The sequence below is a fragment of the Acidimicrobiia bacterium genome (genome assembly GCA_036271555.1).
GTDB lineage: Bacteria > Actinomycetota > Acidimicrobiia > IMCC26256 > PALSA-610 > DATBAK01.
The window spans coordinates 1-49972 of sequence record DATBAK010000076.1 but is presented as its reverse complement, the minus strand read 5'-3'; the positions used below and the strand labels follow the sequence as shown (position 1 = coordinate 49972).

The window sequence follows — 49972 nt, the reverse complement described above, 5'->3', positions numbered from 1 at the left end:
AAGACCGCGTTCGAAGATCAGCTCGCGCACGTCGAGGACGTTTCGCGCCGCCGCGGCGACGAGCGCACGAACCTCGCACTGCTCACCGATGGCCTGCGCGCCGAGCGCGAGCAAGGCATCACGATCGATGTCGCGTATCGCTACTTCGCGACGAAGAAGCGCAAGTTCATCATCGCGGACACGCCGGGCCACGTGCAGTACACGCGCAACATGGTCACCGGCGCGTCGACGGCGTCGCTGTCGATCATCCTCGTCGACGCGCGGCACGGGCTCGTCGAGCAGAGCCGCCGGCACTCGTTCATCGCGTCGCTGCTGCGCATCCCGCACCTCGTGTTCGCGGTCAACAAGATGGACCTCGTCGGCTGGGACGAGGCCACGTTCCGGCGCATCGAGACCGAGTTCCGCAACTTCGCGGCGCGCCTCGACGTGCAGGACATCGCGTTCATCCCGATCAGCGCGCTCACCGGCGCGAACGTCGTCGAGCGCAGCGCCGACATGTCTTGGTACCGCGGCCCGACGCTGCTCTATCACCTCGAGACCGTGCACATCGCGAGCGACCGCAACCTGATCGACGTGCGGTTCCCCGTGCAGTGGGTGATCCGCCCGCAGACGCAGGCCGCGGAGCACCACGACTACCGCGGCTACGCCGGCCAGGTCGCGGGCGGCGTGATGCGCGTCGGCGACGACATCGTCGCGCTGCCGAGCGGCCTCGAGACCAAGATCGCGCGCATCGAGAGCGGAGGCGTCGACGTCGAGGCCGCGTTCGCGCCGATGAGCGTGGTCGTGCACCTCGCGGATGACGTCGACGTGTCGCGCGGCGACATGCTGTGCCGGCCGAACAACCAGCCGACCGTCGGCCAGGACCTCGACGCGATGGTGTGCTGGATGACCGACAAGCCGCTGCAGCCGAAGGGCCGCTACGCGCTCAAGCACACGACGCGATGGACGCGCGCGGTCGTCGGGGACGTGTTGTACCGGCTCGACGTCAACACCGGGCACCGCGACGAGACCACCGGCAAGCTCGGCTTGAACGACATCGGACGGATCCGGCTCCGCACGACGACGCCGGTGATCTACGACGCCTACAAGCGCAACCGCGCGACGGGCTCGTTCATCCTCGTCGACGAGGGGACGAACAACACGGTCGCGGCCGGGATGCTGCTGGCGGAATAGCGATGGCGGGCGCGGGTGGAGTGGTCTGGCTGACCGGGCTGTCGGGCGCCGGCAAGTCGACGCTCGCGACCGCGGTGGCGGCGCGGATCGGCGCGGCGCGGCCGGTCGAGATGCTCGACGGCGACGAGGTGCGCTTGTACATCTCCGCCGGCCTGGGCTTCACGCGCGCCGACCGCGACACGAACGTGCATCGCATCGCGTACGTGGCGCGGCTGCTCGCGAAGCACGGCGTCGTGGTGTTCGTGTCGGCGATCTCGCCGTACGCGGCGACGCGCAGCGACATCCGCGCGCTCAGCGCGGCGGCCGGGCACGCGTTCGTCGAGGTGCACGTCGACGCGCCACTCGACGTCGTGACCGCGCGCGACGTCAAGGGCTTGTACAAGCGCGCGCTCGCCGGCGAGATCCCACACTTCACCGGTGTGTCGGATCCCTACGAGCCGCCGCCGGATCCCGACGTGATGGTGCGCACCGACCGGATGTCACGCGAGGCCTGCGAGGCCGCGATCGTGGCCGCGCTGCAGGCTCGCGGGCTCGTCGGCTGATGCCCGAGCCGGGCGACCTCGTCGGGCCGTACCGGTTCGTGTCCCAGCTCGGCCGCGGCGCCATGGGCGAGGTGTGGCGCGCGCGCGATGAACGCCTGGACCGCTACGTGGCACTCAAGGTCGTGCCGGCGGACCTCGATGCCGATCTCGAGCGACGCGTGCGCATGCTGCGCGAGGCGCGCGCGGCGGCAGCGATCCGGCACGCGAACGTGGTCACGCTGTTCGACGTCGTGCAGCATCACGGCGACGACATCCTCGTGATGGAGCTCGTCGAGGGGCGGACGCTGTCCGAGCTGCTGAAGAAGGACGGCCCGCCGCCGCTCGCGCAGGCGCTGGCGTGGATCGAGGGCGTCGCGGACGCGCTGGCGGCAGCGCACGCGCGCGGGATCCTGCACCGCGACATCAAGGCCGCGAACGTGATGATCACGAGCGAGGGCGGGGTGAAGGTGCTCGATTTCGGGCTCGCGAAGCTGCGCGACGGTGACGCGGCGCCTGCGAGCGGGACGCCACCGCCGGCGCGCGCGAGCATGCCGAGCACGTCCGAGACGCGGATCGCGCTCGACGAGACGATGCCAAGCCAGAGCCGGCCGATGGCGGCCGTGGCCGCGCGTGCGCACGGCTCGCCATCGGCAGAGGACGTCGCGAGCTATCGCACGCACGCCGGCCAGCTGCTCGGCACGCCGCTGTACATGGCGCCCGAGCAGATCGGTGGCGATCTCCCCGACGAGCGAAGCGAGGTGTTCTCGCTCGGCGTACTCGCGTTCGAGGTGCTCGCCGGCAAGCCACCGTACAACGCGACGACGCTCGACGAGCTGTTCGCGCAGATCGCGAGCGCACCGACGCCGGCGCTCGACCGCACGCGCGTGCCGGCGAGCGTCGTGGCGATCGTCGACCGCGCGCTCGCGAAGGAGCGCGACGACCGGTGGCCGGCGATGGCGGCCCTGCGCGACGCGGTCGCGGCGGAGCGCGCACGGCTGTTCGCGCCGCGCGGCCGGCGGTGGCCCCTCGTGGCGGCTGGCGCGGCGGCGATCGCGGCAGCGGTGATCGCGGGCGTCTCGATGTGGGGAACCCACGGCGGCCCGGCGCCCGACAAGCCCGGCGACAGCTACGTGTCCCGCGCGCTCGAAGAGTACGATGTCTTCTACAACGACAAGGCGCTGTCGTCGTTGCGCGCGGCGCTCGCCGTCGCGCCGGACCACGCGCGCGCGAACGCGTACATCATCCTGTTCAACGGCTCGGAGGTCGACCGCGCGGCGGCGGTCGCGGGCGCGCAGCGCGCGAGACCAGCGACCGAGGCCGGCAGCAAGGACCGCGCGCTGATCGACGCCGCACTGGCGCTCGCGAGCGGCGGACCGGCGGCCGCGCGCGCGGCGATCGCGGCGAGCGGCGCGACGGTCGATCGCGAGCTCGCGTTCTGGACCGCGGAGCTCGACTATCGAGCCGGCGCCTACGCCGCCGCGGACGACGAGTACCGCGCGCTGCTCGCGGACCCGGCGCTGCAGTTCCGCGGGCGGATCTACGACCACGAATCGAGCGTGTTGCTGTATCTCGATCGGCCCGACGAGGCGCTCGCGATCGGGAGGCTGTATCGCGACGCGTTCCCCGGCGAGGCCGACGCGGTTGGCGTGTACGCGACCACGCTTGCCGCTGCCGGGCGTTACGGCGAGGCGGTGGCGGCGGCCGAGGACGCGCTGCGGCTCAACGAGGGCGAGGACACGCTCGCGGGGCTCGCGAAGGTGCTGGCTCTCAAGGCGCTCGGGGACGGCGAGAGCAGCGGCAGCGGTGTCAGCGGCGGCAGCGACGACTTCGCGCGCGCCGAGGGGCTGTACCAGCGGTCGATCGATCGTGCGGGTCCGAACCGGCGGCCTTTGCGGCGGGCGGCGCTGGCGCTGCTGCAGTGGATCGCCGGCGATGCAGCCACCGCACAGGCGACCGTCGCGCCGTGCTTGCCCGGCGGCGCCGACGCGGCAGCGCGCGAGCGCGGCGCGTGCCTGTTCGTCGCCGGTGTCGTCGACACGACCGCGGCCGAGACTGCAGCGCGCGAGCTCGACCACCTCGCGGCTGACTCGACGCCGTTGCACCCGGCCTACGGTGCGCCGGCGTCGCTCGCGATGCTCGTACGCGCGCGTGCGAGCTTCTTCGCCGGCGCGTGCGTCGGCCACGGCGATCGCGACACTGCGACGGCCGCGGCGGCCGTCGACGGCCGCGCCTTCGACGCGCCGGTCGACTTCTATGCCTCCTACCACCTGCCGTTCTTCGTCACCTACGCCGCCTGCGAGCGGGCGGCCTGGCTCGCCGCGCGTGGCGATCGCGCCGGCGCCGTTGCCGTGCTCGCGCCGATCGTCGCGCGCGCCCAGCACCGCGCGTGGATCGAGCACGCGCTCGCGGAGGATCGGTGATCGGCCTGCCGCTGCTGCTCGGGCTGGTGAGCCTCGCGGCGGCGCTGATCACCGGCGCGCTCGGCTACGGCTACTCGTCGATCACCGTCCCGATCGCGCTGCTGGCGATCAGCAGCAAGCGGCTCAACCCCGCGCTGGTCATCGTCGAGACGATGGTGAACGGCTACGCGGCGATCATGTATCGGAGGTCGATCCGCGCGATCTGGCCGCACGTCGCGCCAGTCGTCATCGGGGTCATCCCGGGGGTGGTCGCGGGCGCGCTACTGCTCGCGTCTCTGCCGGTCGGGACCATCAAGCTCGTCTGCTACTCGGCCCTGCTCCCGCTGATCCTGATCCAGGCGGCGGGCCTGCGCATCGCGATCCGCCACACGCGCGCGGTCGGCGTGCCGTTCGGCGTCGCGGTCGGCGTGCTGTACTCGATGACGACCATCTCCGGTCCGCCGCTCGCGCTGTTCTTCAATAACCAGGGCCTCGCGAAGGAGGACTTCAAGGTTGCGCTCGCGCTGACGCGCACGATCGAGTCCGTGCTGACGCTCGCTGCCTATGCATGGCTTGGCCTGTTGACCTGGGACGCCGCCGAGCTCACCGGCTACCTCGTCCCGGGTGTGCTGATCGGCATGCCGCTCGGCCACGCGTTGATCCGCCGGTTTGCTCCCGAGATCTTTCGCCGCGTCTGCATGAGCTTCGACGCCTGGCTGGTCGGCTTCGGCCTGTCGCGCCTGGTCGACGACGCGATCGCGTTGCCGCCGGGAGTCAGCTACGTCGTTCTTGCGGTGACGATCGTCGTCGACGCAATGTTGCTTCGCAGTTTCTTCCGCCAGCGCGCGGCCGCATCGAGCAACCCCAGTCGTACCCGACCCGCAGTTTCAACTTCGATCCAACGCCGATAGATTGGCGCCTCACTCTTGAGGGGGGACCAGCATGACGGGACTGAAGTGGATGGCGTTCGCAGGTTGTGTGGTGGGTGCGAGCGCAGGCGCGTGCGGCACCGAAGATAACATCACCGGCATCGACGACTCGCCGAGTGCGGACACCGCGGATGTCGCGGTCACGCCGGATGTCGCGGTCACGCCGGATGTTGCGCCGGGCTCGGGCTCGGCATATTCGGCGCTGAGCGATCAGACGACCGGTGGAACGCAGGGCTTCTTCATCTTCTCTCCTCTCGGCACGACGACGGACACGACGACGTTCACGGGCACGTTCTTCAACTTCGCCACGAGCCGTCTCAAGGGGCACGTCGTGCACCTCGCGTCGTGCACCACGTCGGGACCGGCCGAGGACCCAGCGACGTTCAGCCAGTTCCTGCCGGTGTCGGTCGCGATCGCTGGCGCCAAGTTCGAGGTCACGAAGAACATCAAGCAAATCGGAACCGGCCTCGTGACCGGCGAGTGCTACCGCGTCAAGTTCGAGCTCGACGGGTTCTCGATGGGCTTCACGGACATGCAGATCACGGCCGGTGCGGTGACCCTGCCGTTCCACCGGATGACACCGGGTAGCAACCTCCAGATCAAGTTCCGCACAGAGACCTCTCTCAACGCCGACACCGATGGTGATGGCGTCCCGGACTGGCGAGACAACTGCCCGACGGTGGCGAATCCCGATCAGGCGGATTCGAACCACGACGGAGTGGGCGACGCCTGCACCGCTCCTGACAGCGACGGCGACGGCGTGCCGGACAACGTCGACAACTGTCCGACCGTCGCGAACGCGAACCAGGCCGATGGCGACGGCGACGGTGTGGGCGACGCATGCGACAACTGCCCGACGGTCGCGAACGCGAACCAAGCCGACGGGGATGGGGATGGCGTGGGCGACGCTTGCGATGCCTGCCCGACGGACCCGTTCAAGCAAGGCAGCGGTGGGTGTGGGTGCAACGCGATCGACATCGACTCCAACGGCGATGGCATCGTCGACGGCTGTACGACAGCAGCTCAGCGCTGCGGCCCCTGATCGGGATTAGACGAGTATCTGCAGCCGGTTACGGTCTCGATCGCATCGCGACGAACCGTGATAGCGTGACCAGCGCCGGGATGAACAGATCCCGCGCCGCGGCGCACTAAACCCGAGCTGTACATGCCTCGCTATCTGACCAGAAGCCTGCAGGTTGCACTGGATCTGGTCGCGTTGTCGGCGGCGTTGTGGTGTGGGTTTCTGTTCCGGTTCGAAACCCAGATCCCTGCCTTCTGGGCACGGGTCGGGCTGGTGAACTGGCCCTACGTTCTTGCCGTCGAGTACACGGTGTTATGGGCGTTTGGTGTGCCGCGGTTCTCGTGGCGATACGTCAGTCTGCGAGAGAGCTGGCGCATCGCGTTTGCGGTGCTCGTGGCTACCGGAGTCCTCGTCGCCCTGCGGTTCGTCGTCCAGGGACACGAGGGGCCATGGCAGATCACCGGCTTGCCACTCGGCGTGCTCGGATCGAACCTGTTCCTCGCGTTCGTTGGACTCGTCGGTGTGCGCGCCTCGCGCCGGGTCTATGGCGAGGTCTCGGAGCGTCGGCTTCGCGACGGTGGACGCGCGAAGAAGCGCGTGCTCCTCATCGGGGCCGGGCAGGCCGGTGTGCTCGTCGCGCGCGAGCTCGTCGCCCGGCCGGATCTCGAGCTGACGCCGGTCGGATTCCTCGACGACAATCCGCTCAAGGCCAACACCCAGATCAACGGTTTGCCGGTGCTCGGGACGACGGACCGGGTGGCCGAGATCGCCGCGCGCAAGCGCGTCGACCGGGTCCTGATCACCATCGCGAATGCATCGGGGCCGGACATCCGGCGCATCACGCTCGCGTGCCACGCCGCCGGACTCGGCACCAAGATCATCCCGGGCATCCACGAAATCGTCGGGGATCGCGTGAACTTGTCGCGGATCCGCGAGGTCGCTATCGAAGATCTACTGGGTCGAGAGCCGGTGGAGCTCGACGCCGCGATCGTGTCGTCCGCGATCGGCGAGCAGGTCGTGATGGTGACTGGAGCCGGCGGCAGCATCGGCTCCGAGCTGTGCCGGCAGGTGTGTCACTACGCTCCGCGCCGGCTCGTGCTCGTCGAGCGGTTCGAGAACGCCCTGTTCGAGATCCATCGCGAGCTTGCCGCCGCGTTTCCTGGAGTCCTTATTGAGCCGAAGATCGCCGATGTCACTGACGTTGCCCGCATGGATCAATTGTTCATCGAGCAGCGACCGTCGTTCGTGTTCCACGCCGCGGCTCACAAGCACGTACCGATGATGGAGGCCAATCCGGGCGAGGCGGTGAAGAACAACGTCGGTGGCACGCGTGTCGTCGCAGATCTGTCCGACAAGTACGGCGTGTCGCGGTTCGTGCTCGTGTCGACGGACAAGGCCGTGAACCCGAGCTCTGTCATGGGAGCGACGAAGCGCGTCGCCGAGATCTACACCCAGGCGCTCGGTCAGCGGAGCAAGACGCGGTTCGTGACGGTCCGATTCGGCAACGTGCTGGGCTCGAACGGCAGCGTGATCCCGATCTTCAAGGAGCAGATCGCGAAGGGTGGCCCTGTCACGGTCACGCACCCCGAGATGCAGCGTTACTTCATGACGATCCCCGAGGCCAGTCAGCTCGTGTTGCAGGCTGGGGCGATGGGGCAGGGTGGAGAGATCTTCATCCTGGATATGGGCGAGCCGGTGCGGATCGTCGATCTGGCACGCGACCTCATCACGCTGTCTGGTCTCCGGCCCGATGACGACATCGCCATCGAGTTCGCTGGCGTTCGCCCCGGTGAGAAGCTGTTCGAGGAGCTGTCGACGGACGTCGAGCACGCCGACAAGACCAAACATCCCAAGATCTTCATCGGGCGCATCCCCGCGGACCCGCTGCCCTCGGCGGTGCGCAGCATCGACGACCTGCTCGCGACCGAGGCCACGCCGGACGGCGTGCGCCGGGCGCTGCTGGCGATCGTGCCGGAGTACACGGGAGCTCCGGGAATGGCGAAGCCCGCTCCTGCCGCGCGGCGGACCTCGACCGACGTCGGCGATGGGACGGGACCTCGCCCCGTCGTGGCCGCGAACTGATGGCGCGAATCTACCTGTCTGCACCTGATCTGGCCGGCACCGAGCTCGGCCTGGTGTCGGAGGCCATCGCATCGAACTGGATCGCGCCGCTCGGGCCGCATGTCGACGCATTCGAGGCTGAGATGTCCGCGCGACTCGACGTGCCCCATGCCGTCGCGTTGTCGAGTGGAACGGCCGCCCTGCACCTCGCGCTGCTCGCGCTTCGCATCGGCGCAGGTGACGAGGTATGGGCCTCCACCCTGACGTTCGCTGCGACCGCCAACGCCATCCACTACGTTGGCGCGACACCGGTATTTCTCGATAGCGAGCAGGCGACCTGGAACCTCGATCCGGTCTTACTCGCCGAAGAGCTTCGCGCGGCCGCGCGTCGAGACGCGTTGCCGAAGGCGTTGATCGTCGTGGATCTCTATGGCCAGTGCGCCAACTACGAGCCGATCGTCTCGGCGTGCCGAGAGCATGGCGTGTGGCTGATCGAGGATGCCGCCGAGGCGCTCGGCGCGACCTATCGCGGACGTCCCGCGGGATCGTTTGGAGATCTATCGATCCTGTCCTTCAACGGCAACAAGATCATCACGACGTCCGGCGGCGGCATGTTGTTGGGCGCGCGCGCCGAATGGATCGAACGCGCGCGCTACCTCGCGACGCAGGCTCGCGAGCGAGCCGCTCACTACGAGCACGTCGAGGTCGGCTACAACTACCGCCTCAGCAACCTGCTCGCCGCCGTCGGGCGCGCGCAGCTCGCCGATCTCGATCGCCGGGTCGCCGCGCGCCGCGCGATCAACGCACGCTACCGCGCCGCCCTCGCCGACCTTCCCGGCTGGACGTTCACGCCGGAGCCTGCCTTCGGGAGGTCGACGTTCTGGCTGACGTGCGCACTGATGTCGTCGAGCGCAGCTCGCGACCACGTCATCGCTGCGCTCGCGCGCGAGGACATCGAGGCGCGTCCGCTGTGGAAGCCGATGCACCGCCAGCCAGCGTTCGCGCGGGCGCGGGCGATCGGCGGGACGGTGGCCGAACGGCTATTCGAGACCGGACTGTGCCTGCCGAGCGGCTCGGGGATGACGGCCAGCCAGCTCGAGCACGTGATTCACACGATTCGCGCGACGGCGTGATGGCCCGGCTCGTCGTCATCGGCGCAGGCGGTCACGGCAAGGTCGTCGTAGCGACCGCGCAGGCGCTCGGGTGGACGGTGACGGTCGCCGATGACGATCGTGCGAATTGGGGAGGTCAGCTACTCGGGGTACCGGTCGATGGACCGGTGGCGCCGGTGCTCGCCGATACGACAGCGACGTGCGTGCTCGCGATCGGCTCGAATGCCGTGCGCGCCAGGCTCGCTCGCGGCGCGCGCTGCGCGTTCGCGACGCTCGTCCACCCCGCCGCCGTCGTCCACGCCTCGGTGGTACTCGGCGCAGGTACGGTCGTGTTCGCGGGCGCGATCATCCAGCCCGACACCCGGCTCGGTGCGCACGGCATCGTCAACACCGGTGCGTCGATCGACCACGACTGCGCGCTCGGCAGCGCGGTCCATATCGCTCCAGGGGCCCGGCTCGCTGGTGGTGTCACGGTCGGCGACGAGGCCTTCGTCGGGATCGGCGCGGTCGCCATCCCCGGTGTGCACATCGGCGCGCGCGCGACGATCGGCGCCGGCGCGGCCGTCGTGCGCGACGTCCCGGCCGACGCGGTCGCGGTCGGTGTGCCGGCGCGACCGCGGACGATCGGCTGATGCGCGTCGTCGTGATCGGCGGCTGGGCGCCGTCGCTGGTGCGGTTTCGTGGGCCGCTGTTGGCCGCGATGGTCGCGCGCGGCCACGACGTGATCGCGATGGCCGCCGACGGCAGCGACGTTGTGACGCGCCAGCTCGCCGAGCTCGGAGTGCGGTTCGAGCCGATCGCGCTCGCTCGCACCGGGATCGACCCGATCGAGGATACCCGCGCATTCGCGGCACTCGTCCGCACGCTCCGCGCGCACCGGCCGGACCTCGTCTTCGGCTACACGATCAAGCCGATCGTGTACGGCAGCCTCGCGGCCTCCGTCGCTGGCGTGCCGTGGCGGGCCGCGATGATCACCGGCTTGGGCTACGCACTCGCGACGCCGCGGACGGCGAAGCAGCGCGCGGTTGCGGTCGTCGCGCGCTCGCTCTATCGCGCCGCGCTGGCGCGCTGCCAGGCCGTGTTCGTCCAGAACGCCGACGATCTGGCCGAGCTCCGCGCTCGCCACGTGCTTGCCTCGACCGCGCCGGTGACGATGGTGCGCGGCAGTGGTGTCGATCTCGAGCACTACGCGAAGGCACCGCTACCCGACGGCGATCCGACCTTCCTGTTCCTCGGCCGCTTGCTGCACGACAAGGGAATCGGCGAATACGTCGCCGCGGCGGCGCGCGTGCGCGAGCGTCACCCGCAGGCGCGGTTTCGCGTCGTTGGCTGGCTCGACTCGAATCCCGAGTGCGTACGCCGCGACGAGCTCGATCGCTGGTGTGCCGCGGGCTTGATCGACTACCGCGGTCCCACGGAGGACGTTCGACCGCACTTGCGCGACGCGCATGTCGTCGTGTTGCCGTCGTATCGCGAGGGCACGCCTCGCTCGGTGCTCGAGGCGATGAGCACGGGCCGCGCCGTGATCACGACGGACGCACCCGGCTGTCGCGACACGATCGTCGATGGCGTCAGCGGGCTGCTGGTGCCGGTCCGCGATCCGGGGGCGCTGGCACGTGCCGCGCTACGCCTGGTGGAGTCGCGCGCGCTCGTCGAGCGCCTCGCCGCCGGGGCACGAGCTCGCGTCGAGAGCCTCTACGACGCTCGGCAGGTCGCAAGCCAGATGCTTGAAACCATGGGACTTTAGCCGCGAACGCGGATGGCCCGACCGGACACTAACTACGCTATAACCGCCCGCGTTCAGTCATGAATGTAGCGATCGTCACCGCCCGCGCAGGTTCGAAGTCCATCATCGACAAGAACGTGCTGCCCCTATGCGGGCAGCCGATGGTGCAGTACCCCATCAAAGCCGCCCAGGCGGCGAAGCGCATCGCCGAGGTCTGGGTGTCGACCGACGGCGACGCGATCGCGTCGGCCTCGCGCGATGCCGGCGCGAAGATCATCCCGCGCCCGGACGAGCTCGGCGGAGACAGCGTCAATCACGGCATCGTGATCAAGCACGCCGTCGAGTACGTCGACGCGCGCGTCGACAACCTCGAGAACATCGTCTTGCTGCTCGGCAATACCGTGTACATCGATGGCGAGATCATCGATCGAGCTCTCGGGTTGCTCGACGAGCGCCGCGAGCTCGACTCGGTAATGACGGTCTGGGAGGCTGCAGATGATCATCCGTACCGCGCCCTCCAGATCAACAACGACGGCCTGATCGAGACGTTCGGTGGTCCGCGCAAGGTATCCACAGAGCGTCAGAGCTACCCGAAAGCCTACTACTACGATCAGGGTGTGTGGGCCTTCCGCAAGCGCACCGTTCAGACCCAGGACGGTCCAAACCCGTGGTGGTGGATGGGCAAGAGCGTCCTTCCAATCGTTCGGCCGTGGGTGACTGGCCGCGACATCCACGGCCTGATCGATGTTTTCTACTCCGAGCAGTGGGTTGGCCACCCGGACATCGTCGCGAAGATCAACGAAGAGAATCACTGACGCGCGAGATGCGGGCCGCATGAAGATCCTCGTCACCGGCGGCGCCGGCTTCCTCGGTAGTCACCTCGTCGACACGCTCGTCGAGCGCGGTCACGTCGTGACGGTGCTCGATCGCGAGGTGCCTCACCAGCTGCCGCGTGGTGCTGTAGCCATCGCCGGCGATCTACGTGACTCCGCCGCGGTCGCGTCCGCCGTCGCGGGTCACGACGCCGTGTACCACCTCGGTGGGTTCGCAGATCTCAACGCCGCACGCACGCGTCCGCTGGACACCGTGCAGACCAACATCGTCGGCACGATCCACGTGCTCGAAGCGATGCGGCAGCACGGAATCCAGCGATTCCTGTTCGCATCGACCGCTTACGTGTACAGCCGCGAGGGTGGCTTCTATCGCTGTTCCAAACAGGCCTGCGAGTCGTACATCGAGGAGTACGGTCGCGCCTTCGACATCCGCTACACCGTGATCCGCTACGGCTCGCTGTACGGACCACGCGCCGACGCGACCAACGGCGTGTACCGGCTGCTGCGCACCGCGATCACGGAGGGCAGGATCTCGTATGCCGGTGCGCCCGACGACGTTCGCGAGTACATCCATGTCGAGGACGCGGCGCGGATGTCCGCCGACGTGCTCGACGATGCATTCGTCGGTCAACACGTCATGCTCAGCGGCTCGAGCCCGACGCGCGCGGCCGACCTGTTCATGATGTTCCAAGAGCTCTTGGGGCGGAAGCTCGAGGTTCAGTACCGGCGTGTCGAAGGGCCGGGCAGCGGTCACTACGCAGTGACCCCCTATGCGTACACGCCACGCGCCGGGCGCAAGCTCGTGACCACACACTACGTCGATATGGGCCAAGGACTTCTCACGCTCGTGGAGCAGATCCACGCGGAGCTCGACCGTGCTTGAAGCAATCGTATTCGATTTCGATGGGGTCATCCTCGAGTCGGCGGACGTCAAGACCGACGCGTTCATCGACCTCTATGCGCATCACGGTCCCGCGGTGACTGCGAAGGTTCGCGAGCATCACCTCGCGAACCTCGGCATCTCCCGGTTCAAGAAGTTCGCGTGGATCTCGGAGAACGTGCTTGGCGAGCGCTTGGGCGATGACGCCAGCGCCGCGCTCGGACGTCGCTTCTCCGAGCTCGCTCTGGCCAAGGTCCTGGCCGCGCCGTTCGTGACCGGCGCCGAGGGTGCGCTCACGGCGCTGCGCGTGCCGCTGTTCGTCGCATCGGGGACGCCGCAGGACGAGCTGACGATGATCGTCGAGCGGCGAGGATTGACGCCGCGGTTCCGCGAGGTCCACGGCTCACCGTCCGAGAAGCCGGCCGTGCTGCGTGGCCTGATGCAGCGCCATAGTTGGTCGCGCGATCAAGTGCTGTTCATCGGCGACGGCTATACCGACTACGAAGCCGCGGTCGATGCGGGCGTGGAGTTCCTCGCACGCGACACGCCGGCGTTGCACGACCGCTGGATGCAGCTCGGGGTGCGCCGAGCACCCGACCTATCGGATCTCGCAGCGCGAGTCGCTGCGTGGTGATCACGTCGTGACCGGCCGCGTGGCCGCGAAGCGTGTCTTGCTGTTTCGCCCCGAGATGGGCGACGGCGGCGCCGATCGCATCACGCTGACGGTCCTCGAGCTACTCGATCGCAACAAGTTCATGCCGATGCTCGCGCTGGTCCGCGCTCGCGGCGTGTTGCTGTCCAAGGTGCCCAGCGACGTACCGATCATCGACCTCGGGGCGTCGCGGCTCGTGTTCGCAGTACCCGCGCTTGCACGCGCGATCCGGCGTGCCGACCCGGACATCATCTTCTCGACGTCGGGCGGCGGGAACGCGGTCGCGGTCGCCGCGCGCATGCTAGCCCGCAGCCGCGCGAGGCTCGTGCTGTCGGAGCGGAGCGCGGTGTTCCGCGACACCGTGAGCCGTCGGCGCCGCGCTCTCGAGTTGCCGCTGAAGCGGTTCGCGTACCGGCACGCCGATCTCGTGACCGCAGTCTCCGACGGCGTTGCGCGCGAGCTCGTCGAGCGACTCGCGCTACCGCCGGCGCTCGTTCGCACGGTCTTCAACCCGGTCCTCACGCCGGGTGCGGACGCCGCCGCGCGTGAGCCGGTTGTCGATCCTTGGTTCGCACCAGACGCAATCACTCCGGTGTTCGTCGCATGCGGTCGGCTCGTCGCCCAGAAAGACTACCCGACGATGCTCGCGGCATTCACCCGGCTGCGTTGTACGCACGACGCGAGGCTCGCGATCCTGGGCGAAGGTCCGCTCCGCGCGAGCCTCGAGGACCGCGTGCGCGCTCTAGGGCTCACCGCGCACGTTCGCTTCCTCGGGTTCGACCCCAACCCGCTCAAGTACATGGCGCGTGCTCGCGCGCTGCTCCAGTCGTCGGTCGTCGAGGGTCTGCCCGGTGTATTGATCCAGGCCATGGGGGTCGGCACGCCGGTGATCGCCACCGACTGCAACCACGGCCCGCGTGAGGTCGTTCGAGACGGCGTCGATGGCTGGCTCGTTCCGGTCGGCGACTCCGATGGGATCGCCCGGCGCGCGGCGCAGATACTCGACGAGCCCGGTTTGCGCGAGCGCTTCGCCGAAGCCGCGCGCATTGCGGCAAAACGCTTCGCGTTCGACGTCGCGATGCCAGTTTACGAGCGCGCGCTGACCGGCGAGCCGGAGCTCGCCGCGTGACCGCAGCCCCCGCCACACGGCGCGCGAAGCCACCGCGCCCGGCCGTCGTGCATTCGACGCCGACGCGTACATTGCTCCGCGATCCGCTGCTGCGCGCCTGGGGAGCATTCATCGTCCTGTTCCCGATGTACATCTTGCCCAGCGGCCTGCCCCAGCCGGCCGACGCGGTGCTCCTCGTCTTGATGCCGTTCGTGCTGCAGCGCTGGAGCGGCAGGCTCGGCAAGCCGCAGCGGCGCGCGGTGTTCGCGCTTCTCGCGTTCGCTGCCTACACGACGATCTCGGCCGTCGTGTGGTCGCTCTGGCTGGGCACGATCTCCATCAACCTTCGCATCGGCTTCCTGCTCAGCCCAGTGTTCTACATCTACAACGCCCTCGTGTTCGTGATGGGGCTGGCGCTCTACCAGCTCCGCGGCCCGCGATTCATCGAGATCACGGTCCGAGCTGCGGTCGTGTCCGTGTTGATCCAGGTGCCGCTGTCGTTCGTGTTCGGCCACCACAGCCTGCTGCGCAGCACCGGCATGTTCAACAACCCGAACCAGTTCGGCTACTACGCCGTGCTGTCGGCCTCGATCATCGTGCTCGGCCAACGGCGCGCCGGCCTGACCGCGCTCCACTCGGCGGTCGGCGTCGTCGCGTGCTCGTACCTGGCGCTGATCTCTGCGTCGAAGGCCGGCCTCGCAGCGACCGCGCTGATCCTGATCGTCTCGCTGATCACCCGGATACGCACGGTCATCTTCGCGTCGGTGATCGCTGCGGTCGCGCTCCTCGCGATCGACCCGCAAGGCGACACCGTGAACCGTACGCTCGAGCGGATCAACACCGACAAGTCCTACGACTTTGCCGAGGAGCGTGGCTACGATCGCATCGCACAACACCCCGAGCACTGGGTGCTCGGGGCGGGGGAGGGCGCGTACTACCGGTACGCGGACACCGGCAAGATCGGAGAGCACGAGCTCCACTCGTCAGCAGGAACGATCTTCTTCTGTTACGGAATCGTCGGCTCCGCGGTGTTCCTGTGGTTCTTCTTCCAGCTGGTACGGATCGCGAAGCTCAGACAGATGATCATGCTCGGGCCCGTCGTCGCGTACGGGCTCAGTCACCAGGGCATGCGCGTCACGCTGCTGTGGATCTTCCTGGCGCTGTTCGTGAGCCTGGCCGATTCGACCCTGTTGGCGCGAGGCCCGCCAAGATCCGTGAAACGCGCGCCTCGGGCGTGAACTCGGCCAGGTCCGCGAACGCGGTCTCGGCGAGCGCGACGCGGAGCGCGCGGTCGTGGAGGAGGCGATCGATCGCGCGAGCCCAGGCGACATCGTCATTGGCCGCGGCGATCAAGGCATTTCGCCCGTCGACGAGGACCTCCTGCAGCACGGGCAGATCCGACGCCACGATCGGGACGCCAGCCGCCATGTACTCGAACATCTTCATCGGCGAGCAGTACTTCGCCGTGTCGAGACGACGCGTGGCGCCGTGGATCCCAGCATGTGGGTACGGCATCAGCAGCACGTCCATGTCGCGATACAGCGCGGGCAGAGTCGCCGGTGCACAGAACCCACGAAACGTCACGTTGGTGGGGACCTCGCCGGTGCGCCACCGCTCGACCTCGCTGTCCGAGCCGCCGATGATGTGGAACGTGCAACCGGGCATCCGTTTCGCGACACGAAGCACGAGCTCGATCCCGCGGCCCGGATAGATGCTCCCGACATACGCGATCCTCGGCGGTGTCGCGCATGCTGCGCGCGCTCCGCACGCCGCCGGGCGGCTCGCGGGGCTGTGCGCGACGACGATCGGGCGGGCGCGCGGCAACAGGTCCACGCGTTCGAGCTCGCCGATCATTGCATTGGAGATCGGCACGAGCCCGCGAAAGCTCGGAGCGTTCACCATCCGACGCCACAGCCCGCGTTGCCACTCGCGATCGAACACGCCGTGTGCCTCGTACGCCGTCGGCAGGCCAAGCTCCGTCGCGATCCAACCGCCCAGCAGGTCGCGCGAGTACACGAGGTCGACGTCGCGCCGCGCGGCGAGTACGTGGCGCACGACGCCGACGGCGTACACCAGGCCGCCGCCACGTCGGGGGGGGCGCGCGACGAGATCGAGCTCGAATGTCCGACGCACTCCGTAGAACGCGAAGGGGTCCGGCGCGAGCGTCGCGTCGGCTTCGGGGCGCTTGCCGACGAGCGTCACGGAGTGGCCGACCGCAGCGAAAGCTTCGCACATCCGCATCACCTGAACGCTCGAGGCCCGGCGCGACGGGATGTACGACAGCGACAGGTACAGGATGTTCACGGCGTGCTCGGTGGAGGCTTGGTCTTCGGAAGGTGTTGGCCGGGCAATACGACGTCGGGAGTCCCCGTCTGGTAGTGCTCGAGAAGATCCTGCTGCTTACGCTCGCGTTCGATCTCGTCGAGACGGCGCTTGATCTCCTCGCGCTCGCCGACGAGCAAGCCCTCGATATCGAGGCGGTGAAGGCACTTGGTCGCGCCGTCGACGTCGTGCAGCGCTAGCTTGGCGTCGCAGAGGGCTAGCCAGGCTTCACCCTGGTCCTCGATCCGCCCGTGCCAGTCTTGAACGTTCGCGAGGAGCGTCAGGACCTCGCTGTCGGCGTGACGCCGGAGCAGGATCTGCGCGAGCTGAAGTGCTGCGTGCGGGCTCCAGATCACAGCGATCCGATTCCGTACCGCGCGCTCGGCGAGCGTGTCGTCGCCCGCATCGGCGGCGAGCATGTACAACATGTCGATGGCCGTCAGGTCGCGCGGCCGTTGCTCGACAACGCGGCGGATCCACTGGAGGGCGATGTCTCGATGCCCGTCCTTGGTGAGCGCGGTGACGATCAGATCGAGGCTGTCGTAGTCGGTCGGGATTGCCTCCGCAGCCTTGTTTGCTGGGAAACTGTGGTCGATCTCGTAGATGATGTTCCGCGGGTCGGTGATGCCTTCGAGCGCGGACGAGTACTCGAGCGCCGCCTGATCGACGTGATCGAGCGCGAGCAGGATGCGGCCTGCGAACCGGTGCAGGCCGGTGTGGTTGGGGTGGAGCTCGAGCGAATGGTTGAGGAGCGGGATCACGTCGGGCTCGCGCTCCTCGAGCTCGAACTTCGCGTCGATCGCATAGCCATAGTAGTCGAGCGGATGGCGCGCGAGCTCCTCGCGAACGACATCGTCCGACGGATGCTCGTCGAGAAGATCGTGATCCTCTTCGACCGTGCTCGTCATCGGCGAGAACATCGTGTACGCGACGATCCCGAGCAGCCCGATCAGAGCAAGCCGGAGGACGGCGACCGGCGCCACGAGTTTCGAGCGCAGCGGGCGAACGTAGGTGTACGTCAGCGTCGCTGCGACGATCGTGACCGGCACGGCGAGGCCGAGTAGCTCCACACCGAAGTCGACGTTGCTCTGCACGAGCACCGTTGCGAGACCACCGAGTCCAGCGGCAGCGAGTGGTCCATCTCGCCATCTTCGCAGCGCGACGACGCCGATCCAGCCGAACGCGAGTGCGAGCGCGATCGCGCCGGGGATGCCCCAGTCGATCACGGCCTGCATGTACTCGTTCTCGACGTGCGAGAACGTCAGGAACGAGCTCGCCTTGTGTACGCGCGTGAAGGCAGGCTCGAAGGCGCCACGTCCGACGCCAGCCCACGGTGCCTCCTCGATCAGGGTGGTCGCGGACCGCCATGCCTCGTACTTGCTGCGCGGGTCGTGGATCTCCTGGAGCGACGTGTCCTCCAGCTGATGAGCCGTGCCCGTGCTCGTGAACACGATCACCGTCATCATGCAGAGCGCGACCGCTCCAATCGGCAGCGAGGTCATCATGAACCGCCGGCGCGCAGAGCGAGCCCGTCGGTCGACGGGGCGCGCGAGGCGCTGCGCCGCATAGGTCCCGAGCGTGACGCCGATGCCGGCGAGCGCCGCCAGGAGCGCACCTCGAGACAGGGTGGCCAGCACGACGACGAGCGTGCCCAGGATCGTCACCGCCCACACGATGCGCGCGGCGCGCGACTGCTTGGGATAGAGAAGCAATCCGGTCGAGACCGCGCACCCCAACGCGCACAAGCCACCGAGGTGGTTCGCATTCAAGAGTGGGCCGAGCACCGGTGGTGATGCCTGCTCGGGCGTGTACAGCCCGTACAGCGTCGACGCGTCGAAGACCGTGTGGATCGCCACCACGACCACGGTGACCAAGCAGATCCCGGCGACGGCGCTGAGACATGCGAGTCGCCCGCGCTCGGAGTGGGCGAATCGAAGCGCGATGACTGCGACCCCGAGCAGCGTGACGAAGTAAGCGATCGCGCGCAGCGTCCCGGGAACGTCGAGCGTGATGGCATCCCACGGCGACACTCCCGCCAGGCTCGCGCCGTCGTTGCGGAGCCCGTCCCCGATCGGATTCAGGGCATCGAGCCAACCTGCAGGCCACGGTACGAGCTGGAGTAGCGTCAACACGAGCGCGAGCAGGATCGTGATGATCAGAGGCGAACGGCCGAGGCCTCGTCGCGATGTCACGAGCGGGACGAGAGCCAGCCCGACCAGCAACGCATCGATCGCGGCGATCCAGCGCAGCGCGCTTCCGAGCGCGAGCACGCACCACGTCAGCGCGACGACGCCGACGCCGATCGAGACTTTGTCTCGAAGCCGCATCGCCGCCGCCTACCAGGCGCGTTCCGGGACGAAGACCTGATCGCCGGGCATCACCGGGAAGTTGGGACGTGTCCCCTCGGCGATGCTCTCGACCGGGATCTTGTAGATCGCCGGCTTACCGTCGAGCATGCGCGTCACCTTGACCATGTTCTTGCGTGCGAGCGGGGAGAACCCACCGCTGTCGGCGATCGCGTCGACGATCGTCATCCCAGGTGCGAACTTGATCGAGCCGCTGCGCGCGACCTGACCGAACACCGACAGCTTCTGCGAGTTGATCTCGGCGACCGTGATGTTGACGATCGGGTCGATCAGATACCCGTCCGCCAGACGCTGCTTCACGTCTTCTTGGATGGTGTGAGCCGTCTTGCCCTGGACAGGCACGCGCCCGATGAACTGGACCTCGATGTCCCCTGCGGGATCGATCACGTAGTCGGCCTTGATCTCGTGGGATCCGTAGTAGATGACCAGCTCGATCTTGTCCGCAGGGCCGAGGGGAATCTGGGTTTCGTCGAATGGCGCGATGGTCGGATAGGTCGCGGGTGGGTTATCCGCGCACCCCGTGGCGAACTGGCCAAGGCTCGCAACCACTCCGAACACGACGAGAAACCGGGCGAGCGCTTTCATGGGGCGGAACGCGAGCTATGTTGCCGGGCACGACCCTAGCGTTCAATGAACATGTAGCAGAAGCTGGACATCCAACCCTGTCGATTGACACGCGTTTTGGACCTTTGTACGCTCTGCTTTAGGTCGAGGAGAAGCCTGTGAAATTCCTGCAAAAGCGATGGCTCGCCGCCATTGCCCTCGGCATCGGGGGAGCCGCGCTAGCTGGAGCTGCGCTCGCGCAATCGGCGCCGCACGGCGACGCCCAAGGGCGCATCGCTGCACTGGCTTCGGAGGTCGAGCAGGACGTCCGACACGTCAAGCACCTCCAGGAGATCTCGCGCAAGCAGCGCGACATCATCAAGCTGACGTGCGTGAACGATCGCATGGTCGAGCTCAAGGCACAGGCGAACATCTTCGATTCCTCGCGTCACGAGGTCGAGCTCGTGAGCGGCCCCAACGGTGGCGCCAACGGGGCGTTGTTCGAAGACATGCAGAACGCAGCACACGCCGTGCATCGCGCGCGTGCAGAAGCGGACGCGTGCGTGGGAGAGCCGGAGCTGTACGGCGAGTCCGTCAACGGCTTCACGTCGCCAACGTTTCCTGACGATCCGACGCTCGGCAACCCGTTCGGGCCGATCATCGAGCCGCCCGGCTACGCGTCGCCGTTCAACTGAAGACGGCGCGTTCGTCTGCCTGGAGCTTGGCAGCGCTCCTCGTACGAGGAGCGCGACCGACTATGCGGCCTTGTCCGGCTTGCCGGGCTTCTCGGCCGGTTCGCGGTAGCCGTAGTAGTTGTAGTAGTAGGTGTCGCGGCCACGAGCGTCGAACTCGTTGAGCACGACGCCGATGATCGTGCCGCCGACGTTGCGCAGCTGACGCGTCGAGCGCTTGATCTCTTCGCGTTGCGTCTTGCCGGCGCGCACGACGAAGATAACGCCGTCGGCCTGCTTCGCTAGCACGACGGCATCGGTCACCGGCTGCAGCGGCGGCGAGTCGAGCACGATCATGTCGAACCTGCTCTCGAGCTCGGCGAGGACCGTCTGGAACCGTTTGGTAAGCAGCAACTCGGCCGGGTTCGGCGGCGTCGGTCCGCACGGAAGTACGAACAGGTTCTCGATCTCCGTCGGCTTGATCACCTCGTCGTACCGGTGGTCACCGAGGATGAGATTCGACAGACCCTCGGTACGCGACACCTTCATCGAGTCGTGCAGACGCGGCCGCCGCATGTCGGTGTCGACCAAGAGCACGCGCTTGCCGCTCTGGGCCATTGTCGTGCCGAGGTAGATGACGTTCGTGGTCTTGCCCTCGCGCGGATTCGCGCTCGAGACGACGATCGTCTTGAGCTTCCGGTCGGCGCTCGAGAACAGCACGTTCGTGCGCAGCGACCGGCAGCACTCGGCCACCGACGACGTCGGGTGCTCGCTGACGTACAGGTCGCGCGCGCGGTCGTCGTCGCTCGACAGGTCGTTCGCAGACAGCATCGGAATGATGCCGAGCACCGGCGCGCCGCTTGCCTGTTGCGCGTCGTTGGTCGACTTGATCGAGCGATCGAGGAACACGACGAGGAACAGCAGCCCGAGCCCGATGACGAGCGCGATTCCACCGGCGAGCATCGCATTGACGCGTGCATCGGGTGCGACCGGCGCTGTAGGGGGAAGTGCCGGGTCGAGCTTCTTGGCGTACGAGCTGTCGCTGCTCGTGTTCATGCGCTCGGTCATCTCGCTCGTCGACAACCGGTTGCGGAGAATCATGTAGCGATCCTCGATGCTCTTCTTGTCGCGGAGCAACTCGTTGTACGCGATGATCTTCGGGCCGAGGGAGAACGCTTCCTTGCGATAGTGCTCGACCTCGTCGTTGAGCGCCTTCTCCGTCGATACCGCGGCTTCATGCGCCTCTTCGACGCCCCCGATGATGCGCTTGGCTTCGGACTGGAGAGCCTCGAACAGGTCATCCACCTTGGCCTTCTGTTTCTGGAAATCGATGTGCTTCGGACCGACTTCCTTCTCGAGCTGCTGGAAGGTGTTGCGCTCCGTGTAGTACTGCGCCCGCAGCGAATCGAACGAACCAACCGTTTCGCCCATCAGCAGGATCGGCGAGTCGACGAGGTCGGGCGAGTGCGCCTCGACGTCCTTCATGCGGGCGAGCTTGGCGTCGATCTCGATTCGATGTGCGCGAGCCTCGTCTTGCTTCTGGGTGAACAGCGTGATGTTGCCCGACACCAGGCTCTGCTGGTTCTCGAGCGACACCGCGAGGAGGTCGTTGTCCTTCTCGAACTGGTAGATCTTCTTCTCGGCGGTCGACAGATTGTTCTCCTCGGTCTCGAACTCCTTGGACAGCACGTCCGATGCTGTCTTCGAGCTCGAGTTGAGAAGATTCTTCGTGTAGTCGATGTACGTCGAGACCTGCCAGTTCGCGAGCTGCGCCGCGAATTGCGGGTCCTCGTTGCGAACGTACACGTACATGATGCGATCCTGATCGGGGTACTTGATCGTGATCGCCGACTGCAGCTTCTCGGTCGCGACGTCGAGCTGCTCGTCCGGCTGAAGGGTCGCGCGCTGCGCGTCGTTGAGGAGCTTCAACTGGAGCTGGTTCTGCTCGACCGTCTGGCGGGTGACCGTGTAGCTCGACAGCACCTGCTTCTGCTGACGGTAGTAGTCGGCGCCGCCGGCGCCCATCGCGAGGAGCTCGGCGCCCTGACCGAGAAGGTCGGGAAGGCGCGGCTCGATCTGGACCGAGGCCTTCGCTTCGAACTGCTTCGGGAGGCGACTCGTATAGACGACCGCACCCGTCGCTACGACCGCAACGAGTGCGAGCACCGCAAGTCCATAGCGTCGAAGCGCGTCGAGATAACGCTTCAGATCGAAGTTGAAGAGCGGCTCTTCAGCCGCTCCTGCTTGAGCCTGCTCCTGCTCGTCCAACGTGACTCTCCGCGCTCGTAGAGCCTGGTTAGTGGCTGTTTCGGCTGGAAGAGTTCATCGCCCGAGCACCAATCAGCGTCAATACGCCGCGCGAATGCCCAACAGGACTTCGTGACGGACGTAACTGGGGTCTTCCATCACACCGTCGACCGTGTAGCGGAAGTTCGTGTTGTCGATCGTGAGGTGGTAGGCCAGCGAGGCTGCCAACCAATCCTTGAAGTTGTATCGAAACTCCGCGGCGCCTAGCGCGAGGAAGTCATCGCGAGTGCCGGTGCCGTACATCGGCATGTCGAAATTCACGATCACGCCGTTGTACTCGCGAAAGATCACGCCAGCTTGGATGAAGGCATCGAATGGCGCGAGGGCGTGTTCGAGCGTCGCGAAAAACTGGTGGTCGCGATAGTAGTTCGCGTTGATCGAGTCGTTGTGTAGGTAGTTGTAGAGGAACGAAAAGTGACCCTGCGGCGCATAACGCCAGCCAAACTCGAGCGCGGCCAGCGCCGACGAGTAGCTCGGGCCGGACGCGTAGAATCCGTTTTGATAGCCCGCACGCGCGACGATCGAGGTCAGCGGCGACAGCAAGGTCTGGACCCCGACCAGTCCCATCAGCGGATAGGACGTGACCTTCACGCTCGACGAGATGCCAGTGTAGACGCCCTGGCTAACATCGGCGTAGACCCGCGTCTGCGGAAGCCATTGATAGCGCAGCGTGAACCCGATGAGGTTCTGGAACCGATCGGCGAACTTCTGAGTGTCCTGCTCGAACGCGTCGACGATGCTCTCGTAGTGGATGATGCCCGCCAGGCTGCGACCCGACGGCGCATACATCACCTGGAGCTTGATGTCGTTGATGTCCCGGTTGGTGTTCGAGTTCGACTCGAAGTTCGTCGGACGGATCAACCGGCTGTAGTTGTCGTACGCGAGGAACTGTAGAGGCTGACCTGGGTGGACGATGCCTCGAAACAACGCACCGAGGCCGAGGCCATCCTGTGCGGTGACGCGATCGTTGTCTGAAAGGTAATAGTCGTAGGACGCGCGGAGGTCCGCACGATACTCGAACTGACCGTAGTCGTTCTCGCCCTGCGTGTGGTCTGCGTCGTGCTCCGTCGTCGCGAGGCGCTTCGCCGATAGCGATCCAGCTCCTACCTCGCCGAGGACGCGCATGAAAGCAGCTGCCGTCGGGTTCGTGTTCGTGAAGAACACGTTCGACACCATGCCGCCCTCGACGCCGATCTGCGGGTGCAGGACTGTGCCTTCGCCCACCTTGACGCCGGCACCCTCGACGATCGCGACGGGGGCTACGGCATCCTCTGGGTCGATCATCGGTGCGCTCTGCGCGTGAGCACTTCCGACCGCCATCACGGTCGCGCCTACGAACCCGAGGAGTCCGAGAAGGGCTTTGAAGCAGCTAGAGCGCAGCGACCGATTCATGAGGGGTTTCGGGTTTTTGAAGGATAAAACCGGCTGTCATCCTCACAGGATGGTCCGGTGAAGTCAACAGATTGAGCCGCCATCCGGGAACGTCGTATGTGGCCGCCCACCCCGTAGGCGTTCAACTTGTATGAACCGCAAAGCAGGGTACAGACTCTGACCGCGAGAACGATGCAGGAGTTGAAGGAGTACGGGTGCCAGCGGAGCGGCACGAACTTTCTCCGCGTGATCTTGCAAGAGAACTACGAGGTCCGGCTGCTCACGAACATCGGGGGCTGGAAGCACGGGTTCTACGAGCTGCCGGCGCGCCTTCATCGCGAGGTCGATTGCTTGATCTGCGTGAAGGATCCCTACGCGTGGCTGCTCTCCCAGTACAATTTCCGTCACCCGAAGAAGGACGTCTCGTTCGAGACGTATCTACGGACGCCGCTGACGGTCGGACGGCCGCCACGCGGCCAGGTCACGAGCTCGAGCCCGGTCCAGCTCTGGGTCACGATGTATCAGCACTGGCTGGCGATCGATCTGCTGCACCGCCGCAAGTTCGTGTTCCGCTACGAGCAGGTCCTGGCCGATCCAGAAGCCTCGATCCGGGAGCTGGTGACCACGCTCGGCTTGCGCCGCCTTCGGCCGCTGCGCCATCGCATCGCGCATCGGCTCGGGATCGCCGAGCATGCCCCGCAGTTCTTCCTGCCCGACGTTCACCTGATGGGTGTACCGAACAACTACCGCGGCAAGGACATCAAGCGCGGCGCGAAGTTCGATGCCGACCGCTACAAGAAGCGGAGCTACTTGAAGGTCTATACGCCGGAGCTGCTCGACCTGATCAACGCCGAGCTCGACCAGGGGCTCCTCGACCAGCTCGGGTATCGTCGCGTCCTCAAGGCGGATCTGCAGCCGGCGGATCCGTCGGTGTCGACGGTGTCGACGGCGTCTCCGGCGGCGTGACGTTCGACGGCGGCGTGCTCGGCGGCCGTGCGCGGATCACGTGAGCGAAGTACGCGGTGTTGAACACGATCAGGATGGCGTGGTTGATGATGCGCGCCACGATCGCGCCGAGCAGCCCGAACTGCGGGATCAGGATGAAGAACATCGCGAGCAGGATGAGCTGGCTCGATAGCCGGCGCGTGTACAGGAATCGCCGGTCCTGTTGCGCGTTGAGGATCGACGCGAGGAATACGAACGGCGATGCCATACATGTCGAAAGCCACAGCCACTTTGCGTATGGGACCGCGTCGATGTAGCGCTGCGAGAAGAACAGAGGGATCAAGATCGGCAGCAGGAAGAACCCGATCAGCCCAAGCGTGATGTATGCGGCGCCGAGCCGGAACATCCGCGGCTTGATGTAGACCCACGCGTCCGCGACCGACGCTGCGGCCGTGACCCCAGGCAGGAACACCTGCTCGAACGCGTTGAAGAACACCTTGACCTGCGCCGGCAGCACGATCGCGACGGACAGGACCGCGACGTCGGCGGGTGTCATGACCTCGCCGACGATCAAGCGGTCGGCGCTGAACACCCATCCGATCAGGGACGCGACCGTGACGTGGTGGCCGTAGCGGATGATTGCGGGGTCGCGGTCGTCGGTCTCCTTGATGTTGCGCAGCCAGAACTGGAGCAAGATGCCGATCGTGGCAGTGGCGCCCTGACCACCCAGCACGACCCACGGAAGCATCGAGTGCGAGGTCGCGCCGGCGGCGACGAATGTCGCGACCGCGACGAGGTTCCCCGACGAGAGCGCGACCTGGCCGATCGTGAGCGCGCGGAACTTGCCCTTCCCGTTCGTGAACGACTGCCAGATCGACGCGAGCTGTGCCGGAATGAACAGCGCAGCCGACACCAGCATCGCCTCGGCGAGGATCGGGTCGGGATACCAGTAGCGAACGATGGCCCACACCGCGATCGCGACCGCGCCGATCGTGCTCGCGATCAGGCGCAGCTTGATGATCGGCCACAGGTTGCCGTCCTTTTTCTTCGCGGCCGAAATCAACGTCGCGTCGTCGAGCCCGGTCAGACAGAAGCTCGCCACGACCGACGCGACGGCGACCAAGATCTGATAGCGGCCGTACGAGTCCTTGGAGAAGTAGTGCGCCCACAGCGCGCTTGCGAGGAAGCCTGCCCCGGCGACGAAGCCACGGGACACGACGAGGATCGCGATGGAGCGCAGGCTGCCGTCAGTTCGGCGTATCGAGCGTCGTCCCACGAGTGTCCTAGGTGGAGGTTATACCGAGCTGCTATACACAGCGCGATGCAGTCCGCGGACGTCAAGCGCTTCTACGAGACCTACAGCGACGAGATCGTCGCCAAGCGGCTCGAGTCGCCGTTCCCGCTGCGACGTCACGCTCATCGCCAGGGCTATCGCACGATCCAATCGTACGTGCGTCCGGGGATGACGGTTCTCGATGCCGGCTGCGGTGAGGGAGTACTCGCATGGTACCTCGCGGAAGCCGGCGCGATCGTGACCGCGATGGACATCTCGCGGCCGAACCTCGAGAACGCATCGAAGTTTCTCGCCGAGCGAGGCGTCGCGGATCGGGTGACGCTCGTGCACGGCGACGCCGAGAGCCTACCGTTTCCCGATGCGAGCTTCGATCTTGTCGTGAGCTCGCATGTCCTCGAGCACCTACCGGACTTCGACCGGGGGCTCGCCGAGATCCGGCGCGTGACGCGGTCGCACGCCGTCGTCGCGTTGCCGACGTGCCTGAACCTCGCGGCGGCCTCGCAGCTCGGCGGCGCCAGCTTCTGGCGACCGTCGAAAGCCGCGCCTCTCGGGCTGCTTCGCGGCTTGTGGCGCATCGTCGCGAACCTGCGCAACGAGGGTGTGCAGGAAGGCTACGCGGGCACCGACGAGCTGCCGCACGTGTGGCGCTACCCGTGGGTCATGAAGCGTCGGCTCGAAGGGGCTGGCTTCGAGATCGTACGCTTCGAGGCAGCGACGCTTGTGGTGCCGTACTTCTCCGCGCTGTTGCCCCTCGTCGAGATCCTCGAGCGTTTCAAGGCGAGCCCGGTGTTGCAAGACCTCGGCTACGGCTCGGTCGCGTACGTCCGCAAGCGGGCGTGACGATGCGGCTCCTGTTCCTCGCCGGCGACCTCACCACCACGAGCGGGTGGGGGACCTACTGCAACGGCTTCCTGGCGCGCGCGCGCGCGGTTCACGGCGACGATGCGGTCGCGTGTCCGCCGCTCGCGAGCCTGGACCGCAGTTGGCGTTGGCGCGAGCTCGGTACGCCACGCGACCTCGCTCGGCTCGTCCGGCTCGCGCGGGGTAGCGCGCTGATCCACGCGCTCGTCGAACCGGCCGCGCCACTGGCGCTGGCGCTGGCCACGCTCGCGCGATGCCGGTTTGTCGTGTCGGCTCATGGGACCTATGCGGACCTCGCGGCGTATCCGAGGAGACAGCGCGCGGCGATCAGGTTCGCGTTTCGGCGCGCAGCAGCCATACTGCCCGTGAGCTCGTACACCGCGACCGTGGCGCGCCGAAGCTTCGGTGACGTGCCGATCGCCGTCGTGCCGGGTGGATTCACGCCGCCGCCGCTGCGACCGCAAGCCCGCACGACGACGAGCGAGGTCCCGCGCCTGCTCTCGGTCGGCGTGCTCAAGGAGCGGAAAGGCTTTCACACGCTCCTCGTCGCGATCGCGCGGCTGCACGCGCGCGGTGTGCGCGTCGCGTGCGACATCGTCGGGCCGATCCCATCGAAGGCGTATCGAGCACGGCTGGACGGCCTCGTCCGCGATCACGACCTCGGCGCGGACGTCTCGATCCGCGGCGTCGTATCGGCGGACGAGCTGGCAGCGTTGTACGCGGGCGCGGATCTGTTCGTGCTCGCGTCGGAGCATGTCGGCCCGGCGTTCGAGGGTCTCGGGCTCGTGTACCTCGAGGCTCTGTCTTACGGCGTGCCGGTGATCGGGAGCCACGACTCTGGCGCGATCGACGTCATCCGTGACGGCGTGAACGGCCTGCTCGTCACGCCCGGCTCACCGGAAGCGCTCGCGAGCGCGATCGCGCGCATCCTCGGCGATGCATCGCTCGCCGGGGCGATGCGCTCCGTAGCCCCGGACAGCGCACGCGGGTTCACGTGGGACGAAGTCGGGACGCGCATGAACGCGGTGTGGACCGCACACGCACGCTAGGCTGCGTCTGGCTTGAAGCGGTCCTTGAGCGCCAGGAACCGAGACTCGTAGAGGCGATAGCTCGCCGCCGCGACGACGAGTGTGATCGACAGCGTCGCGATCCACCACGCGATTTGGTTGGGCCAGAACCCGAGCCGCGTCTTGAACGGCCACACCTTTCCCAGAAGCACGATCACGATCCAGTGATAGACGTACGCGCCATAGCTGACCTTGCCGACCCACATCAGCTTCGGGCGGCGCAGGAACCGTCGCCACGCGCCATCCTCGGAAGCCGCGAGACACGCGACGATCGCGCACGCGAACAACGCTTCGATCGAGACGTAGCCCCACCACACCATCTCCGGATCCTCGGCGCGGAAGTGCCCGGTCAACACGGCTACGGCGACGATCCCTGCGACAGCCGCGGTCGCCACCGGGACCATGAGGCGCTTCAACAGCGCGACGCCGTCCGGCGAGCGCACGACGACCGCGACGAGCCCACCAAGCGCGAGCGTGTCGATCCGGGTGAACGTCAAGAAATGCAGCGTGTGCGTCTCGAACGTCCCGGTCTCCATCAACACGATCCGCAGGGCGGCGGCGATGGCGACGGCGGCGCCGCACATCGGCGCGATCGCGCGCCTCGGGAGAGCCCAGATCAACAGCGGCCACACGAGATAGAACTGCTCCTCGATCGCGAGCGACCAGAAGTGGTTCAGCATCCGGATCCGGTAGTCGTCCGGGTGGATCTGCAGCCAGTTCTGCAGATAGACCCAGTAGTACGGCACGGCCGCTGACGAGCCCGCCATCGCGTGCGACACGACGCCGACCGACACGACCGTCAGCACCGCGTAATACAGCGGCAGGATCCGGAGCACGCGACGGGCGAAGAAGCTCTTGAAGTAGTGCCGGCCGTCTCGTGAGTCGAGGAGGATCCCCGTGATCAGGAACCCCGACAGCACGAAGAACAGGTCGACGCCCGTCCATCCGGTCTCGGTGATCCGATAGAACGTCTCCTGCGCCGTATTCGCGGTCGTGTCGGTACCACGTGCGTGGAACACGAACACCGACAGGATCGCGAGCGCGCGGAGCCCGTCGAGCTCCGGTACGTGACGCCCGGGTCGGCTCATTCGGACTCCTCTGCGGCTCGCTTGTCGACGCCGACGACGTCAGCGACAGGCGTGCGGCGCGCCCGTCGCGTCGCTGGCCGGGCATGTCCCGTTGCCGCTGCCCGGCGGGAAGTTCGTCGACTTCGCGCACACCTTGCCCGCGTTGCGTCCCGTGTCACCGGGGCACACCGTGTTCGTGCCGTCGCAGTACTCGCGGTTGTCGCAGAAGCTGCTGACGTAGTCGCGGCAGATCGTCGTCGACGGGATCGCAGCGCACGTGCCGTTCGCCTGGTTGGTGAACTTCGCCGCGCAGCCGTGGCAGTCACCCGCAACCCCGGTGCCCGCGGCACCGGCGCTCTTGTGGTTGCCACCGCATGCCTGGTCGCAGCACACGCCATCGACGCAGAAGCCCGTGGCGCATTGCGTGCTACCGGTGCACGTCGTGCCGTTCGTCGACGATGCCGTGATGACGCGCGTCGCGACGCGAGCCGTGTCGAGTCGCTGGACCGCGTACGCCACGCGGAAGCCAGGGCTCGTGCCGCCGAGCGCGAGCACCGTCGGCGACAGTTCGTCAGCCGTCGAGTTCGTGACGACGAACTCGGTGCCGGACGGCGTTCCGTTCGAGTTAACCTGCTGACCGAACACGTCGCTGTTTCCGGCGCGGTTATCAGCCCACACGACCAAGATCCCGGTGCCGTTTCCGCTGAGAGCCGGCGTCGTCTGCTGGGTCACCACGGAGCTCAGCTGGATGCCGTTCGGATCGGAGACCGTCAACGAGCTCGAGCCGCCGACGAGTCGCGAGCCGAAGATGTCGCTCTTGCCGGTATTGCGACGATCCGACCACACGACAAACGACTCGCCGGTGAGCGACGTCACTGCCGGGGTGAATTGACCGACCCCAGCGCTCGTGATCTGGATACCGGACGTGTCGAGGACGACCCCGGCCGTCGACACGCGAGCTCCGAAGATGTGGTTCACCGGCACCTGGCGCTTGTCCTGCCAGACCACGATGAACTGACTCGCCGTGGGGTCGAACGTCACGGACGGTGAGGTCTGATCGCCGGCCGCGGCCGAGATCACGATGTCGGCAACGCTCACCGTGCCCGAGCTGTTGATGAGAGCCCCGTAGATATCGAACGACGTCCCGCTGCGCCGATCCGCCCACACGGCAAGCGCGACCGAACCGCTCGACGCGACGGCAGGCGACAGCTGATCGCCCTTGGCGGTCGTGATTGGCGTGCCTGCGGTATCGAGCACCGTGCCGGTGCTCAGCGCAACGCGTGCAGCGAAGATGTCCTTGTCGACGTTGTTGCGCGTGTCCGACCACACGACCAGCGAGTTCGACCCCAAGTCGGTGGATGCCGACGGCGAGATCTGCGCGTTGGCAGCGTTCGATACGGTCAGCGCAGTCGCGTCGAGCTTCGTGTTGCTCGCGTTGAAGCGGACGAGCTCGATGTTGTTGCTGAATACGCGGCTGTCACTCCAGAACATGCCGAAGATGGAGCCGGCGCGGCCCATGGTCGGCTGCGTCTCGCGGTTGTTTCCCGTGCCGATCGGTCCAGCGGTGCCCACAGCGCCGGCTGTCGAGATCGTCGCGCCGAACGTCTGGAACGCGTTGTCGTCGCGGAGATCGCGCCAGATGCCGTAGAAACCGGACGGCGACGTGGCCACCACAGGGTTCTCCTGCGGCTGCGCGGCCGTCGAGATCGCGAAGTTCGAGCCGCTGAGCGCGAAGCCGGTCGTCATCAGCTGGCCGAACACGTCGTAGTTTGTCGTGTTGACGTTGCGAAGGTCTTCCCACACGACGAGACACGTCGTGGACGTGCACTCGATGTTGGGCGTGTCCTGGCTCTGCGTGACCTCGGCGATCACGAGGCCGCCGACCGATGCCGACCCTTCGGTGTGGTGGTCGAGCACGGCGCCTGCCGTCGACACGCGCGTGCCGAAGACGTCCGTGCCGGTCGATGTTCCACCGGCGTTGGCGAACACCACGTCGAAGTTGGTGCCATCGAAGGTCGCGTTGGACTGCGACTGCGTGCCGCTGCCGGCCGACACCGCGAAAGCGGAGCCGTGCAGCGCACCTGCGGTGGTCACGAGCTGGCCCTCGAGGTCCGTGTTCGTCGAGTACGTCACGAGGTAATCGCTCGAGGTCGATGCAGCCACGCCCATCGGCTCGACGACGGCAGCCGTCGCGATCTGGAACGCGGTCCCGAAGCTCGTGCCATTGAAGATCGAGGCCATTGCCGCGCTGCCGGCATTCCAGGTCAGGAGTGCCGTCCCGTTCGAGCGCGTCGCGATGGCCGGGCGCTGCTCGTTCGCTGCGGTCGCCGCGACCGAGCCGATTGCCGTGACGACACCGGTCTTGCTGACCTTCGCCGCCACGATGTTGGCCGCCGACCCACCGCCCGTCAGGAAGTCTTCGTACGCGACGATGTAGTTCGTGCCGTTGAAGCCCACGGTCGGACGCGACTGGATGCCCGTGGTCGTAGCGATCTTGATCCCGAGGGGGTCGAGGACAGCGCCGGTCTGGCTGATTCGAGTGCCCCAGATGTCGCTATCGGTGCCGTCGCGGTCGTCCGACCACACGGCGAGGTAGTTCGTACCGTCGAACGCGATCGCCGGCTGGATCTGGTTCGCGCCCACCGGCCCGGTCACCGGGTTGTCCGCGATCACCTCTGCCGACACGGTCGGGTCGAGGAGAGCTGGGAAGGTCGACTCCGCGAGCACGCTGCTCGGGATCGTCATGCGAACCAAGCCGTCCTCGTATTCGGCCGAGATCGCCCACTCGCCGCCAGCGGCGTCGACCCACACAGCGTTGCTGTAGCGAATCATCGCGCCATCGGCGCCGACGAAGTGCAAGCCGCTCGCGGTCGTCTGCTGGTAGTGATAGCCAGACACCGTGACCTCGACGACGAGGTCGGCGTCGGCATCGCTCGGCGGCGTCGCGAACGACCACTCCTGGTGCAGGTCGTCGGGGTCGTTGTGAAGGTGCTCGACGATGTCACCACGCGCGATCGACACACCACCGTCGTCGTCCAGGCTGGTGCTATTTGCTGCGCCCGCCAGAACGGTGTCGTCGGCGGCGATACGCGTGGTCTCGAGGGTGATCGGGGCGTGCGGGGTGCGCTGGCCGCCCGTGTACGTGTAGGGCGTGAACGACACGATGCCGTCGGCAACGTTCGTCGACTGACTCCGATACCCGCCCGTGAACCCGTTGCCCTCGGGCTGGAACGCGAGCACGACGCCACTCGCGGTGCGAGCGATGCGCTCGGGGCCCGCGAACAGCTGGGTCGGAGCCGCATCGGGCTGATCGGTAACGGGAGCCTGGTCGGGTCCGTCGCCACCCTGGCATCCCATCACGGCGATGACGGCGCCGAACAGCAACGAACGCAGCAAGCTCGCATGGCTAATCACAATAGATCCCTTCTTCAAACTCGGAGCCAGGATAACCCAACACCGCATACGCGGTTTGTGTCCGGTTCACGCCTCAACGTTTATTCGACCGTCAAGGGCCGGCGATGAAGTTCGCCTCGATCTCGGCAGAGCCGAGCGCGCGGTCGTAGACAGCAACCAGGGCATACGTCCCCGTCCACGCCCGCATCAAGGTGTTGTTGTCGTTGGCGAGCACCATCTTGTAGGACCCGTCCCACTTGAACGGTGCCTCCGGAGGCGTCGAAGCGATCTGCTGTCCGTCGACGTAGAGCGCACGGTTCGTATCGTCCGCCACGAGCACGATGTGAGTCATCACACCAGCCACGACCACGTTCGGTGCCGGCAGCAGGTCAGGGCCACCGTTCTGCCATGCCGGGTCAGTCATGTTCGTACGGACTCGTCCCATCCACTGATCGCCGACCTGAAAGATCGAGATGTCGCGCGAGCTCACACTGGAGTCGATCCCTGCCACCGTCGCGGGTGTTGTAGGGCTACCCTCGCTCGAAGCTGCGGGGTCGACCCACGCCTCCAGCGTGACTCCGTGGCCTCCGAGGACGGCCTGGCTGAGGCGGGTCGCCGAGCCAACGTCCGACAGCAACAACGTCGGTCCAGCCACGGTCATCGTACCCGCGCCCCAGGTCACCGCGCCCTTGCTGATCGACAGCGGTACGGCGGGGAGAACGCCGCTGGTCTCGTTCGCGACGCTGCCGCCTCCATCGTCGAACGTCCACAGCGCAACGAGGCCGCTGGTCACGCGTCCACCCGAGTTCCCGTCGTTCGAGGCATCGCCGTTTGCGTCGGGCAGGACGTGGGAGGCATCGCTCACACCGTCCACGGAGGAGTCGGTTGGAGTCGCGTTCGACGGACTGAACGAGCAGCCCATCAAAAGGAAAGCTCCGAGCCCAACCCTCACCGGGCGAGCATATACGAAATCGCCCCTACGCTCGGGTGAAGCCGACCTGACGATCGATTTCGCGGCCGATGCGATCACAGTTGCGGATCACGTAATCGACCTCGGCGAACGGCGTGGGCTCGTCACCCTGGCCCTGCAGATTGCGGCCAAGTGACTGGATGATGCGTAGGTGCGGCGACTCCTTGCGGAGCCGCTGCAAGCCGTAACGGCCCCGGTCCGGGACCGCCTGGAGCAGCGCGCCACCCGCCTCGACAATCGATCGACCGACCGCGCGTCGGATCTTCGAGTCTTGGAGGGTCGACAACGTCGCGAAGTCGCTGAGCATGTCGACGACGATGCGTCCGGTCGTGCCCTGCAGCGTGAGCGTGCGCCGGTTCTCGCGGCAGTTGGCCGAAAACTGGAACGAGGCGATCGTGTGACCACCTGAGAGCGTGACGAGGATCTCATCGGCTGACGTTCCCGGAGGCGCGGTCGGCGTACGGATCGCGGTCACGTTCGCGACCTCGAGCGGACCCGCGAACCAATGAGTCAGGTACAGCTCGTGCGGGAGTGTCTCGAACCAGCGGCCCCCGGGGAGCTTGTGCGACCAGTGCTTGTCGCCGACGAGCATCCGGTCGGTGCTCTCGTGAGTGAGGAACTCGCGGTGGACACGGATGACCTCGCCGATGCGTCCGGCATCGACCCAGCGCTTCGCGAGCTGGATGCTGTGCAGAAACTTCGCGTTGTGGATGACCGCGAGCTTGCACTTCGCTTCGGTGACCTTCGCAGCCATGCGCTCCCAGTCGGCTAGCTTCGTGACGACGGGCTTCTCCATCACGAGGTGGCGCTTGCGCGCGATTGCCTGCTCCGCGATCGCGGCGTGGCTCTGCGGGGGCGTACAGACGTCGACGATGTCGCATTCTTCGACGAGCTGGTCGAGGCGATCGTAGACCGTTTCGACACCGAACTCACCTGCGCGTTTCTTCGCCTGCTCGAGATTGGTGTCGAGCACGCCGCGCACGCGAAACCCGGGCGTGCGCTGCCATGCCGAGAGATGCGCAGCCGAAATCAGACCGCAACCGACGATGCCAACCGAGAACTGCGTCATGTGTGCCTCGCGAGCGCGCGCTCTAGGACGGCCGCGACATGGTACCGCGCGCGACCACGGTCGTGGAGATGTCGACGGATGAATGCTTCGCCAGCGGTTCGTCGCTCGGCGGGTGGCGCGAGAAGTTGCTCGATGTCGCGCGCGAGCGCGTCGTGTCGAAGTGGGGTTGCCGCGCCCTGCTGGACGTACTCGAACGCGTAGCCGTGTCCCGGGATCTCGAGCACGCCGATCGGGCGATCGAAGACGAGCGACTCGAGACCGACCGTCGAGGTCAGGACGATCGCAGCGCGCGACGCTGCGATCGCCGCGAAGATCGAGGCCTCGGGTGCCAGCGTCACGAGGTCCGCGATCGGGCTCGCGTCCGCGACGCGACGGAAGTCGGCCGGATCCTCGTGCGCGTGGTTCTTGACCAGCACGGGGATCCCACGGGCGCGTAACAGCGGCGCCGCCTCGGCGAGCACGCGCGCGAACAGATCGAGCTTGATCCGCTTGTCCCCGTAGCCCTGGATCTCGATCGGGTTCGACAGGAACGCGAGCGGCGCGGTCGCGAGCTTGTGGCGCGCGAGCAGCGCCGCGGCCCCGTCGCGCCACGCTCCAGGATCGAGCGTGTCGAGCCGAGGCGCGCCGGTGACCTCGATCACGCGCGGCGCGACCCCGCTCGCGACGAAGTAATCGCGGCTGCCCTCACCCCACGCGCACACCACGTCGACCGCCGCACCGTACTGCGGACCGCGATAACCATCCGGGAGCGGGAACCGGATGCCTTCCTGCATCAGGACGGTCGCGACGCCCCGCGCACGCATCGCTGCGACGAGCTCGCTGTACGGATACACCGCGTCGTTGGGCACCACGACGACACGTGCGTGCCGCAGCAACACCCGCATCGCGGGTGCAAGCACCAGCGACCACACCGCGCGCTTGGCGATGCTGCCGCGGCTCCAACCGACCGCGTGTTCGCTCGCCAGCGCTGGCTGGCCGCGGCGCTTGCGCAGGTTCAGCGGGATGACCCGCCGCGCGCCCGCGGGTGTCTCGAGCCCGCGCAACTCGGCCAGCGACAGGAGATCGCACGCGATGCCGCGCGACCGCAGCTCCGCGGCCACCGGGGCCATCATCTCGAGATGATGCTTGGGATTCGTGAACACGAACGCGATCGACACGGTCATCCGTACATCGGGACGAGCTCGCTGTAGAGCGCGTCCACTTCGTCGAGTTGGAGGGCAGAAGACCGGAGATAGACCGGACGCAGGTTGCGATACACGAACGACGCCGCGGGTTGGTGCGCGACCCACGCGCGATCGATGCCGGTCAGCAGCGTCCGATGTGCGCGGAACAGCGGCCCGTGGACACGCGATAGGTGCGTCATCAACAGCTCGGGATCGCTCGCGTGCAATACGTCTGCGAACGCGCGCGCGCCGCGGCCGCGACGGATGGTGACGACGAAGCAGCGTCGTTGCCCGGAGACGAGCAGGAGCTGTCCGCACCGGTACGCGCGATGGTCGCGTGCGATGGTCAGCTCGTCGGTGGTCAGCGCCGCGTCGAGCGCGCGCGGCGACGTGACCACCTCGACCCGGTGCGCCGACCACGCTCCCGTAAGCCCCGACAGCGGAGTCGCGACGATACGCTCGCTAGCGCGGTGCTTGAACTTGAAGAAGTCGAGGATCTTCGCGACCTCTTCGGATGCCGAGAAGCACGTGAACGAGACGTCTTTGTCGGCGAACAGTGCCGCGAACATCTTGAGCGTGTGACCGCGATGCTTGTCGTCGACCGCGATGCTGGTCAGGTTGCAGCACCGGACCGTTGCCCCGCGGATATCACGCCGCGAATAAATCGCGCCGATGAACCCGCACACCGCGCCGTCGACGTCGAGCACGATGCCGAGGTCAGGCTTGTCCACGGAGGCAAGCCACGAATAACTCAAGAAGCGGCGGTAGCGACCTGGTGACGCGCGGTCGCCGCTACCCCCCAGTGCGCGCGCCAGATACGCAGACACGGCATCGAGGTCCGAGGCCTGCGCGCGTCGGATCGTGCCTGCCATCGCGGCCACTACGTCACGCCGAGCGCGATCAGGGCGCGTTCGATCTCCGCGACGCTGACGAGCTCGACCGCGCGCTCGGGCTCGAACGACACGCCGAACTCGCCTTCGAGCGCCACGATCAGCTGGATGTGGTTCATCGAGTCCCATTCCTCGACGGTCGTCGAGCTGGTCGTGTCGTCGATCGTGCTCGGTGGAATATCGAGCGCCACGGCGACAACGTTGCGGATGCGCGTCTTCAGATCGGTTGCGGCGGTCATGACTCCTCGAACAACTCGAACGCGAGTGCCGGCGGGGCAAGTTGGGTGAGGTCCAGCCGCCAGCAATTCGGACGCTCCCCGTCGGGCACGAACCCCGTGCTCGCGAAGAAGCCCGCCGCAGGTTTGTTCTTCTTCGTCGGGATCCACTCACCGAGGAGCGCCGTCGCGTGGGAACGCGCGCGGCGAGCGACCGACCACAAGAGTGCGTTCTCGACGCTACGCCCGAGCACCCGACAGCTCATGAGGAAGCTGTCGAGCACGTAGGCGTCACTGGCCGGCGACGGCAACGCGATCGCGAGCGCGACGAGACCATTGTCACCGTATCGATCCGCGACCCGCATCCACAGGGCGATGGCCCCATCTCGTGCGAGCATCGCCTGTAGCGCCGCCTCGTCGTGGCGGCGCGTCGTCACGTTGAACTGGTTCGTCTTCGCGAGCAGCTGGGCGGCGCGTGGGAGGGTCGCGGTGTCGAGCCGACCGATCGTCGCCGTCATCTGCAGCGCGTGCAGGAATTCCTCGACGGAACCCGTGCTGTGCTCGAGTGCGACGCGTTCGCGCTGCTGGATATACTGCTCCGCGCGCTGCCGGTCCTCGGCGGTGACGACGAGGTGATCGAACGCGCCGCAATCGTCCAGCGCGGCTACGTAGCCGACCGGATCGCCCGGCACGTCGACGACGGTCACCTCGGGCAGCTGGTCACGGACCCACGCTCGCTCCACCGGGCTATCGTCGAAGAACACCAGGCTGTCGATGCCGATCTCGAGCTCCGCGGCGATCGTGCGGAGGCTGCTGGCCTTGTCGTTCCAGTGGATCTGCATCGCCGCGAAGTCATCGCGCGTCAGCACCATGTCGCGATGGCTCGCGAACAGCTCGTCGACGTCTGTCGCGTTGTTCTTGCTCGCGATCGCGAGCAGCACGCCACGGTCGCGATAGCCGCGAAGCACGCGCTGGAACGTCTTGTAGACGCTACCGGGATAGTCCTCACCGAGCGCGATCCCGGCCAGGCCGTCCTCGCCGAGCACGCCACCCCAGAGCGTGTTGTCGAGGTCGAGAACCAGGCACTTCGCCGGCGCGCGCCGCATGGCACGCAGGGTTCGTGCGGTTCGGGCTGCGACGGCGATCTGCGCGGCAGCTGTCAGCGGCACGCGCGCGAGAGCCTGCAGCTTCGCGTCGTACCACTGGCGCGTCCCGAGCTCGCTCGCGAGCCGCGCCACGTCGAGCATGATGACGCCGGGGATCGAGGTACATGCGCGCGCAAGGCGGCGATCGAGCTCCGCGACCGCGTATTGCTGGCCGTGCTCGAGCGCGACGTCCGCGAGTCCGGCGACGAGCCGTTGCGGCGGTGCCTGGTTCCACAACACGACACGCGCGGCCGAGTCGGTGCGGAGCGCGCGGACGAGGCCGACAATCCGTGACACGTAACCGTCGATCGCCGCGTCGGTCGCCGTCGACAGGAACTGTGCATCGAGCTCCGGCGCGAGATCCTCGAGACGCGGCGCGACGATTACGACGTCGGGGGCGGCCGTCCAAAGCGCGCTTTCGCGATCGAGCACCAGTTGCTCGAGCTGATTGAACGGCCCGGTCTCGACGGCGGCATCGAGTCCTCGTCGCGCGCACTCGACCAAGAGGTACGGCACGAGCAAATCGAACGTGAAGCTCGCGAGCACGAACACGCGGACCGGGGCGAGACCGTCACGGGCATGCGCGGGTAGCGCCGCGAGTCGCCGCGCCGCGAGTAAATACGATGCCGGTTTGGAGTCGACCGAGGACAGGATGTCGGCAACGGAGCCAGGACCGGACGCAGGGACAGACGCAGGATCGCTCATCGAACGGCTGCTACTGGATGCTCGTGGACGCGAACGTGTTCATCGGTCGGATGGAGAGCTGCCCGCGGTCGCGTAGATGCGCGGCACGCCGAATGATTTTCTCGAGCGTCTCGAGCTGGCGGTCGGTATCGTAATAGAAGTTCGACGGATGAAACCAGAGGTGGAAGGTGCCGCCTCGGCACGCTCGCGACAAGCCAAGCTCCGCCTTCGCGACGATCGCCGCCGGATGTACCGCGCGCCGCAGTCCGTTGCGTGCGAGCAGCAGCATCGAGCTCGGTAGCTCGACAAGCCCGTCGTGCTCGATCGGCTCGACGACCGCCGGCGGGACTGGCAGCATCTTGTCGGCCAGGTTCGCGACGCGACCGGCGACCGCACCAAGCCTCCGGCGCACGGCGATGTGCCAGCCGAGGTCGACGCTGCGGAACACGCGGATTCCGACCGCGCGCAGCAGATCGAGATGGGCGACCTGGTTGCGCGGAAACACGAACGACGTAAACGGTAGGCCGTGCCGCCCGTGGATGTCGCGCGCGGCCTCGAGGTCGGCGCGCAGGTCGTCACGACTGGCGCTGCCGAAGTAGATGTGCGCGTAGCCGTGCGAGCCGATGTCCTGCTCGACGCGCGCACCGCGGATCTTGTCGACGAGATCGGGCGCGTACCAGATCTCGCCGCTGCGCTCCGCGTCCCGATCGAGCAAGCGGCCGACGATTGCCCACGTCGCTGATACGTCGTGGCTCTCGAACATCGCGACGAGTCGACCGACGATGTCGCGCTCGCGCTCCGCACACCGTACATGGACGTCCGCGGATGGCTTGTCCCACGTTCCCCACGCCAGCTCGAGGTCGATCGAGATGCAAAGGGAGCCGGCAGCCACGGCCAACAGGTAGCATGGCCGTCTCACCGTGACATCCGTCCGGCCGATCCCAGCGATCGCGCGAGCATTCACGCTCGCCGACCAGCGCGAGTTCGCCGAGCTGTCGGGCGACTGGAACCTGCTGCACGTCGACCCGGTGGCGGCGCGGCGGACTCTGCTCGGCGCACCGGTCGTGCACGGCGTGCATCTCGTGATGTGGGCGCTCGAGGGAGCTCTTGCAGGCGCGAGTGGCGAGGTCGTGGTGGATCGCGTCCGTGCCGCGTTCCGCAACCCGGCGTACCTCGATCGCGAGCTCGTGGCGCGGTTCGACACCGACACCATCGAGGTCCGTGACGACGGGCGCGTCGTGCTCGATCTGGCGTTCCAGATGCGTGACGCGTCGCACGTGCGCGCCAACCGCATCCTGCAGCCGCCCGGCTCGGCCGACGCGCTCGACCGGTCGTTCGACGACGCCGCCAGCGCTAGCGGCGCTCTCGTGCTGATGCTCGATGTCGAGCGTGCGTCTCGTACGTTCCCGGCGTGTGTGGCGCGTCTAGGCAATCTCGCAGTGGCCGAGCTCCTCGCGACGACGCGCCTCGTCGGCATGATCGCTCCCGGACTCCATTCCCTGTACGCGGGTCTCGCGCTGACCTCTCAGCTACCGCACGCGGGCGGCGACGCGGTATTGCGCTACGAGGTGGCGAAGGCGATCGCGCGCTACTCGTCGATCGCGCTGTCCGTGCGCGGCGCGGTTTGGAGCGGCACGCTCGACACCTTCTACCGACCGCCACCCGCGGTCGTGCCTCTCGATGAGGTGGTGCGACTCGTCGCACCTTCCGAGTACGCCTCTCAGCGTGCGCTCGTCATTGGCGGATCCCGCGGGCTCGGCGAGGCGCTGGTCAAGGCGCTCGCCCTCGGCGGCGCCGACGTCGCCTTCACGTACCGCGTTGGCGAACGCGACGCGGCGAGGGTCGCTGGCGAGCTCGCTGCAACGGGACATCCAGTGCGCTCGTTCGAGTTCGATGTGCTCGCTCCGGGCGTGCTCGCGCAGCGATGGGGAGCGAGCGCACCGCCGACGCATCTCTATTACGTCGCGAACCCGGCTCCGAGGTCGGAGCGCGAGCTCGCGATGCGTGTGCTCGCGACGAGCCTCGATGACGTGGTGGCCGAGACCATCGCGCTCGGCGCCGCGGCGATACCGCTCGTCGTGTGGGTACCATCGACGGCGGTCCTCGACGGGCCGGGCGGCCCAGCGGATCTTCGCGCCGCGAAGCTCGCCGTCGAAGCCGCATGCGCGGAGCTGCCGGCGCGGTTCCCGGTCACGGTGCACGTGCCGCGGCTCCCGAAGTTCGCCACGGATCAGTCGGCCGCGCTGATCCGCGTCCCTCTGCCGTCTCCGATCGCTATTGCTGTCGACGAGCTGCGTCGGCTCGCGTCAGGGTGATGCGGATGGCGCCGCGGCGGGCCCAACCGCAAACATCGCGGTGCCGTTCGGTAGCGCGCCGATGTCGGGCGCGCCGGTGTCCGAGGTCGCGAGCACATCGGGCCAATCCTTCGGCACCGGCTGGCCGGCGTCGATCGCTGGGCTGCCGCCGCCGAGGCGTGCGTCGAGCGGCACTCCAGCGATCACGCTCGCGAGCTTCGGGTCGCCGTAGACGTCGTGCGCGCCGAAGCCAGGCGCGTAGACCTGCTTGCTCGCCTCGAACACCTTGGACTTGCGAAACTGCTTGAAATAATCGATGCCCGCGTTGGCGGTCAGGCTCCACAGTAGGTTCCCGTCGACCTGAAGGTCGTCGGTCGCGTTGGCGAACGAGAGGCCGGGCTTGCCGCTGACCTGCAAGAAGATGTTGTCGAACAAGCGACGCTTCGTGCCCTTCGTCCCCATCACGAGCATCGCGCCGTAGTAGTTGCGGAACGCGTTTTCGGCCGTGACGATCGTGTTGTGATAGACGAACAGCGGCTCCCACGTGGGGCTGCCGTGGTCGCCGCACATGCGGCTGGCGAGCATGCCGGCCTTGTTGCCGCTCGCGTCGAGGTCCGCGTCCTTGGCGATCCAGTTGTAGGTCGGCTCGCGCAGATCGAACACGTTGCGAAAGACGTAGACGCCGGGGCCGACGGTGTTGCTCGTCGTCTTGTGCTGCGCGTGAGCGATCACCGTGTACACGCGCGAGATGTAGTTCTCGTAGATCTGCACGTCCTCGGGAACTGAATCTCGCGGGGGCAGTGCGAGGTAGATGCCGTCGTCGTTGAAGTTGTCGATGCGGTCGTGATGCAGCCGCAGCTTCTTGATGCTGTCGACGATGATCCCATCGTGGCTGTCGGTCAGCTCGTCGTACGCGATCTCCCAGTCCTCGCTCTGCGGGGCTTTGTTGCCGGCGACGAACAGGTACTGCGCGCCACCGCGGTACTTCATGCTCGCGCGAGACGACCACGGTGCGGCGACGCCGCGGAGCGCAGAGCGCACGAGCCGGAAGCCATGCGTCGACTTGACACGCAGCGCTGGCGCGCCGCCGTAGATCGTGACGCCGTCGAGGTCGATCGCGTCCGAGGCGGCGATCTGCACGGTGTCGGTCGCGGAGCCGCGGAACACGATGTCCTGGATGCGTACGTGCTTCGCGTGATCGATCACGAGTGCGCTGCGGTCGATCCCGACGACAAGCGGCAGCTTTCTCGGGTCGGTCTCACCGGTGTAGTTGGGTTGGCTCGCGAGCGTCGTGTGCGCGAGCCGGACGTGAATGCGGTGCGACGACCAGTCGAACCACAGGCCCGGACCGAGGTAGACGCCGGCGCCAGCCTCGGAGTTCTTCACGGTCCAGTACGGATTGTCGGAGCGCAGGTCCGCCACGTAACGATAGCCGTGCAGCGGCACCATCGAGTCGGCGAAGTTGCCGAGGATCCAGATGCCACGCTCGACGTCGTTCGTGATGCCGGTCGAGTAGGTGGCCGTGGATTGGTACTCGCCGGTCGCGCCGCCGGTCACCGGCTCCCAGGCCGATTGCGGCGCGGTCTCGAACTCGCACAAGCCCGCATCGATCGTAGCGACCTCACCGGGCGCGGATCGAATCGTGATCGGTGCGGTCGCGGTACCACTCGCCGTGATCGTGGCGCTCTCGCAGTACGTCCCCGCTCGCAGGTAGATCGTCTCACCGGCCTTGACCGCGGCGATCGCGTGGGCGACCGACTTCCACGGATGCTGCTGGTTGCCGTTCGCCTTGTCGTCACCAGCCTTCGCGTCGACGTAGTGCACGGTGCCACTCGCAGCTGGGCGCGTCGACGCGACGGGCAGCGGTCGCATCGGAGTGTGCGAATCGAAGCTTGGCAACGCGCTCGCTGTTGCCGTCGCCGTCAGCATCGGCACCGGCGCCCCGAGCGCGCACAGCAAGCCGGCCACGGCGTACGCGCGCTTCATGAGTCTGTTGTAACTGCGATCGGCGCGCCGTCCAGCGCCAGGGAGCGTTGCGCAGCGTCCAAGATCGCCACGATCCGAACGGCATCCGCGACATCGGTCACGGGGCGGGCTCCGGTGGCGATGCAATCGAGGAAGTGATCGAGCTGCGCGCGCAGCGGTTCGGTGGCTGGGAGCGCGATGGCATCGCCGGGAGGTGACACCGCGTGATGCTCGAACGGAGCCGGCCGCGACAGTTCGTCCTCGCGTTGGGCGTAGAGCTGCAGCTTGGCGGGAGCGAGATCATCGAACCGAGCCACCCTGAGCGAGCCCGCAACCGTGAACGTGCGCTCCTTGCGCGCGTGCATGCGGGACAGGTGGAGGTGCGCTAGCTGCCCGGTCGCGTAGTGGAGCGTCACGAATGCGATGTCGTCGATCCCCGGCGCGTGCAGGCAACGCCCACGTGCCGACACGCTTCGAATCGGCGCATCGACAAGGGCGTTCAACATCGACAGCTCGTGCGGTCCGAGGGTCCACATCACACCTTCATCGAGGCGGATCCTCCCTTGGCCGGCGCGGATCGCGTGGATGTACAACAGGTCACCGAGAGCACGCTCGCGTGCGAGCATGCGCAGCGCCGCGAACGCGGGATGGAACACCATCTGGTGGCCGGCCATCGCGACGAGCTGGGGCGCGGCCGCCGACGTTGCGGCGAGGCGCCTCGCGTCCGCGAGCGCGAGCGCGACGGGCTTCTCCACGAGGACATGTTTGCCGGCTGCGAGCGCAGCGCGTGCGAGCTCCACGTGCGTGGCTGCAGGCGTGGCGACGATGCAGGCGTCGATCGCCGGGTCGGAGAACACGCGATCCGGATCCGAGACGACGATCGTCGATGGCACGAGACTCGTCGCGCGTGCACGTGCATCGGGATCGGTGTCGACGATCGCGTGAAGCTCACATCGCGGATCGTCGCGGACGACGCGCGCGTGGTTCAAGCCCCACGTGCCCGCGCCGACGACGGCGATCCGAGGTACATCCATCGCGCGAATCCTATCGGTAAAAGGCCGCGATGGCATCGATGACACGCGCGGGCGTGTCATGGGCAAGCATCGGATGGATCGGCAAAGCGAGGACCTCGCGAGCGGCGCGCTCGGCGGCTGGGAACGCACCGCGCCGATAGCCGGATACGCACGGCTGGAGGTGAAGCGGCTCCGGGTAGTAGATCTCGGTTCCGATTCCGGACGAGGCCAGGTGCGCTGCGAGCGCGTCGCGGCGCGGCGCGCGGATCACGAACTGGTGATAAACGTGCGATGCGTGGTCGCCCGGAAGGTGAAGCTCGTCGGGTAGGCGGGTGGCGGCGGCGGCGGCGCGATACGCGGCCGCGTGGCGGCGGCGCGCAGCGGTCCAGTCGCCGAGGTGCGCGAGCTTGGCCCGGAGCACGGCGGCCTGGAGCGCGTCGAGCCGGAAGTTCCCACCGAGCGCGAGGTGGTGATACTTCGGCCGCGCGCCGTGACCTCGCACGAGCTTGACTCGGTCGGCGAGGGTGTCGTCATCGACGATGACCGCGCCGGCGTCGCCGAGAGCGCCGAGATTCTTCGTCGGGAAGAACGACAGGGTGGCGATCGGTCCGAGCGGGGCGCCGATTGCCTGCGCTGCATCCTCGACGATCGCACACGGCGCACTGGGGATACGGGCCGTGCGGCCGAACAGGTGCACCGGCAGGATCGCGCGCGTGCGCGGCGAGCACGCCGACAGCGCAGCCTCGGGATCCAGGGTCATCGCGTCATCGATGTCCGCGAACACGACGCGCGCGCCGACCCGCAGGACGGCGCCGATCGTCGCGAAGAACGTGAACGGCGTCGTGACCACTTCGTCGCCGGGACCGACGCCGAGCGCCATCAAGACCGCGAGGAGCGCGTCGGTGCCGGAGCTGACGCCGATGGCGTGCGCGGCGTGGGTTGCCGCCGCCAGCTCGCGCTCGAAGCCCGCGACTTCGTCGCCGCCGATGAATATGCCGGAGTCGAGGACGCGCGCGATCGCCGCGTCGAGCTCGCCGCGGATCGGCGCGAGCTCTGCGGCCATGTCGAACAGAGGGACGCGCACGTCGCGTCCCCTCAGATCTCCAGCTCGTCGCCCTCGCGCGCGGGCACGACCTGGACGCCGCTGCCGGCGAGGCGCGCGCGGCAGGCCTCGATGATGGCGTCGACGTCGTCGTCGCTGTAGTCCTGGTCGTAGTGGAACGTCACCAGGCGCTCGACCTGGGCCGCCCGCGCGGCGTCGCAGGCCTCGTCCCACGACGAGAAGCCGCGGTTGCGGCGGGTCGCCTGGTCCTCGGGCTTGTACGTCGTGTCGTGCAGCAGCACGTGCGCGCCGCGGTAGTGCGCGATCGCCTCGGGCGGCGCCACGCCGGCGTCGAGGTAGCCGACGTCGCTGGCGTACACGAACACGCGCCCGCGCTCCTCGATGCGGAACGCCAGCGCCGTCGTGTTGCCGTGCGGATGCTCGCGCGCGGTGATCGTCAGGCCCTCGGCCTCGAACGTGCGATCGAGCGGCGCCGCGTGGACCTCGAACTTCGCCGAGAAGTTCTTCAGCGTCTGCAGCGGCGAGAAGTTCGGATCCATCTGACCCTCGAGGATCTCCTCGAGCACGTGGTCCGAGCCGCCGGGGCCCCATAGCGTGATCTCGTTGCCCGCGACGAACACCGGCGGGAAGAACCCGAGGCCCTGGATGTGGTCCCAGTGCGTGTGCGACAGCAGGATCGACGCGCGCCCCTGGCCCTTCGCGAAGCCCTGCGCCATCAGCGCGTTGCCGAGGTGCATCAGGCCGGTGCCCATGTCGATGATGACGAGCCCGCCGCTCGCGGTCGCGATCGACACGCACGCGGTGTTGCCGCCGTAGCGGTTCGTCTCGGGCCCGGGCGCCGGGATCGACCCGCGCACGCCCCAGAAGCGGATCTTCACGCGGGATCCTCCTCGCCGACGGTGAGCTCGAGGCCCTCGTACGCGCTGACGACGCCGAACGGGTCGCCGCGCTTCTCGATCATCGCGCGCGTCGCGACCAGGATCGCGTCGTTCGCGTCGTCGCTGCGCATCGGCGCGTGGTGGTACAGGCACAGCTGCTTGACGCCGGCCTCGCGCGCGATCTCGATCGCGTCGGCCGGCCGCGAGTGTCCCCAGTGCGGACGCACCTGGTACTCCTCGGGCGTGAACTGCGTGTCGTAGATCAGCAGATCGGCGCCGCGCGCGAGCGCCACCACGCCCTGCCGCATCGCGCGCAGCTCCGCGGCGACCGGCGGCGGCAGCGTGCGCATGTCGGGCTGCTCGACGAACTCGCGCCCGAGCAGCATGTCGGTGAACGGCGCGGTGTCCGAGCAGTACACGACCGCGGCGTTGTCGGCCTCGACGCGGTACGCGATCGCGACCCACGGGTGGTTGAGCCGCGTGCACGACACCCTCGCGGTCCCGATCGCGAACGTGTTGCCCTCGACGATCTCGTGGAAGTGCGTGTCGGCCTGCATCGCCTGCAGCGGCACCGGGAAGTACGGCGTGTTGTGCTGCTGGCTGAACACGGCCTCGAGGTGCATGTCGCGCTGGCGCGCGAAGATGTTCACCTGGTTGCCCGCGCGATAGAACGGCGAGAAGAACGGCAGCCCCTGCACGTGATCCCAGTGGGTGTGGCTGATCAGGATCGCGGCGCGGCCGTGGCCGTCGCCGAACGAGCCCTCCATCAGCGACTTGCCGAGCTTCCGGATGCCGGTGCCGGCGTCGATGATGATCGGCGCGTCGCCACGCGGCCGGACCTCGACACACGACGTGTTCCCCCCGTACCGGTTCGTGGCTTTTCCGGGAACCGGAATCGAGCCGCGGACTCCCCAGAACCTGACCTTCATCGAGCCAGAGGCGAACCTAACTGCAAGCGGGCGCGGCTTGCCATCGCTCAGAACGCCTTTCGCGACTCGAGAAGGATCGTAACCGGCCCGTCGTTGAGCAGGTCGACCTGCATGTCCGCGCCGAACTCGCCGGCCGCGACGCGCGTCACGCCGGCAGCGCGCAGCGCGTCGAGGGATTGCTCGTAGAGGGCGCGCGCGGCGACCGGCTCGAGGGCGCTGGTGAACGCCGGGCGGCGACCCTGGCGCGCGTCGCCGTAGAGCGTGAACTGCGAGACCACGAGCACGCCGCCCCCGACGTCGAGGACCGACCGGTTCATCTTGCCGGCGTCGTCGGGGAAGATCCGCAGGTTCGCGACCTTGTCGACGACGTACGCGAGGTCGGATGCCCCGTCGCCGGCACCGGCGCCGAGCAGGACGAGCAGGCCGCGCTCGATCGCGCCGACGACCCGCGTGCCGACGGTCACGCTCGCACGGGACACTCGCTGAACGACCGCACGCATGGGCAACCACTCTAGCTTGTCCGAGGTCACACTCGCCGCTAGGATGCGCCCGCCCATGCGCCTGCCGATCGATCTGCGCATCGCCTCCGGCGATGGCGCGCGCCCGACCTCCGTCGGGCTTGCGATGTGCCTGTCCGTTTGCCTGCTCGGGCTCGCGGCCGGCTGTGGCAAGGAGATCGGTGACTCCTGCGTGCTGTCGACCGATTGCGATCCCAACGGCGCGCGCGTCTGCGACCTGTCCGCGACCGACGGCTACTGCACGATCATGGGCTGCGACTACGACACCTGCCCGAGCGAGGCCGAGTGCGTCGCGTTCTTCATGGGCGAGTTCGACAACGAGACCTGCAACGCGGCCACAGAGGACCAGCCGGGCGGCACGAACGACTGCAACCCCGACGAGGCGTGCACGCTCGACGGCCACTGCGCGCCGATCGCGAGCGAGGTTCGCTACTGCATGCGTACGTGCACCAGCGGCGGGGACTGCCGCGACGGCTACGAGTGCCGCGACCTGAACCTGATGAAGGAGCACGGCGGCCAGCCGATCCTGGCGCCGGGCGACACGGTCGACGACAGCACGCCGAAGTTCTGCGGCGCCGCGCCCGGCTCGTAGCTATCGCGTAGTCTCGCCACGTGTCGATCGCGAGGTTCGTGCTGCGCCGGCTCGGCTCCGGCGCGCTCGCGGTGGTCGGCGCGTCGCTGCTCGTGTTCGCGTTCCTGCACCTGGTCCCGGGCGATCCGGTCGACCACCTCGCGGGCGGCGAGGCGACGCCCGAGCAGCGCGCGAAGCTCGAGGCGTGCATGGGCCTCGACCGCTCGCTGCCGGCGCAGTTCGGGCTGTTCCTCGAGCACGTCGCCGACGGCTCGCTCGGCCACCAGTGCCCGAACCCCGAGCACCGGCCGACCGTCGCCGCGCGCCTCGCCGACGCGCTGCCGCACACGGTCGCGCTCGCGTTCGCCGCGATGGCGGTGGCGATCGTGCTCGCGCTGCCGCTCGGCATCCTCGCCGCGCTGCGCCGCGGGTCGTGGATCGACGCCGCGCTGTCGATCGGCTCGCTGCTCGGCGTCGCCGCGCCGATGATGCTGCTCGCGCCGATCCTGCTGCTGGTGTTCTTCGTCGAGCTCGGCTGGCTGCCGGGCCCGACCGAGACCGGGCCGGCGGCGATCGTGCTGCCGGCGGTCGCGCTCGGCGTGCACCTGATGGCGCTGCTCGCCCGCATGACGCGCGCGTCGCTGGTCGCCGCGCTCGGCGAGGACTACGTGCGCACGGCGCGCGCGAAGGGCGCCGGCGAGCGCCGGGTCGCGCTCGTGCACGCGCTGCGCAACGCGCTGCTGCCGATCGTCACGGTCGCGGGCCTGCAGTTCGGCTCGCTGCTCGGCGGCGCGGTCATCACCGAGAAGGTGTTCGCGCGGCCGGGGCTCGGGCTGACGCTGCTCGACGCGATCGCCGAGCGCGACTACCCGGTCGTGCAGGGCACCGTGCTCGTGATCGCGGCGATGTACGTCGTCGTGAACCTGGTCGTCGATCTCGCGTACGGCGTCGTCGACCCGAGGATCCGCCGCGCATGACGCTCGGGTCGGTCAAGCTCACGCGCAGCGCGCGCGTCGGCCTCGCGATGCTCGCGGCGTTCGTCGCGGTCGGCGTCGTCGGGCCGTGGCTCGCGCCCGACGACCCGCAGCACATCGTGCTCGGCGCGCGCTTCCTCGCGCCGTCGACCGCGCACTGGCTGGGCACCGACAGCAAGGGCATCGACGCCCTCAGCCAGCTGCTCTACGGCGCGCGCGGCGCGCTCGAGGTCGGCGTCGCGGTCGTCGCGGTGACCGCGATCGTCGGCACGGCGGTCGGGCTCGTCGCCGGCTGGTTCGGCGGCGCGGTCGACGAGGTCGCGATGCGGATCGTCGACGTCATGATGGCGTTCCCGGGCGTGCTGATGAACATCGCGATCGTCGCGACGGTCGCGCGCCCCAGCCTCGGGATGACGATCGCGGCGCTGTGCGCGAACGGCTGGGTCGGCTACGCGCGGCTCGTGCGCGGCGAGGTGCTGTCGCTGCGCGAGCGCGACTTCGTGACCGCGTCGCTCGCGCTCGGCGCGTCGAGCGGGCACGTCATCCGCAAGCACCTCGCGCCGAACGTCGTCGGGCCGGTGCTCATCCAGGCGGCGTTCGGGCTCGGCGGCGCGATCCTCGCCGAGGCGTCGCTGTCGTTCCTCGGCCTCGGCCCGCAGCTCGACTACAGCTGGGGCGCGATGCTCGAGCAGGGCACGGCGTTCCTGTGGAAGCCGGGCTTCGCGCACTACGCGCTGGCGCCCGGCCTCGCGCTGATGTGGGTCGTCATCGCCGCGAACCTGGCGCGCGACGGCCTCGCCGATCGTCGCTAGTTCCAATGCCGCTCACTTAGAGTGGCTTCTCGACGAGGACTTCGTGGGGAGCTTGCGGGCGTAGTTGCTCATCTTGATTTTCACGGCCCGTGGATAGATCCGTTCTCCTCGTCGAGGAGGGATGACGAAGTGCCGCAAGCGGTCGGGAAGCGTCGCCACATGTTTCGGGACCGAGCCAGGCGATAGCCCGTTCGCAG

Annotated in this window: 43 protein-coding genes; 22 read left to right on the top strand and 21 right to left on the bottom strand. The window is 67.6% G+C overall.

What is annotated here, in order from left to right; translation table 11 throughout:
- The 14 genes from VH914_17390 to VH914_17325 all read left to right on the top strand — a co-directional run.
- On the top strand, positions 1-1173 hold a 1173-nt coding region (locus VH914_17390; GenBank protein HEX4492983.1), incomplete at its 5' end, for a GTP-binding protein.
- 2 nt (positions 1174-1175) lie between these two features.
- A complete protein-coding gene (gene cysC, locus VH914_17385) occupies positions 1176-1715 on the top strand; it encodes an adenylyl-sulfate kinase (GenBank protein ID HEX4492982.1) in 540 nt (179 codons plus the stop codon).
- Complete coding sequence (locus VH914_17380; GenBank protein HEX4492981.1) at positions 1715-4114, top strand: protein kinase; 2400 nt, start codon at positions 1715-1717, stop codon at positions 4112-4114. The genes cysC and VH914_17380 overlap by 1 nt, the downstream gene beginning before the upstream one ends.
- Entirely contained in the window at positions 4111-5004 is an 894-nt protein-coding gene (locus VH914_17375) for a sulfite exporter TauE/SafE family protein (GenBank protein ID HEX4492980.1), read from the top strand. The genes VH914_17380 and VH914_17375 overlap by 4 nt, the downstream gene beginning before the upstream one ends.
- Positions 5005-5035: 31 nt before the next feature.
- Positions 5036-6064: a thrombospondin type 3 repeat-containing protein gene (locus VH914_17370; GenBank protein HEX4492979.1), complete on the top strand. Its 1029-nt coding sequence runs from the start codon at positions 5036-5038 to the stop codon at positions 6062-6064.
- Positions 6065-6187: 123 nt separating this feature from the next.
- Positions 6188-8125: a nucleoside-diphosphate sugar epimerase/dehydratase gene (locus VH914_17365; GenBank protein HEX4492978.1), complete on the top strand. Its 1938-nt coding sequence runs from the start codon at positions 6188-6190 to the stop codon at positions 8123-8125.
- On the top strand, positions 8125-9237 hold the full coding sequence (locus VH914_17360; protein ID HEX4492977.1) for an aminotransferase class I/II-fold pyridoxal phosphate-dependent enzyme: 1113 nt from the start codon (positions 8125-8127) through the stop codon (positions 9235-9237). Before VH914_17365 ends, VH914_17360 begins: the two co-directional genes overlap by 1 nt.
- Positions 9237-9848, top strand: coding sequence for an acetyltransferase (locus VH914_17355; protein ID HEX4492976.1), 612 nt, complete (start codon positions 9237-9239; stop codon positions 9846-9848). The genes VH914_17360 and VH914_17355 overlap by 1 nt, the downstream gene beginning before the upstream one ends.
- On the top strand, positions 9848-10963 hold the full coding sequence (locus VH914_17350; protein HEX4492975.1) for a glycosyltransferase family 4 protein: 1116 nt from the start codon (positions 9848-9850) through the stop codon (positions 10961-10963). The genes VH914_17355 and VH914_17350 overlap by 1 nt, the downstream gene beginning before the upstream one ends.
- A 59-nt stretch (positions 10964-11022) precedes the next feature.
- Positions 11023-11757 carry an NTP transferase domain-containing protein gene (locus tag VH914_17345; protein ID HEX4492974.1) on the top strand — a complete coding sequence of 245 codons (735 nt, stop codon included), beginning with the start codon at positions 11023-11025 and terminating at the stop codon, positions 11755-11757.
- Between the two features lie 19 nt (positions 11758-11776).
- Positions 11777-12658: an NAD(P)-dependent oxidoreductase gene (locus tag VH914_17340; protein ID HEX4492973.1), complete on the top strand. Its 882-nt coding sequence runs from the start codon at positions 11777-11779 to the stop codon at positions 12656-12658.
- Positions 12651-13289: an HAD family hydrolase gene (locus VH914_17335; protein HEX4492972.1), complete on the top strand. Its 639-nt coding sequence runs from the start codon at positions 12651-12653 to the stop codon at positions 13287-13289. Before VH914_17340 ends, VH914_17335 begins: the two co-directional genes overlap by 8 nt.
- A 7-nt stretch (positions 13290-13296) precedes the next feature.
- On the top strand, positions 13297-14436 hold the full coding sequence (locus tag VH914_17330; GenBank protein ID HEX4492971.1) for a glycosyltransferase: 1140 nt from the start codon (positions 13297-13299) through the stop codon (positions 14434-14436).
- Entirely contained in the window at positions 14433-15653 is a 1221-nt protein-coding gene (locus VH914_17325) for a hypothetical protein (GenBank protein ID HEX4492970.1), read from the top strand. The genes VH914_17330 and VH914_17325 overlap by 4 nt, the downstream gene beginning before the upstream one ends.
- Here the strand turns inward: VH914_17325 and VH914_17320 are convergent.
- Genes VH914_17320 through VH914_17310 form a run of 3 tightly spaced genes read right to left on the bottom strand, consistent with a single transcriptional unit; the run spans position 15550 to position 19688 of the window.
- Complete coding sequence (locus VH914_17320) at positions 15550-16656, bottom strand: glycosyltransferase family 4 protein (protein HEX4492969.1); 1107 nt, start codon at positions 16654-16656, stop codon at positions 15550-15552. The genes VH914_17325 and VH914_17320 overlap by 104 nt on opposite strands.
- A 59-nt stretch (positions 16657-16715) precedes the next feature.
- The gene (locus tag VH914_17315; GenBank protein HEX4492968.1) at positions 16716-19064 is read right to left on the bottom strand and encodes an O-antigen ligase family protein; all 2349 of its coding nucleotides are present in this window, start codon (positions 19062-19064) and stop codon (positions 16716-16718) included.
- A 9-nt stretch (positions 19065-19073) separates the two neighbouring features.
- Complete coding sequence (locus VH914_17310; protein ID HEX4492967.1) at positions 19074-19688, bottom strand: polysaccharide biosynthesis/export family protein; 615 nt, start codon at positions 19686-19688, stop codon at positions 19074-19076.
- A gap of 137 nt (positions 19689-19825) precedes the next feature.
- On the opposite strand from VH914_17310, the gene VH914_17305 reads away from it, so the two are divergent.
- A complete protein-coding gene (locus VH914_17305; protein ID HEX4492966.1) occupies positions 19826-20341 on the top strand; it encodes a hypothetical protein in 516 nt (171 codons plus the stop codon).
- Positions 20342-20401: 60 nt separating this feature from the next.
- On the opposite strand, the gene VH914_17300 is transcribed toward VH914_17305, so the two are convergent.
- The gene (locus VH914_17300; protein ID HEX4492965.1) at positions 20402-22585 is read right to left on the bottom strand and encodes a polysaccharide biosynthesis tyrosine autokinase; all 2184 of its coding nucleotides are present in this window, start codon (positions 22583-22585) and stop codon (positions 20402-20404) included.
- 78 nt (positions 22586-22663) lie between these two features.
- Positions 22664-23947 (bottom strand): hypothetical protein, encoded by a 1284-nt coding sequence (locus VH914_17295; GenBank protein ID HEX4492964.1) that lies wholly within the window; start codon positions 23945-23947, stop codon positions 22664-22666.
- Positions 23948-24241: 294 nt separating this feature from the next.
- On the opposite strand from VH914_17295, the gene VH914_17290 reads away from it, so the two are divergent.
- The gene (locus VH914_17290; GenBank protein HEX4492963.1) at positions 24242-24961 is read left to right on the top strand and encodes a hypothetical protein; all 720 of its coding nucleotides are present in this window, start codon (positions 24242-24244) and stop codon (positions 24959-24961) included.
- Here VH914_17290 and VH914_17285 read toward each other — a convergent pair.
- Positions 24894-26216 carry a hypothetical protein gene (locus tag VH914_17285; GenBank protein HEX4492962.1) on the bottom strand — a complete coding sequence of 441 codons (1323 nt, stop codon included), beginning with the start codon at positions 26214-26216 and terminating at the stop codon, positions 24894-24896. The genes VH914_17290 and VH914_17285 overlap by 68 nt on opposite strands.
- Before the next feature lie 45 nt (positions 26217-26261).
- Here VH914_17285 and VH914_17280 point away from each other — a divergent pair, with 45 nt between their 5' ends.
- Both VH914_17280 and VH914_17275 read left to right on the top strand, forming a co-directional pair.
- A complete protein-coding gene (locus VH914_17280; protein HEX4492961.1) occupies positions 26262-27074 on the top strand; it encodes a class I SAM-dependent methyltransferase in 813 nt (270 codons plus the stop codon).
- Positions 27075-27076: 2 nt separating this feature from the next.
- Entirely contained in the window at positions 27077-28144 is a 1068-nt protein-coding gene (locus VH914_17275) for a glycosyltransferase family 4 protein (protein HEX4492960.1), read from the top strand.
- Here the strand turns inward: VH914_17275 and VH914_17270 are convergent.
- The 9 genes from VH914_17270 to VH914_17230 all read right to left on the bottom strand — a co-directional run bounded on the left by VH914_17270 (position 28141) and on the right by VH914_17230 (position 39650).
- Positions 28141-29250 (bottom strand): acyltransferase, encoded by a 1110-nt coding sequence (locus VH914_17270; protein HEX4492959.1) that lies wholly within the window; start codon positions 29248-29250, stop codon positions 28141-28143. The genes VH914_17275 and VH914_17270 overlap by 4 nt on opposite strands.
- A 39-nt stretch (positions 29251-29289) precedes the next feature.
- Positions 29290-32625 carry a hypothetical protein gene (locus VH914_17265; protein HEX4492958.1) on the bottom strand — a complete coding sequence of 1112 codons (3336 nt, stop codon included), beginning with the start codon at positions 32623-32625 and terminating at the stop codon, positions 29290-29292.
- A gap of 109 nt (positions 32626-32734) precedes the next feature.
- Positions 32735-33496 (bottom strand): LamG domain-containing protein, encoded by a 762-nt coding sequence (locus VH914_17260; protein ID HEX4492957.1) that lies wholly within the window; start codon positions 33494-33496, stop codon positions 32735-32737.
- Positions 33497-33599: 103 nt separating this feature from the next.
- The gene (locus VH914_17255) at positions 33600-34661 is read right to left on the bottom strand and encodes a Gfo/Idh/MocA family oxidoreductase (protein HEX4492956.1); all 1062 of its coding nucleotides are present in this window, start codon (positions 34659-34661) and stop codon (positions 33600-33602) included.
- A complete protein-coding gene (locus tag VH914_17250; GenBank protein ID HEX4492955.1) occupies positions 34658-35824 on the bottom strand; it encodes a hypothetical protein in 1167 nt (388 codons plus the stop codon). The genes VH914_17255 and VH914_17250 overlap by 4 nt, the downstream gene beginning before the upstream one ends.
- A complete protein-coding gene (locus VH914_17245) occupies positions 35821-36555 on the bottom strand; it encodes a hypothetical protein (protein HEX4492954.1) in 735 nt (244 codons plus the stop codon). The genes VH914_17250 and VH914_17245 overlap by 4 nt, the downstream gene beginning before the upstream one ends.
- A 149-nt stretch (positions 36556-36704) precedes the next feature.
- Entirely contained in the window at positions 36705-36953 is a 249-nt protein-coding gene (locus VH914_17240; GenBank protein ID HEX4492953.1) for an acyl carrier protein, read from the bottom strand.
- The gene (locus VH914_17235; protein ID HEX4492952.1) at positions 36950-38626 is read right to left on the bottom strand and encodes an HAD-IIIC family phosphatase; all 1677 of its coding nucleotides are present in this window, start codon (positions 38624-38626) and stop codon (positions 36950-36952) included. Before VH914_17235 ends, VH914_17240 begins: the two co-directional genes overlap by 4 nt.
- Before the next feature lie 163 nt (positions 38627-38789).
- On the bottom strand, positions 38790-39650 hold the full coding sequence (locus tag VH914_17230) for a polysaccharide deacetylase family protein (GenBank protein ID HEX4492951.1): 861 nt from the start codon (positions 39648-39650) through the stop codon (positions 38790-38792).
- A gap of 28 nt (positions 39651-39678) precedes the next feature.
- Between VH914_17230 and VH914_17225 the strand changes: the two genes are divergently transcribed.
- The gene (locus VH914_17225; protein ID HEX4492950.1) at positions 39679-41073 is read left to right on the top strand and encodes an SDR family NAD(P)-dependent oxidoreductase; all 1395 of its coding nucleotides are present in this window, start codon (positions 39679-39681) and stop codon (positions 41071-41073) included.
- Here the strand turns inward: VH914_17225 and VH914_17220 are convergent.
- From VH914_17220 to dtd, 6 genes are all read right to left on the bottom strand, one after another.
- Positions 41065-42924, bottom strand: a complete 1860-nt coding sequence (locus VH914_17220) for a DUF1565 domain-containing protein (GenBank protein HEX4492949.1) — start codon at positions 42922-42924, stop codon at positions 41065-41067. The genes VH914_17225 and VH914_17220 overlap by 9 nt on opposite strands.
- Positions 42925-43034: 110 nt before the next feature.
- The gene (locus VH914_17215) at positions 43035-44051 is read right to left on the bottom strand and encodes a Gfo/Idh/MocA family oxidoreductase (GenBank protein HEX4492948.1); all 1017 of its coding nucleotides are present in this window, start codon (positions 44049-44051) and stop codon (positions 43035-43037) included.
- Positions 44052-44061: 10 nt separating this feature from the next.
- Positions 44062-45114 (bottom strand): DegT/DnrJ/EryC1/StrS family aminotransferase, encoded by a 1053-nt coding sequence (locus tag VH914_17210; protein ID HEX4492947.1) that lies wholly within the window; start codon positions 45112-45114, stop codon positions 44062-44064.
- Between the two features lie 11 nt (positions 45115-45125).
- Complete coding sequence (locus tag VH914_17205) at positions 45126-45971, bottom strand: MBL fold metallo-hydrolase (protein HEX4492946.1); 846 nt, start codon at positions 45969-45971, stop codon at positions 45126-45128.
- The gene (locus tag VH914_17200; GenBank protein ID HEX4492945.1) at positions 45968-46900 is read right to left on the bottom strand and encodes an MBL fold metallo-hydrolase; all 933 of its coding nucleotides are present in this window, start codon (positions 46898-46900) and stop codon (positions 45968-45970) included. The genes VH914_17205 and VH914_17200 overlap by 4 nt, the downstream gene beginning before the upstream one ends.
- A 47-nt stretch (positions 46901-46947) precedes the next feature.
- Positions 46948-47400: a D-aminoacyl-tRNA deacylase gene (dtd, locus tag VH914_17195; GenBank protein ID HEX4492944.1), complete on the bottom strand. Its 453-nt coding sequence runs from the start codon at positions 47398-47400 to the stop codon at positions 46948-46950.
- A 55-nt stretch (positions 47401-47455) separates the two neighbouring features.
- On the opposite strand from dtd, the gene VH914_17190 reads away from it, so the two are divergent.
- The 3 genes from VH914_17190 to VH914_17180 are packed head-to-tail and all read left to right on the top strand — an operon-like array spanning position 47456 to position 49775.
- Positions 47456-48010 carry a hypothetical protein gene (locus tag VH914_17190; protein HEX4492943.1) on the top strand — a complete coding sequence of 185 codons (555 nt, stop codon included), beginning with the start codon at positions 47456-47458 and terminating at the stop codon, positions 48008-48010.
- A 20-nt stretch (positions 48011-48030) separates the two neighbouring features.
- Positions 48031-48966, top strand: a complete 936-nt coding sequence (locus VH914_17185; GenBank protein ID HEX4492942.1) for an ABC transporter permease — start codon at positions 48031-48033, stop codon at positions 48964-48966.
- Positions 48963-49775, top strand: a complete 813-nt coding sequence (locus VH914_17180) for an ABC transporter permease (protein HEX4492941.1) — start codon at positions 48963-48965, stop codon at positions 49773-49775. The genes VH914_17185 and VH914_17180 overlap by 4 nt, the downstream gene beginning before the upstream one ends.
- Positions 49776-49972 lie beyond the last annotated feature (197 nt).

Coding starts and splice junctions, on each gene's coding strand:
- cysC (HEX4492982.1), top strand. CDS start 1,176: ATGGCGGGCGCGGGTGGAGTGGTCTGGCTGACCGGGCTGTCGGGCGCC.
- VH914_17380 (HEX4492981.1), top strand. CDS start 1,715: ATGCCCGAGCCGGGCGACCTCGTCGGGCCGTACCGGTTCGTGTCCCAG.
- VH914_17370 (HEX4492979.1), top strand. CDS start 5,036: ATGACGGGACTGAAGTGGATGGCGTTCGCAGGTTGTGTGGTGGGTGCG.
- VH914_17365 (HEX4492978.1), top strand. CDS start 6,188: ATGCCTCGCTATCTGACCAGAAGCCTGCAGGTTGCACTGGATCTGGTC.
- VH914_17360 (HEX4492977.1), top strand. CDS start 8,125: ATGGCGCGAATCTACCTGTCTGCACCTGATCTGGCCGGCACCGAGCTC.
- VH914_17355 (HEX4492976.1), top strand. CDS start 9,237: ATGGCCCGGCTCGTCGTCATCGGCGCAGGCGGTCACGGCAAGGTCGTC.
- VH914_17350 (HEX4492975.1), top strand. CDS start 9,848: ATGCGCGTCGTCGTGATCGGCGGCTGGGCGCCGTCGCTGGTGCGGTTT.
- VH914_17345 (HEX4492974.1), top strand. CDS start 11,023: ATGAATGTAGCGATCGTCACCGCCCGCGCAGGTTCGAAGTCCATCATC.
- VH914_17340 (HEX4492973.1), top strand. CDS start 11,777: ATGAAGATCCTCGTCACCGGCGGCGCCGGCTTCCTCGGTAGTCACCTC.
- VH914_17320 (HEX4492969.1), bottom strand. CDS start 16,656: ATGCGGATGTGCGAAGCTTTCGCTGCGGTCGGCCACTCCGTGACGCTC.
- VH914_17315 (HEX4492968.1), bottom strand. CDS start 19,064: ATGCGGCTTCGAGACAAAGTCTCGATCGGCGTCGGCGTCGTCGCGCTG.
- VH914_17310 (HEX4492967.1), bottom strand. CDS start 19,688: ATGAAAGCGCTCGCCCGGTTTCTCGTCGTGTTCGGAGTGGTTGCGAGC.
- VH914_17280 (HEX4492961.1), top strand. CDS start 26,262: ATGCAGTCCGCGGACGTCAAGCGCTTCTACGAGACCTACAGCGACGAG.
- VH914_17275 (HEX4492960.1), top strand. CDS start 27,077: ATGCGGCTCCTGTTCCTCGCCGGCGACCTCACCACCACGAGCGGGTGG.
- VH914_17270 (HEX4492959.1), bottom strand. CDS start 29,250: ATGAGCCGACCCGGGCGTCACGTACCGGAGCTCGACGGGCTCCGCGCG.
- VH914_17255 (HEX4492956.1), bottom strand. CDS start 34,661: ATGACGCAGTTCTCGGTTGGCATCGTCGGTTGCGGTCTGATTTCGGCT.
- VH914_17250 (HEX4492955.1), bottom strand. CDS start 35,824: ATGACCGTGTCGATCGCGTTCGTGTTCACGAATCCCAAGCATCATCTC.
- VH914_17240 (HEX4492953.1), bottom strand. CDS start 36,953: ATGACCGCCGCAACCGATCTGAAGACGCGCATCCGCAACGTTGTCGCC.
- VH914_17220 (HEX4492949.1), bottom strand. CDS start 42,924: ATGCGACCGCTGCCCGTCGCGTCGACGCGCCCAGCTGCGAGTGGCACC.
- VH914_17215 (HEX4492948.1), bottom strand. CDS start 44,051: ATGGATGTACCTCGGATCGCCGTCGTCGGCGCGGGCACGTGGGGCTTG.
- VH914_17200 (HEX4492945.1), bottom strand. CDS start 46,900: ATGAAGGTCAGGTTCTGGGGAGTCCGCGGCTCGATTCCGGTTCCCGGA.
- dtd (HEX4492944.1), bottom strand. CDS start 47,400: ATGCGTGCGGTCGTTCAGCGAGTGTCCCGTGCGAGCGTGACCGTCGGC.
- VH914_17190 (HEX4492943.1), top strand. CDS start 47,456: ATGCGCCTGCCGATCGATCTGCGCATCGCCTCCGGCGATGGCGCGCGC.
- VH914_17180 (HEX4492941.1), top strand. CDS start 48,963: ATGACGCTCGGGTCGGTCAAGCTCACGCGCAGCGCGCGCGTCGGCCTC.